We start from the raw sequence: 57,671 nt of genomic DNA, 5'->3' as shown, positions 1-57,671 counted from the left end.
AACTAAGGTTTTCTTAGCTTTAATAGCAGCTAGATACTAAGGAATACTTAGCACCCTGAGTTTCAGGCTGGCGAACATTAAAATGACCGGCACTTACCTCACATACGGTGCGACTTGAAAACACTGCCGGCGATTGCAGCTCGGTAATAACGCCGACCAAAGGCTAATTTATTGATTAAAAATTTGGCATGCCAAATTCCTATAGAAGGTACGTACTATGTTAGGTAAAGTGTTAAAAGTGACAGGCTTTGTAGCTCTTGGAACATTAGATGTTCTTTTATCTGGGTCAGAGGATAGCGATAGTGATCAGTTGGACATGCTGGATGATGGTATGGGTAATATTATTGCCGATGGCGAACATACGAGCCGTTCAGAAGCCGAAGACGCTCAGTCTTTAGGTCAACTATACGATACCTTCTACTGAATTTCTTGAAAAGGAATTTGGCACGCCACAGCATAAGACGACGGCCTAGTATCCGGCGTTTTTCAAGCTAGTTGTCACCATTGACCGTTTTAAGCGGCTTGTTTTTCTATCTGTTTAGTCTGCTGTTTTTCAGGATTCAGCGTTGTCGGTCCCACCGGTGTGCAGTTCCTAACCTCGCGGTTTCCCCAACGACTTGGGTTAGCTGCTTTTGCGGCTTCAATTCGTTCTTTGCGTTGGGCCAGTATCGCAACATCCTGCCCTGTATGGCGCTGATGTGGTGTCACGAACCGTAACTTACTGTGCTTATGCTCGTAGTTGTACCACCGCGTAAACTTCAGCACCCATCCCCTTGCTTCATCAAGGCTTTTAAAGCCTGCTGATGGCCAGTCCGGCCGATATTTGCAGGTTCGGAACAGTGACTCTGCAAACGGATTATCGTTGCTCACCCGTGGCCTGCTGTACGATGTCGTCACACCAAGCTCATACGCTTTCATCCGCATGGTTTGCGATTTCATCGGCGCACCGTTGTCCGAATGCAGCACCACACCACTGTGCAGACACTTTTCCCGGATCAGCGTTTGCTCCAGCAGCTTTGCTGCATGCTCACCTGATTCCTGTTCATGCACTTCAGAACCAACAATTTTCCGGCTGAACACATCTTCAAGCATATAAAGGTAGTAAAACTGCCCACGCACCGTGCTCGGCAAGTAGGTGATATCCCAGCAAAACACCTGGCAAGGCCCGGTTGCGGTATAAGTCGTTGGCAGCGTTGACCCCTTCGGCGTTATACTCCGGCCACGATGATGCAACTGACCAAAGGCTTTGAGCACCCGATAAACCGTTGATTCAGAACCATAATATTCATCATTGTCCAACAGTGTTGGTACGATCTGCGATGGCGGCAAACTGGCAAACTTTGGTCTATTACACACCTCGATGATCTTCGCTTGTTCAGTTTCCGTCAGCTTATTCGAGGGCGGTGGACGAACCGCATCCGGCCTTTGATCAGCTGTGATCTTGCCATCCCGATACCAGCGCCGATAGGTGCGCAACGTAATGCTAGCTTCTTCACAGGCCAGAGGAAGTCTCGCTCCAGCCTGGTTCGCTTCCTGTATCAAGTTTACACATTCAGTGCGCTCTGAGACCAAGGTTAATCGTCCTCGTTGTCGTTCTCCCAGAGCGCATTTAACTTTTTTCTGAGCACCAACAATGCTGCGGTTTCAGCCAACGCTTTTTCTTTGCGCCTCAACTCGCTTTTTAACTGTTTGATTTCCTTATGGTCGGCCTGACGCTGTCGCTTAGCCTCCAATTCCTGTTCGCGGGAGCTCATAAACCCTCGGAGTGCATCGGCTTTCCAGGCTTTTACCTGCTCAACAAACAGGCCTTTTGCGCGGCAATACTCGCTCAATTCAGCTTCATTTAAACTGGCAGTTTCAAGCACAGTGGCAAACTTAGTGGCTTGGGGTCAAGTCTTGCTATTTGCCTCATAACTTTCTGCTTTATATATCAACCCCAACACAGCTTCGACCTTTGTCTAATGTGCTTTTATAGACGATCGGTCTATTATTATTGCCATGACGACATTAAATACCACACCTCGCAGAGGCAGGCCGCCAAAATTAGCGGCACAACAGCGGGATATCCGCGCCGAGCTAATTAGAAGCGGCCTTGAGCATTTAACCGAAATCGGTTTTACCGCCTCGGGCTTGGACAAAATTCTGAAAAATGTCGGAGTTCCTAAAGGCTCGTTTTATTTTTACTTTAACAGTAAAGAAGCCTTTGGCCATGCCGTGCTTGAAAGCTACGCCAACTACTTTGCCAACAAGCTGGATATCTGCTTGCTGGATAACCGCTTTTCGCCGCTTACGCGGATACGTAATTTTGTCGATGATGCCAAACAGGGCATCGCCCGGCATCAGTTTAAGCGCGGCTGTCTGGTGGGCAATTTAGGCCAGGAAGTTGATGTATTACCCGAAAGCTTTCGCCCGGTGCTGATAGCCATCTTTCAAAGCTGGCAGCAGCGTATTGCCGCTTGCCTGCGCGAAGCACAACTGGCAGGTGAGTTAGCGCCAGCAGCTGATTGCGACGCATTAGCGGAGTATTTCTGGATTGGCTGGGAGGGCGCGGTAAGCCGCTCGCGGCTGGAGCAAAGTACAAAACCGTTAGAGCACTATCTGGCGCTGTTTATTCAGGGTTTTGGCAAGTAAATTTTTCTTAATAAATAGGCGTTAGGTCTATTGGGGAGACACTATGTTTAAAGGCGTATTAATTGAAAAAGACGACAGCGGTTATCGTGCCGCGCTTAAAGAGTTAGACGATGCCGTGCTGATGGACGGCGACACGCTGGTTAACGTGGCTTACAGCACGCTTAATTATAAAGATGCGCTGGCTATTAGTGGTAAAGCCCCGGTGGTGCGTAAATTCCCTATGATCCCGGGTATTGATTTAGCCGGCACGGTAATAAGCTGCAGCTCGGGTAAGTTTAAAGCCGGTGACGAAGTACTGCTAAACGGTTTTGGCGTTGGCGAAGCGCATTGCGGCGGCCTGGCGCAAAAGGCACAGCTAAAAAGTGACTGGTTAATTGCACTGCCCAAGGGGTTGTCGGCCAAACAGGCAATGGCAATTGGTACGGCCGGCTACACCGCTATGCTGTGTGTGATGGCGCTGCAAAAGCATGGTGTAGTGCCGGACTCAGGCGAAATACTGGTTACCGGCGCCAATGGCGGTGTGGGCAGCTACGCTATCGCGATATTGGCAAAGCTTGGCTACACCGTTATCGCCGCCACCGGCCGGGTTGAAGAAGCTGAGTATCTAAAAGCGCTTGGCGCCAGCAAAATTATCGACCGGCATAGCCTTTCTGAGCCCGGTAAACCGCTGGCCAAAGAGCGTTGGGCCGGTGTGGTCGATTCTGTCGGCAGCCATACACTGGTTAATGCCTGTGCCAGTACCAAGTACGGCGGCGTTGTTGCTGCCTGTGGCCTGGCTCAGAGTATGGATTTACCGGGCACGGTAGCGCCGTTTATCTTGCGCGGTGTTACCTTAGCCGGCATAGACAGCGTAATGCGCCCGCTTAAAGACCGCATCGAGGCCTGGGATAGATTGGCCAAAGTGCTGGACGCCAACACGCTGGACAACGTGGCCACCGAAATAGGCTTAGCGCAGGTGTGTGATACGGCACAGCGTTTACTCGACGGCCAGGTGCGCGGGCGTATAGTGGTGAATGTTAATCAGCTTTGAGATGAGTATTTAAATTAAGCGGGCGCAGGCTTAACTTTGATTCAGCATTGCACTCTTATTCGTTAGCGGCCGTATAAGGTTTAAAGCTGCTAACGATTAAAGGATCTGCCGTGAAAGTATTATTACCCCGTGTTTGGTTACCCCTGTTTGCCGCGCTGTTCGCTACCGGTTGCTCAGTGTTTGGTAAGAACAACGTTGAAACCGCGCCTTATACCCTGCTTAAAGCCGATAGCAGCCAAAATATTGAAGTGCGTAACTATGACGCTATGGTGCTGGTGTCAGCCGATATGTCTGGCGATGGACGCAATAGCGCTTTTAGAAAATTATTTAAGTATATCGGTGGCGAAAATGAAGCGGCCGTTAGCATATCCATGACAGCGCCGGTAATAATGGACAATGCCAATAAGGGCAAAGAGATAGCGATGACAGCCCCGGTGTTAATGAGCAACCGCCCGGGGGATTCGATGATGTATTTTGTGATGCCAAAAGAATTTACCCTGCAAACCACCCCCAAACCAACAAACCCGGATTTGCTAGTTACAGAGCTTAGCGATTACAAAGTGGCGGCCATTCAGTTTAGCGGCACTTTAAGCCGGTCAAACGTGGCAAAACATACCGCCTTATTGCAAGATTGGCTTAGCGCTAATGGCTATACCGCGAAAAGCGCGCCGATAGAAGCCGGCTACAACGGCCCGCTTACCCTGCCGATGCTGCGACGCAATGAAGTGTTAATTGAAATAAACTGACAGCTCTTTTGCCACACAGAGAGAATTATTGCCCTTTCATCACTGGAAAACAGGCTGTCAACTATGCTAAAAACAGGTTAGATACCAATCCTGTCTGACCTGCAGTGACATAACCCCGTGGTGTTATTATGTTGGCGGTGCTATGCGTAACGCGTTGATATTAATTGTTTGTATACTCTGGCCTGGTGCCGCTATCAGCCAAACCGGGCCAAGCGTTGCTCTGCGCATCTACACAGAAGAATATGCTCCGTGGAACTTCACTGATGATGATGGTGCAGTGACAGGACTTAACACTGAACTCATTCAGCTGCTATTGAATAAACGTGGCTTTAAAGGCCGGTTTGAAGTTGTACCCTGGGGCAGAGCTCAGCTTTTTACGCAAACCCAAGCCGACAGCTGCTTCTTTTCTGCCGTCAGAACGCCTGAGCGCGAAGCTCTGTATCAGTGGGTTGGCCCGTTAAGCCAGGAATATGTCCAGCTATTCTCAACCAATCCGGCCCAGCCTGAATTTAAACACTTTTCAGACGCTGTAAAACTACGGATCGGCGGGCAAACTGCCGACGCCTTCACCGACTATGGCATCAGCCAGGGCCTGAAGATCCAGCGTATCGCCGAAATCCCGGTTAATCTGTCGATGTTGCAGTTAGGCCGCATTGATCTGTGGCTTGCCGGCTCGGTTGGCGGCCCCTACATTGCTGCACAAAAAGGTATGCGCGTTTATCCTGTCGCAACCAGTGCAGAAGTGTTTGAATTATGGCTGGCTTGCAGCCTGGACTTGTCAGATAAGGTAGTGGCTCAACTTAACAGCGCATTACAACTAAGCAAACAGGATGGCACCTTAGACGCCATATTGCAGCGCTATCGTTAAGCCCGGCGGTATTTTTTAGTTTTTCCACTTTATCTGGAATTCAATTTCTTCACTGTCGTCTTCACGCTCGTGCTCAATACTGAACACTGCGCGCACCGGCACATAGATACGCTCACCGGCTATTTGGATTTCAAACTTTTCGCCGTTTTCAATGGCATCTGCCAAACGCCGTAGTTTTTCGACAAACTCGTGGTTTGGGTAGGTTTTTTCGACATCTCTTTGCGATTTCATTGTTGCTCCTTATGTTGTGTTAGCCAGCAACACTGCCTGCTTTCTGTCATTTTTACAACTGCAGCCAAAAACTCAGCTGTGCGGCTAACCCGCACGACAGCGTAAGCACCGCCGCCTAAAACTTGTTATTGCACATTATGCCAGGCTGTAAATACAGCTTGATTGCCAAAAATAACCTGTAGCAACACAGAATTAAGCCAACCACAGCCTGACAACGCCAAAGCAATGTCAGGATTAAAAACAACCGTATTTAGTGCGCCGCAGCGACGCCGTCTCGTCTGGAATCGGAGCCGGCAACATAGCCTTTGTCTAATTTCATTACGGCCTGACCACCACCGAATACCAGGCCGGTGTTATTACCATGAAAAAAGCCTTGCGCGGTGGCCATAATCGGATTTTGTGCGGCATGCCCCATTTCATACAACTTATCCATCGTGCTTTGCGGGATGGCTTGCTCAAAACTGACGTTGTTGTGCTCCCAGTGCCGGAACCTTGGCGCATCAATGGCTTGCTGCACATCCATATCAAACAGCATCATATTAAGCAGCATCTGCACATGCGCTTGCGGCTGTTGCGCGCCGCCGACAATACCAAAACTTAACCAAGGTTGTTGTTTGCCCTGTGCGTCGGCTTTGGTGACAAAACCCGGAATGATGGTATGAAACGGCCGTCGGCCCGGAGCCACGGTATTAGCCCGGTTTGGCTGCACCGACAGCCCTACACCGCGGTTTTGCAGCGCAAAACCCGTACCCGGCACCACAATGCCCGAGCCAAAGGGCCCGGCTAAGCTGTTAATAAAAGACACCATATTACCGTCTTTGTCCGCCACGCTTAAATAGGTAGTATCACTGGTTGTGAGCGAAGGTTCAGGATCGGCCTGTGCCATTGCTTTACCCCCATGGATAAGGGCGCGCCGCTTGGCAATAACCTGATCTGACAATAATTGCTCTGGTTTTATCTGCATAAATTCCGGATCACCAACAAAGTGTTCCAGGTCTGCATAAGCCAGCTTTTTCGCTTCAATCAGGTGATGCAGATAATCAGCCGAATTGTGCTGCATGGCAGCTAAATCATACGGCTCTAATATCTTAAGCATCTCAAGCGCCGCAATACCCTGGCCATTGGGTGGCAGCTCCCATAAACGATACTCTTTAAAGGCTACCGACATCGGCTCTACCCACTGCGCGCTGTAGTTGGCAAAATCGCTTTGCGTTAAAAACCCACCTAACTCTTGTACTCTGGCCGCAATTGTCTGCCCCAGTTCGCCGCCGTACAACAGCTGTGGACCATGCTGTGCAATAAGCTTTAGCGTGTTGGCATAATCCGGGTTGTAAAACCATTCTCCGGCTTGGGGTGTGCGGGTTTGGTCAATTAAAAAAGTAGCGCGTGCACCTGAGTCCCAATTGATTTTGCTTTCAAATAGCCCCCATTCCGTCGCGGTGGCTTTGGATACCGGAAACCCGTGCTCTGCCAGCGCAATAGCAGGTGCCAATGCTTGGGCTAAAGTCAGGGTCCCATGCGCATCTAACAGCCTGGCCCAACCCGATAGTGCGCCCGGCAGGGTAATAGATTGCGGGCCGTCATCCGGCACCCGCCTGCGGTCTTTCATTTTATCGAACGTCATCAAAGCACCCGCATGCCCGCTGCCATTAATACCAACCAGCCGCTGCTCTTGCTCTAACCACAGCATGGCAAACATATCACCACCAATACCCGTCATATAGGGCTCAACCACACTCAGCACCGCTGCCGCTGTAACCGCGGCATCAACCGCATTGCCGCCATTTTTAAGTACGGTTAACCCTGCCTGACTGGCTAATGGCTGACTGCTCGCCACCACACCATTAGGCGCATACACCGCATTTTCCCGGAACTGTTCGACGGGTGAGCCAAGCCCGGCCCGAAATGAAAAACCCGCCACCACAGCTGATATCGCCACAAACAGCATGATCGCCAGCGTCCACAGCAAAAACTTCTTTATCCCGTGCATATTATTTTGTTTTCCTTTACGTTAAACCGCAGCAAATTTTTTGTCAGCAGATATAAGTACATGCGTATTGCGCGCTATAGTAGCGCGACCAACCGGTACATTCTTGAACGATATTGCGATTGGATGCACAAAGTAAAATAACGTGGTTAAAAAACCCCGACATAGCTTGAAGCAGTTTAATACAGGAGTAGCGCAAGGATGGGCAACAAGCAGAGTTTGGTAAAGGGCCAGCTAAAAAGTTGGGTTAAGCGCGCCGCTGGTGAGACCGAACGCATTGAAGCTTGCTTTAGTGGCTTGGCTTATGCGCCACATAGCCATGACACTTACACCTTAGCGTTAACTACCCTTGGCGTACAAAGCTTTAATTATCGCGGCGAGCTGCGCCACTCACTGCCGGGCGAGGTGGTGATATTACACCCCGACGAAACCCACGACGGCCAGGCCGGCACCGACAGCCCCTTTGCTTACCGGGCGATCAGTATCAACCCTGTCGAGGTGCAAAATATTCTGCAAGGCGCCTGCCTGCCGTTTTTGCACGGCGGCGTAAGCCGCGATCCGCGCTTTGTGCACATTGCCAGCCGGCTACTATCGGAATTCAATCGCCCGCTGCAGACTCTGGAGCAGCAGGAGCTTATTTATGCTTTTGCCAGCAGTTTGCAGCAGGTTAGCGGCAACAGTGTTAAACACACTAAGGCCAACTACACGGCGATAAAACGCGTACTCGAATATATTGACGACATCATCACTACCGATTGCGCCATGTCACACGACATTACCCTGGATGAGCTGGCCGTTATTGCACAATACAGTAAGTGGCAAGTCGCCCGTGATTTCAGATCTCTTTATGGAACGACACCTTACCGCTATGTAACACTAAAGCGATTACAAAAAGCCAAAGCCTTAATCGAGCGCGGCCAACCATTGGCGCAAGTCGCTTTTAGCAGTGGCTTTGCTGATCAAAGCCATCTGACCCGGCATTTTAAACAGTGTTTTGGCACCACACCCAAAGTATGGGCGAAACTACATCTGGCTAGCACAACCTAATTCTGCTTAACCAAAACAAGCCGGCTCTGTTGCTGCAGCGCCCAATCATTCAGGTATGCGGCTAACTCGCGTGGCAGCTCAAGCAGCGGCGCCCATAACTTTTTGTTGCACATTGTGCCCGGCAGTAAATACAGCTTCATAGCCAAAAGCCCTGCGGAAGTTTAAACCAAACACTTTAGCAATTTACTTAGCTGCTGCTGATAACCGGCCTCGTCAAAAGCTTGTGATGCCGGGTTCATAAAGCCGTGTGCGTAGTCTGTACTTACAGCCGTTACGCCCGGCTTTTGTTGTAACTGACTACAGATATCAGTTACAGCAAAATGTGGCTCGCTGTGGCCAAAGATAACCTGCGTCGGCACAGCTGGTGTTAGCGCCAGATGCTGATAAATTTGGCCCGGGTAGAACAGTATCGCCTGCTTAAGCAGACGGGTATCAGTGTTAGCCAACGCGCGCCATAACGCAGTGGCACCGGCGCTAAAACCAATAGCCAGGTCAAACGGTTGCTTGCTGTTGGCAAAGACCTGCGCGGCGATAGCAGCATAAGCATCATGGCCGCACTGCGCAATATACTCAGCATAAGCGCTGGCTTCATCGGCAAACTGCTGGCGTTTGCCCTGATAAGGGTCGACAAGCTGAACAGCGGCACCAGCCTGGTTTAAATCGGCCTGCAGACGTTCAAGGCCGGCACATAAACCAAAAATATCGCTTAGCACTACTACCCGCGTTGTCACTTTTACTCCTTAAATTAATCCAGCCAGGCTATCAGATCTCGCCCGGATAGAACCAACAAACGACTTATTTAACACTTTTTTGCTGTTTTTGCTCTAACACAGGGTATTTAGCGGTTGCTGTAGGTTTTATTTGCCTCAAAGGCTTCCAGCTCTAGCGGCGAGTTGTCATAGCCGTATTTGAGTAAATCGCTAAAGTGCTGGCTGATTACCTGTTTCAGGCTTGCGCGCTCGATTTGCAGCACATGCACCAGCTCGTGCGCCAGCTTGGGCGTATTGAGCGGATAGTCTTTTCTGACATAAATAGAGTAACCAAATACCTGAGCGTTGTTAATAATGCCATCGCCAATAAAACCTGTGGCCTCACCGACCAACTTCAACATAGGATTGTGGTACGGAAATGGCACCTCATCGACATACACCAGCCTGACCTTTTCCGGGCTTTTAATGCCGATATCTCTGGCAAGAGCTAACTGCGCTTCGTTAAGCGGCTCACCCACTTTTACTCCAGCCGCTTCAGTTTCGCTGGCCCAGTCGATATATTGCGGCAGAATAACTGACGAAATAATGTTTTGATGAAATACAATTACTGCACCGACAAGCGCCAGCAAAAACGCCAGTGCTATGGTTATTTTTTTCATACAACTTACCGTCCGATCTTTAAATAGTGCTTATTATGCTTACCAAACTACTCACTGTCGAAAAAATCTAATACCACAGCATATTTAGCCGTTGTACTGGTAAGCCGCAAAGCGCACGACAGGCCCTGGCTTTAGCCTCACTACTTTTCATTACCGCTGCGATGCTAGCAAAAACGCTACAATCTCGCTTTGATATTGCCTGGCGAGCCCGCCGTGGCCGCCACCAGCTATTTTTAAATGCTGATATCGATACGGATATTGATGTTGCTGCAGCCGCTGCATAATCCGGTCGGACATCTCGCTGGATGGCCACAGCTCATCCGCTGTGCCCGAGATAAGTAACACGTCGGCCTGCATTTGCTGCACCGGGATCAGCGCTTGCTGGTAAGCCTGTTGATTTTGCATAGCAACTTCATAGCCCCGACGAATATTGCTTTGCAGCAACGGCAGTGCTGATCGCAGGCTAAAAGGCACAAAAGCAATGGGTTGGCCCTGCCAGCTCCAGGACGAACTGGTGCTATACCACTCTGGGCTACCAAACACCACGTCACTGCCAACCACCGACACCACAGTGCTGATTTGCGCCGAACGACTGGCCAGTAATAAGGCTAACTCCGCCCCCTTTGACACGCCCAGCACGGACAGTTTCTCAGCGTCGATGGCAGGATTGCTGCGGGTATGTTCAATAGCGTCAAGCACCCCGCCAAGCTCTATCCGATCCAAACCAGATGGAATACCCGGCAAGCCAAAATAACCGACGACCAATAGTGCAAAACCGGCATCCAGATAGGCTTGCCGCTCTGGCGCACTGCGCGTATTGGTCATGCTCATACCACCTTCTGAGCCTCCGAAAAACACCAACAGCGGCGCCGGATTGTCTGCACTTGCCGTTGCGGGTAAATACAATTGGCTTTGCACCTTGCCCTGGTTAGACATGGGCACAAACAGGGTAATTAACTGCGGCAGCTGGCTGCATAGCAACAACAGTGCGGCCAGCAACAGCGCGATTGTTTTGAGTTTACTTAATTTTAATGCATTGGGTGTAGCGGATAATGTCGAAAACATAAACCTTTGCCTGAGTAATTAAACCTGACGCCTATTGTTTATTAACGGCAACAACAAAGGCAGCGCTTGTTGTCATCGAAGTTAGCTGACAAATGTCAGATGCTCAATACCGCTATAAGCCCGAACCACACAATAAGATAAACTTTTAACCGGAGAACGTGATCAGCGCCGGCCAGTTTTCTGCCCAGGTGTGGTTGCTACTTTCTCCGGCGGCCTCTAATGCGCTGCTGATAAACTCGATAAACACCCTGACTCTGGCCGGTAAATAATCGCGTTTGGCATAAATAGCAAACACACCATTGTCCGGCTGCGGCGGCCGGTAATAAGGGTACAACGACACTAAGGCACCGCTTTGTAAGCCCTGTTTGGCCAGAAAATGCGGCAGCTGCGCAACGCCCAAACCATTGGCACACATTGCCGCCATGGCTTCGCCATCATCGGTAATATGCCGGCGCGTTAGCTCAAAGGGCTGATAGCTGCCGTGTTGATCCGGCAAAAACACCGGCTGCAATTGTTGGGTTTGTTTAATGCGAAAGCCAATCCAGCTGTGCGGGGGCTTAAGCCTGGGTATCGCCTTTGCAGTACTGGCACGGCTAAACAACCCCGACCGCGCCTTTGGTGCGCTGCTCTTTGTGCAGTTTAGTATTGGCTCACTGGTTATTTACCTGCTACCGGCGCTGGAAAGTTTGCTCGGCACCTATGCTGTGTTTTATCTGATGGCCGCCATTGCCGCGCTGGCATTGCTGTTTTTACTCTGCCTGCCAAGGCTAACGTTAACACCGGCAGCGGTGGGTCAAGCCCAGGCAGTAGCCGGCGCAGCGCGTGCCGGTTTAACGCAACACGCTGTGTTATTGCTGCTCGCCATTATGCTGTATCAAACTGCGGCCAGCGCCATTTGGGCCTATGCCGGGCTGATTGGCCAGGCTGCCGGCATGGCCACTGCCAGTGTTAATAATACTATTGCGCTAACCGGCTTGTTGGGACTGGCCGGTGCCATGCTGCCGGTACTGACCGGCCAACGCTTTGGCCGCTTAAACCTGCTGTTGGCGGCTATAGTTTTGTCGCTAAGCGCGGCGCTACTGCTTAACGTTGCCCAGCACAACCTGCTTTATATCGGCGCCCTGGCGATGCTGTTTTTTGCCTAGCCGGCGGTGCTGGCCTACCTGTTGGCGGTAATTGCCGAAACAGACAGCAGCGGCCGGCTGGCGACGATAGCCGCTGTGGTGTCTTCAATCGGTATGGCAACAGGCCCGTTGCTGGCCTCTGCTTTGCTGGATAACGGTAACGTCTCTGCCCTGCTTTACAGCTGTGCGCTGTTGTTTTTGTGCAGTTATGTACTGCTGTTTAAACCGGTGCTGGCCTTTGAAAAACCGGCGGCGGCTTTAGCGCCCTGCCAATAAAGTGTTTAACGGGCAGGCAATAACCTAAGGTGACTCAGATGCTTCGATATATGTTTAACAAGATGCTGCTGGCGATGCAACAGCGTTACGCTTACGACGTAGGCTATCAACAGGATATTCTGCACAGCGATTTAGCGGCGTTTTTAAAGTTCAGCGGCTTTCAGACTATGGCATCACACCGCGGTGCTCTGCCGGCCGGGCCACTGTATGCCGCCAGAATACGCGCCATAATTTTTGATGATTGCGGCCCCTGCAGTCAGTTAGTAGTGAATATGGCCTTAGAAGCCGGACTGTCGCAGGCGGTGGTGCGCGCCATTATTGAGCAAGACTTAGCCGCGCTGCCGGCAGATATGGCCCTGGTTGTGCAGTTTACCGAACGGGTGTTAGCACACGATCCGCAAGCTGACACGTTACGCGATAACATCCTGGCGCTGTGGGGTAGCAAAGGACTTATCACGCTTAGTTTTGCTATCAGCGCTTACCGGGTTTATCCGGCACTGAAGTACAGTCTGGGCTACGGCAGAGCCTGTAGCCGCATACAGCTGAACGACTTATCCGTTGTGCCTCAGCGCTCAAAAACCCCAGCTAGCGGAGCAAACGATGCGGAGTAGATTAACCACTGGCATAGCCTTATTGCTATGCCCGGTTCAGCTTATTTGCGCCGGCAGATTTTATGCTTAGCGCGGCACAAAATAAACAGCTCTGACCGTTCAGCGACTTTTTAGTCACAATGGCTTTGTTAACCTCACAACGTTGCATCGGATAAATACGGCTGATAGTTGGAGGAATAATAATATGAGCAGGCACTTACGCAAGGTATCGTGGTTTAAACTGTGGTTGAGATTGTGGACGCTGCTGCTTGGCATGCCGATTTTGGGCTTGCCCATTTTTGCCGGCGCCGCTGAGGCCCCGGGGGCGCTGACGGTGATCGTCAAAAATCAGCAGACAGATCGCCCACTTGGCACTGTGCAGATCACGCTGACGGAACGGCAAAGTAATACCACCCAAACGCTAACCACCGATGAGCAAGGTCGTGTCGTCGTGGCACAGCTTAACCCCGGACTCTACGCGGTAAACCTGGCTAAAAGCGGCTTTGCTGCCGTGTATGAGCCAAGCGTACGGGTGATTACGCGCAAAAATATCAAGCTTGAATTCAAACTCAGCGAAGTGGAAATTGAGAAAGTGCTGGTGCGCGGACAGCAAACTGCTGCCTTTGGTTCTGGCTCCGGCACCTATCTCGACCGGGAAACCTTGCGCAGCGCTGTAGGCGGTGGCGCAGATCCACTGCTGTCGCTGGACGGTTTACCCGGTCTGGCATCCGCCAGCGAGTTCGCCAGCTTTAGTGTACGCGGCCGTGGTCCAAGAGATAATTTGTTATTAGTTGATGACTTTCCGTTTGATAAAGCGGTGCATTTTGATGCCACTCTGGGTGAAGAGGAAGATGTTGGTGGTGGTGGCCGTTTCTCGATTTTTGCACCGAATGTTATAGGTGGTGCCGACTTCTCTCCTGGTGGCTGGAGTGCCGCTTATGGTGGCCGTGCGGCATCGCTGCTGAAACTGGATGTCGCCGACGGCAACCCGGGCCCGTCAGCCAGTTTCCGTTACGACCTTGCCGGTTATGAAGTGGGTTACGACGGCCCTGCCGGTATCACACCAGATGCAACGATGCTGATTTCGGCGCGGCGGCTGGATTTCGGCAAATTGTTTGAAACCATTGAAGAGCTGGACATTGGCGAGCCGGTGTTAAGGGACATCATCGTAAAATCGGTGATACCCATCAACCAAAACCACACTTTAGAAGTGCTGCTGATAGATACCCACGAGGACTATAGCCGCGACGTGACACACGTGTTTGAGTCGCCCGATTTCGAGGATGTTGCGCTGCAATATGCTGAACAAGACAGCGACTTATACGGTTTGACATTACGCTCATTAGTGGGTGATAAAGCAGTCTGGACCAACAGAGCTTACTACCGCTCAAGCGACAAGCTGAGTTCAGAAGGGGAAGCCTTTCCTGATCTGGTACCTGAAGGCTCACCGGCGGCTGATTTTCCACTGCGGGAAGACATTATTACCATTGCTGAAGCTGAAACAGAGGTTGGCTGGCGCAGCGATTTTGAGACCGTGAATAAATGGGGTCTGTTCAGTGCCGGTGTGCGGCTAACGCAAATTGAACTGGACTATAGCACGGTGTTAGATGGTGATTGGATCCGCTTTGTTTACGACGACGATGATTTTAGACCAGACCCCGGGCAGCGTTATATTGTGCTTACGCCCGACAGCTTAAACTCGGCAATACGCCAAAAAGAAACCAGCTATGCCGGCTACGCAGAGCAGGTTTTCCAATTCGGCAATTGGGATTTTGGCACCGGCTTACGGCTTGAGCACGACGGTTTTGCCGACGAAAGCTTCGCCTCGCCCAGGTTCAGCGTAAACTGGCAGCCCGGTAAAAAAGTACGCTATTTTGCCAGCGCCGGGCTGTTTCGTCAGTCACCACGGTATTTAGAGCTTACTGCTAACGAGTCTAATAAGCTGAAGACTGAAAAAATTACTCATACCAGCGTCGGTGTAAAATATTTCCCCACCAGCAATTGGTCGGTGTTAACCGAGGCTTATTATCAACGCCTCGACGATTTGGTGACAGATCTGGACCGCGCCAACGGCACCTATGCCAATATCGCTGACGGCAGCTCTTATGGTGTTGATATAGTAGTAAACGGTACTATTTTTGAAGGCCTGTACGCCAGCGCAACCTATTCTTACAACGATGCCGTGGTTGATCGCAAAGACGGCCGCGGTGACGTAGCCGCTGAATTTAACCGCAAGCATGTGGCAACGCTGGGCCTGACGTGGGAAATAAGCAACCGCTGGAAGGTAGCCGGGCGCTATAAATACCTTTCCGGCCGGCCGGACGACAACTTTATTATTTACGCAGACGTATTGGGGCCCGGGCAACCGCTACGCTACGCAAAAGAGATCACAGAGCGCAATGTCGGTCGCAAAGACAGTTCAGGCTTGTTGAACGTTCGCGTTGACTACCGGCGTGCATTCGGCCCGATAGATGTAACCGCCTTTTTGGATGTGATCAACGTAACGGCCGCATCGTCGGGCGACGACAGCGAATTTGACTATCGCCGCGGCGTGCTGGTAAAAGACAGTAGCGAAGCCGAGCCGCTGATTGGTTTGCGGCTGGACTATGCCTGGTAAACCTGGTGTGGTAGACCTGGCATGGTAGACCCGGTATGGTAAATCGGGCCAGATAAAAACGGGTAGGAAGGAGTCGCAGATGTTACGCAAACTTGGTGAGGTGCCGGTTAGAGTGCTGATTGTTGAAGACAACCGCGACATCTGCGACAACATTGCGGCCTATCTTGCAAAGCATAGCTATGTGATGGATTTTGCCTATGACGGCATCAGCGCGATGCAGCTGGCGTTGACCAACCCGTTCGACGTTATTGTGCTGGATCTGATGCTGCCGGGCATGGATGGCCTGAGTTTCTGCCAAAAACTGCGCACTGATGCCGAAATATCAACCCCGGTGCTGATGCTAACGGCAAGGGACACACTTGACGATAAACTAAAAGGCTTTGCCGCAGGCGCCGATGACTACCTGGTCAAGCCATTCGCCTTACAAGAGCTGCATGCGAGGTTGCAGGCGCTGTACAAACGTAGCCACGGCAGAACCGACAACCTGTTAGCTGTGGCTGATTTGACGCTGAACCGGGCCACGCAGCAGGTGCATCGCGCAGGGCAACGCATCGATCTCAGCCCTGCCGGCATGAGACTGCTGCAACGCCTGATGGAACAAGCGCCTTCTGTTGTCGCCCGCGATGAGCTTGAAACGTTGTTGTGGGCTGACGAGCCCCCCGATGGTGATGCCCTGCGCTCGCACCTTTACAAACTGCGCCAGGTCATAGACAAGCCGTTTAACAACCCGCTGATCCATACCGTGCATCGCATCGGCTACCGCCTTGCAGAGGATGCTGAAGATGTGGAGGATGCCAGGTAATGTACCGGCACAGTTTACGTCAGCGTGTCGCTATTGCCTTTGCACTCTGTGTTGCGGTACTCAGCGTAGTCTGGGGATTCGCTTTCCTCGCTGCGATAAGACTCAGCGAAGACCGGGTGCTGACGCAGCAGCTGCAGGTTGCCGCCCAAAGCTACCCTGTGATGCCGGCGAACCTGCGCGGCTACGATACGGTTGCCGGCTTACCGGAATCACTGCGGGCCTGGGCACAGACCAACCCCGCTGAGGGAATATATGAGTTCGAAGCCGAAGAGTTGCATGTCGCGGTAATCAAAACCGCTAATGAACCGCAACAAGCCTTTGTGGTGTTCGACGTTGCCGGCATTGAAGCGGCGTCATCAGAGGACTGGTGGTTGCTGTTGGTTATCAGCGGTGTTGTCGGTACGCTTGGTGTGCTGGGTTTCGGCCTGGGCGTGCTGGTGATGCGCAGAGCTGTTTCTCCTGTGACGCAACTGGCCAAAGCGGTCGCAGACATCGACACTGAGCAGCTGTCGATGGATGATTATAAACGCATAGAGTCTGGCCGGTTCGGTGATGATGAGGTTGGTGTACTTGCTGCGACCATTGAAAAGACGCTTGAGCGGATCAGCGCCTTTGTCGCCAGGGAGCGCTACTTTACCAGTTCAGCCAGCCATGAGCTGCGCACCCCCATCACGGTAATTACAGGAGCACTTGAGCTGCTGGAACAAAGCGAGTTGTCAGCAGCCGATATCAAGACGCTGGATCGGGTGCGCCGGGCCACCCTTGATATGCAAACCACCATTGAAATGTTCCTCTGTCTCGCCCGCGAAACCGACGACGGCTTGTATGATGAGCAGTTTTTCGTGCTGCCGCTGGTAAGCAAAGCCATAGAACAGCAACGCTACCTGCTAAGCCGCAAGATGGTCGATGTTGAAATAGACCATCTTGCCAATCCCCGTGTCTGCGGCCATCCACAGGCTTTTGCTACCGCGGTGAATAATCTGGTGCGAAATGCCTTCGAACATACGCTCACCGGGCAGGGACCGGTAACCATTCGTATCGCAGAGCGCGAGCTGTTAGTCACCAATCAGCTGAGCAGTGCTGCGGATGAGCAGCACTCACCAACCGGGGCATCGTCGCATGGCTATGGCCTGGGCCTGGGGATAGTGCAACGGCTGTGTGAGCGCAATGGCTGGTCGTTTTCGCTGCTGGCGGATGAAACGCGGGTCGTCGCCCGTCTCTCATGGTAACAACTACAGCAGGCAGAGCAGCTGTTGTTGTGACAGTGCTGCACGGCCTTCAATTTTACTTATCATCACCTCTGGGTATTCATCGTAATACAACTGTCGGAACTGTCCTTGCAGTACCAGTTTATTGAATGCGCACTGCCATTGCCGTATTACGCCATCATCCACCTGCCTGGAAAAAGCCAGATACATTTCAATATTTTGTAAGGGGTATACCGCTTGTAAATCCAACCCGGCGTCTTGCAGCTGCGCCATACGCTTGGGCGTAACATCACCGTGCATGGCAATTAACTCGGCACGACCGATTTTAAGCATATTATAACAATCGCCGGATTTAAGACTTAAGATCAGGTTTTTATCTATTTCAAAGCCCAGGGTCAGCAGCTCGTTAACAATGCTGGTGTTACGTGTTTCACAGGCGACATGGTTTTGTAGTAAATCTGCCAGGCTGGCATTTGGGGCTACAACACCACGTTTGGCGTAAAGGTTTACCGAATAAAGTTTAATAGGCCCTACCCATTTGAATTTATGTTCTCTGTCGGGGGTTCTTATGGTGTCATACACCGCCACATTGTCACTGCTTACAGCAATAGCGTAAGCCCGCGCCCAGGGTAAAATCTCAATAGTGGTGCTATCGCCGACTTGCTTCTGTATCGCCTTTACAATTTGCGTAGACATACCATAAACACTGCCGTGCTTGTCTTTTAGCCGCCCTCGGCTGGCAGGTTCAGTAATAATGCGCAGCGGTTTTTTTGCTGTTGTTCCGGCTGTTACAGTTGGCTCAGCAGCTAACGGTAACAGCGTTAATATGAACAACCACAATAAAAAGGTTAGTGTTGTTTTCAATGAATGCTCCAGACGCAAAAAAGCAATAAGGGCCAGGTAGAACGATCAGTGTAGAAGAAAGGCACTACACTAGCCTAATTTCGTTATATTTTTGTTGCAAACTATTCCAATACTGACAAGCAACACTCTAACTATTTTATGATTGACACTTATTTGGCAGGCGTGATGTGGATCAAGCCATAAGATTCGGCCGTATAGTTACAAGTAAACCCTGCAATTTTTACAATCTTTACGCATTTGTGTGAATACATTACCGGCACAGACTAAGGTTAATGTGTTTAGGCGCCCTGTCGGCGTGGCCTTGCCAGTGTGGAACAGCTTTTGCTGTAACCAGGTTGTCATAAGTTATTTTTAGCGCTTACAAAATCCTCAATATCAACAACCGTTATCAATTAAGGAGAACCACATGGCAATTATTAATTGGGCTACTGCAAAATATGAAGGCCTGGGCAAAGACGGCGAAGGCCATGTTTCAACGCAGTCGGGTGCATTAAAAGACCAACCTTACGGTTTTAATACCCGGTTTGAAGACCAGGCAGGTACTAACCCGGAGGAGCAAATTGCAGCTGCACACGCGTCATGTTTTACTATGGCGTTGTCTTTTGGTCTGGCTAAGCTGGGTTTTAGCAAAGGTAGCTTAGCCTCTAAGGTCGAAATAACCCTGATAAAAGAGGGCGATGGTTTTAGCATTACCAAATCCGAAATTAAATTAGACGCCAAGGTGCCGGGCATGAATGGAGCGGATTTTGAAAAAGCCGCGGTAGAAGCGAAGTTAAACTGCCCAATATCCAAGCTGCTAAATTGCGATACAACCTTAGACATTACCTCGTTTGAAGGTAATTAACTAAAGCATAGGCTTTAACCAACTGCGCCCGTTTTTACTGGCATTGAAACGGGCCGCATTAAGCAAAATTAGAGGCGCCCAATGACATCTGAGCAAACGGAAGAATCACACAGTTTTATGCACTATGCGGCGTTAAAAACCGCCATCGTTAATGGTGAAGAACAGTTGCTAAAAGAGTTACTGGCCAACCAAAGCATGCAACCACTGGAGAAAGACTACCTGCTTGATCTAGCCAGGCTAGACAATAACCCCGCTATTTTAGCGTTACTGGAAGCAGTTCCTGTAACGGCATAACGTCGTAAAGCACTTCTTATAGCCTGCTTGGTTAACCGCTTTATATTTCAGGTTCATAAAGCCATATAGCGATAAATAAAAACCCAACAGCAAATTGATACAAAGCCGCTAAAGCGGCGTAGTATTTGTGTTTTAAAGCGTAAATTAAAGGTTGTTATGAAATTTCTGCTTAAGATTGCCGTACTCGTTGCCAGCGGCTTTGCTTTGCAAAGTTGTACTGGCGTGCCAGAGGGTGTTACACCGAAAACACCATTTGAGCTAAATCGTTATCTGGGTGAATGGCATGAAATTGCCCGGTTGGATCACCGCTTTGAAAGAGGTTTAACAGAAGTAACCGCTAACTACACTCTACGCGATGATGGTGGAGTGAAAGTAGTAAACCGTGGCTTTAGTACCGAAGAAAACAGCTGGCAGCAGGCTGAAGGCAAGGCTTACTTTGTCGGTGATAGCAATACCGGCGCACTAAAGGTGTCGTTTTTTGGCCCATTTTACGGAGGTTACAATATTGCCAAATTAACCGATGATTACAGTGTGGCGCTGGTGGTTGGCCCATCGCTGGATTACGCTTGGTTACTGGCGCGCAGTAAAACCCCGGAAAAAGCCGTCTGTGATGACTACATGGCATTTGCATTAAGTTTGGGCATTGCCAAACAACAATGGATATGGCTGCAGCAATGTAGCTAATACCCTAAGCTGATATTTGCGCTTTATTGATCAGGGCGTTAGAGTATTGGCAAACAGCACACGGACTTGCACTATGAGTGACGGTATAACCACGCCAATTAAGCACAGCACGCATTTAACTGAAATAGCCCCCGATACCTTTGTCGATGCTACGGGCCATCAGTTAACCCCTAAAGAAGTGCGAAACATTGTTACCCCGCATGACTTTGCCGTAAATACCTCCCTGTTCGGTTTAACACTGGCACGCCCTTGGCGTAGGGCCTTAGCCATAAGTATAGACGGGGTATTTATCGCTTTGCTGGCTGGCGGCGGCGTCACTTTTTTTACACCACTATATCTTTATCTGGTTTGGCGCTGCCATGCGCTGCAAAATATAAAAAGGCGCAACATTTTACTGCTGTTAATGCCGCTAATGCTGGTGTTTGCCTACACAGAAAATAACAACGTAGATGAAGACACTGTTATGGACATAGCATCCGCAATTGAACTGAGCACGGCGGCTATTGCAATTGGTAATAATTGCGATGAAAAATGCGCTGACACCAAAGCCAATGAGCTGATTTCGGCACTGCAAAATGAACAACTAAGCAATAGCCAAGCCGAGGAAACCCTAACAGACTTGCTTGCAAACTCAGTACTTAGCGCAGAGCAGCAACAACAAAAACTCACGCTATTGCAGCAACTTCGGGCTACACTTTCAGACGCACGCCAACTGTTGGTGCAACAGGCACCGTCAGAAACTTCAGCCGCACCTGCAAAGCTAAACTGGTGGCAAAAACTGCAACAGTCTGATCATAGCGTGATGAAATGGGCTCAGGGTATATTGGCAGATTTAGGCATCAGCTTTGGTTGGGCTGTGGCGTACTTAACGGTGTTTACCAGCTGGAATAACGGCCAAACTCCGGGTAAAAAGCTACTGGGTATCAAGGTAGTGCAACTGGACAATAAGCCGTTGTCATTGTGGGGCGCTTTTGGTCGTCAAGGTGGCTATAGTGCCGGTTTGGCTACCGGGCTTTTGGGGTTTTTCCAAATTTACTGGGACCCAAACCGTCAAGCCATTCAGGATAAACTGGCTGACACCCTGGTATTACGCATAAAAAACTAATCACGCCAGGCAAACCCGTTAGCGGGTTATTGTTAATCAGAAAGGTGGTTTTGTTATTGCAGTGTACCAAGCCACTTATGTCAAACCGGCGCTTTTGCTTTTTTGATGTCGCGTTATTATACCGCTATAGTCAAGGTTTAAACCAACCGCTACGAGCGTCATTTTGTTAAAGTGTTACGTGCTAATTTGCACATTAATGACAGTACCCTGTTCGCTTGCATTTGCAACAGATGCGTCAGCAATTTTAGACGAAGCTGAAGATTACCTCACCGTTAATCCTGCACAAACACTTAGCTTGCTGGAAAGCTTTAACACCGCAGATAAATTGCCTTTAGAGCAAGTACTTCGCCGACACGTATTGGTACTAAGAGCAGCAGTACCAACAAGCAAAATGGATTTATTACTACAAACTCTGGAACTGGTTTTCCAACATGAACAGCAGCCGTATTTTCAACAGCAGCTTACCTCCATTAACAGCGCATTAGGTATTTGGTTGCGTCGCAATCAATATCTGCATGATGCCCAGCTTAGTTTTGAATGTTCGTATAAATATGCCACTACAGATAAACAACGGCTAACGTTAACAAACAGCATGGCGTTAGTGGCACGACAGCTTAACGATACAGAAAAAGCCCGCGAGCTATTTAGCCACGCGCTTATGCTGGCTAAACAGTCTGAACAGACAAATGTTGTGGCGATGGTAGAAAATAATCTGGGACTACTGGCGCTGGACGCTGGAAAGTTTGCTCTGGCAGAGGCGCACTTGCGTGAAGCGCTCAAGCATTATCAATCGATTAGTCAACGTGCCGGGCAAATATCGGCAGGAACAAATCTCTTAGCGTCCTTTTTACTACAGCAACAGTTTGATAATTTTCAAGGACTTTACGGCCCAACTGCCACGCTTGCTGCAAGCTTTCCAAATGAAAGTAAGCAGGCGCTGTTGTTCTGGTTGGACACCCGTTTTCAACAACAACATGGTACGGTTGTCACTACTGAGCAGCGCTTAGCGCTGCTGGAAGCTTATGACAAACTGGAAGATGATAAAGTTAGAACGTTGATCTATCACCACGTTGCATCCTATCTCGGTGTTAATGTTGCTCTACCTCAACCACCAATAAATAAGGTATTCGAACGTCCATGGTTCCAGCTCGTCAAACAGTGTGAATGGCCACACGCTTCATAATACGCTCAATTTCTAGTGGGCTTAGCACTTAGCAAAAAAACTGACACAATTGTCAGATAAATTTACACAACACCTAGCAATGCGACAACCAAACAAAAAATATCATTATAAAACAAATAGATAAACTAGTGGCGCGAAATTTGCAGCTTACTAAACTTTTGTCGATATAGGGATATTTACATGTATAAGTTGTTGTTAGGCGCTGCACTGGCCTCTGCTTTATTCGTATCAAATGCTCATGCAGGTCTAATTTATGAGCAAGGCCTGGAAAGTGTTGCTACAGGTAACAACCCGTTTAAATACAATTTTAGTTATGATGATTTTACCTTAGACAGTAGCTATGACATTAGCCGTATTACGGTTAATGCTTTTGCGAATTTTGGTAACTTAGACAATATCGGCAATATGGATTGGGAAATTCGCTCCGTCTTAAACGGCCTTCCTGGCGGTATATTGTTTAGCGGCAATGTGGGTTCTGTTGCTAAAAATGATACTGGCTTAAATTTCAGCGGTTGGGATTTAGTTGACTACAGTATCGATGTAACAAGCTTTAATTTAATGGCTGGAAGCTACTTTATTGGTCTTAGAGCCAATAACGCACAAAATGTACACCTAACCTTAATTAATAATCGGGTAAATATTACCGAAGCCCTTGTTGCTAATGGCTCTGGCTATACTGGTTATTGGGGCGGCAGAGACTTCGCTTACCGGCTTGAAGGTGAGCCAGGTGTAGCGTCAGTACCGGAACCCCTTAGCATTGCATTGCTTGGTCTGGGTTTAGCGGGTATTGGTTTTTCACGTAAGAAGAAAAAAGTCTAAGCTTTAGTAGCATACTTAAATATTTTTATAGAACCTCAGCAAGTCTGAGGTTTTTTTATGCATACGATGCGCATTCAAGCGGATAAATTTATTCTCCAACAAACAGATGATTAAGTTTTTACATTAATCTGATATTCACTTTTCTTGCTTTTTATTTGCTATTCCCCTGCCAAGCTAAATATTCTTTGAATGCAAGGTGTGATAAAAAAATGCTAAAGCTGAATGGATTTATAGCGGCAATTCAACAAGCCATAGAAACAGCTTCTGATGCTGTAGCAAAGGAAAACGTCAAAATTCTCACCAGCTATTTTGATGAAGTGCCGATGCGTCAATCGCCTGAGGAAAACCCAAACAATAATGTCAAAATTGAGCCATTTTTAAATTTTGATCCCAAATCAAATAAAACACAGCTCATTCCTAAAATGGTGGCCATGACGTACCCGCGTGAAACGGCTAAAGGCATCGTTGAACACCAAGTGATGGTACCGCTTATCTCCCTCGCTCCGATTACCACACTACAACCTACCGAAATGACAGTAGAAATTGATTTAGAGTTTTTAGAAAGAGATGACGACATTATTGTTGGCTTTCCTCAACTGAAAAAATCCATGTTTGGCGGTGAAAAAACTCAAGACAACAAACCTAACGCCAAACTCACGATGAAAATAACAACAACAAACCGCCCCGCGGGAATAAGTGCTGTGATTGAAGGGTATGACAAAGTTGTGCGCGCGCAAATACCAAGTTAGAGCGTTCCCGATCACATTGTGTTGATCAACATTAACCAGCAGAAGGAAAGACAATATGGCAGATACATCAAATGGTCCAGCCCTGGTCTCCATGGCGCAGCAGTTTACCGGTTTACCTATGGGCTCATTAATTGGTGGCCCGTTGATGGCCGCAGCAAAAGCAAATCAACAAATGGCGCTAACCCAAGTTGATTTTCTAATGAAGACCTGTTTTACCCAAGCATCAAACACAAGCGGGGGTAAAACGGATGCTAAAGTTTACCAACCAACAATGATTGAAATGCAGTTAACCCGAGGGGTGATTACACCAGGAGCAAAAGCAGGTGATCCTGCTGTAATTCAAAATATAAACTCAACAATTAAATTACCACTATTAACTATCTTACCGCTGAATTCCCTAGCGGTTGACAACGTCAACGTCAACTTTGTAATGCAGGTAAACAGCAGTTACAGCGAAGACCACAGTGATACCAGCTCAGAGTCTACTCATGCAGAAGGCAGTTTTGACGCCAAAATTGGCGGATTTTTATGGAGCGTAGAAGTGAAAGGCAGCGTATCGCATGATAGCTCAAGCAGCACCACCAACAGTACGCACTATCAAAAAAGTAACTCAGCGACATACACAGTAGATGTGCATGCCGGGCAACTCCCTTTACCACCTGGTGTCGGTGTCATTATACAAGCCTATACCAACAACATTACACCGATAGAAATGCCTGCTCAAGAAAAAGCAGCCTAGACACGGAGGGCATCAGCAAGCTGATGCCCGCATTATATGAGGTAATTATAATGAATACGGTAACAATACAATGCCCACATTGCCACCAGGGTTCCATTGCACTTGAACCCAGATTATTGCTTCAAGGCGCAATTTTTACTTGTTCACTCTGTGGTTCAGGCTTGTCTGTGGCAAATGAAACAAGCACACAGTTACTTGAACAAAGTCTTGATAAGCTGGAACAAATAAAACAGCATGCCCATGCTAAACCTTTGATGTAATGCCATGATCATTGCAAGCTGGAATTTAGAAAAAAATGGCCAATCTTCGTCTTTGGAGAAACAAAGTAAAGTCTCTGACTTTATTCACCAACTTTGTGCTTCAGATGGCCTTGGCGCAGACGTGCTGTTTTTGTGTGAAGTACATAGCGCACGCTCACTGGACTACATTAGTTTTCTGCAACAGGTGTATCCTGATTACACTATTCATACTGTTCATGGCGGCTACAGTAACGACTACGTTATTATGTTTCGTACAAATCAAACGATTCAGTGGATCCAGGATATTCCGCTGCGTTATTTGAATCGCAGCCTAAGCATTTTTTCCTTACAAGGAACCTATGTTGGTTTTGCACACTTTAAATCCGGGCAGACCAATTTAACGAAAAGCCAAATTGAATGGGCAGCCTTAATACTAGAGCACAATAGCACCTCTAATTGGCTCATCACCGGCGATATGAATTGGGATTACAGTAAGTACAACCAACTCGCTATGCCTGCAGGAGCACATGCTTATAGTTATTGGCAAGATTGTACACAGCGTAAAGGTGGTATTTTAGATTGGTGTATTGCGGGGAAAAATACCCAGGTTAGCGGCTTTGATTTGGCTAACCCTATGAAATGGAACCCGGCTTATTCAGATATGTCGGGGCCGGATCATAAACCAGTCGTTTATCAGGCAGACTAAGGCCTTATCGAAATGGCAACTTTAACTGATAATATTTTAACGTTTTCGAATGGACCTGTTCAACTAAACAATTATTGAGCAAAACGATTCAGCTCAACGAATCAGTAAAACATTTTACAGGCCATAGCCGCCGATATTACATAGCAACAACTACAACAAAGCCAAAATAGCAGCATTTTATGCTGCAAAACCAAATTATAGCCATGTTAATTATGGTTTTTACCGCAAAATAAACCAGCCAATTTTGCCGCATTTTCATTAGTATAGCCTCAAGGTTTTATGACCCTGATAGATAATTGCTCACTCGGCTTTGCACCTACTGTTGTGCTATGCCCCTGTTACAGGCTGACTTATGTTATTTAATGCTGATTTAACCACCCAATGCGCACTACGACAAAAAATTCGTGATTTTTACCGTATCGACGAGAATACCGTTCTTGATCACCTGTTACCTTTAGCGGAAGTCGGTGTAAAAGCCCGAAGCCGCGCCTGGGAGCGGGCACGGCAGATTGTCCATACTATTCGAAAAGATCAGGACGGCCAGGGTGGTATTGATGCACTGTTAAATGAATTTTCGTTATCTAGCGAAGAAGGCGTGGTTCTGATGTGTCTGGCCGAAGCCTTACTACGTGTGCCCGATAAAAGCACTCAGGAAGCCCTGATCCGCGATAAGTTAGCCAAAGGCGATTGGAGCTCACATTTAGGTAGCAGCGACTCCTTGTTTGTTAATGCTTCTTCCTGGGGGTTGTTAGTTACCGGTAAAATGGTGAATTACAACGATAAAACCAAGGCTAAGCAATTTGGCATACTGAAAAAAACCCTGGGCCGCTTAGGTGAACCCGTGATCAGAAAGTCAGTTAACTATGCCATGAAAATTATGGGCAAACAGTTTGTCATGGGCACAACCATTGATGATGCGATTAGCCGGGCCGCCGATACAGAGCAAAAAGGCTATGTGTACTCCTATGACATGCTGGGTGAAGGTGCCCGCACTATGCAGGACGCTGATCGCTACTACCAAAGTTACTTAACTGCTATTCATGCAATTGGCAAAGCAGCCAACGGCAAAGGACCGATAAAAAGCCCTGGCATTTCAGTAAAGCTGTCTGCTATTCATCCACGTTATGAGTTCAGCCATCGCGAGCGGGTAATGGCTGAGCTACTACCTAAGCTTAAAGCCTTGGTGTTAGTTGCTAAAAGCTACGATATTGGTTTTACCGTCGATGCAGAAGAAGCCGACCGCTTAGATATTTCGCTGGATATCATTGAAGCCATATTAAGCGACGACGAGTTGGGTGACTGGAGCGGCTTTGGCCTGGCCGTTCAAGCCTATCAAAAGCGCGCAATTTTTGTCATTGAATGGCTAACCGATTTAGCCCGCAAAGTTAACCGTAAATTGATGGTACGACTGGTAAAAGGCGCTTACTGGGACACTGAAATTAAAACCACTCAGCAAAAAGGCCTTGATCACTATCCGGTATTTACCCGCAAAGCGTCTACAGACGTGTCTTACAAAGCCTGCGCCATTAAGCTGCTGGAAGCGCGAGATGTGTTGTACCCACAATTTGCCACGCACAACGCCTACACAGCGGCCACCATTTTAGAAGTAGCTAAAGGCAACAACAGCGGTTTTGAATTTCAACGTTTACACGGTATGGGCGAATCTCTGTTTGATCAAATTGTCAGTGCTGAGAAAATTCAGTGTCGGGTTTATGCCCCGGTAGGCGAACACGAAAACTTGCTGGCCTATCTGGTACGCCGTTTACTGGAAAATGGCGCTAACTCGTCTTTCGTTAATGCCATAGTGGATACAAGCCAACCCGTTGAAGCGTTATTGCCCGACCCCGTAGAAACCCTGCAAGGCCTACGCAATAAGTACAACACGCAAATTAAAATGCCCGTTGATTTATACGGCGCTGAACGGGCTAACTCAAAAGGCTTAGATTTAACGGATATAGACACCTTATTGCCGTTTAAAGCGAACCTGGACAACTGGTTAGCTGAACATCGGTTTGCGCAAAGCGATATTCCTGCTGGTGCATCAGCTGTGAGAAACCCAGCCAATCGGCAGGAGATTATCGGCCATTTTACCTTGCATAATGCCGATGATATGCAAAAGATGCTGAGCAATGCTGATGCCGCATTTAGCAGTTGGTCACAAACACCCATTACCCAACGTGCAAACTTGCTGCGCCGCATCGCGGATATTTTAGAGCGTCATCATGACGAACTGGTGGCTATTTGTATAAAAGAAGCCGGAAAAGTGGCACAAGATGGCATTGACGAAGTACGTGAAGCAGTAGATTTTTGTCGCTATTACGCCGCCCGGGCAGAAGAGCTGGCCAAAGACGAACGTTTTGAACCGCGGGGGGTCGTGCTGTGTATCAGCCCGTGGAATTTCCCGCTGGCAATATTTTTAGGTCAGGTCGCTGCCGCTATCGTTACCGGTAATACCGTCATTGCCAAGCCAGCAGAGCAAACTTGTCTTATTGCTTTGCGGGCCATTGAGTTAATGCATGCCGTTGGCTTACCAGAATACGTAGTACAAGCTGTCATTGCCCGAGGCAGTGACGTAGGCAATACCTTGCTGCCCGATGCCCGTATTCAGGCAGTGATGTTTACCGGCTCAACCGAAACGGGTAGCCTAATCTCCCGTACGCTGGCCGCCCGTAATGATATTCAGGTACCGCTTATCGCCGAAACTGGCGGCCAAAACTGCATGATAGTGGACTCCACTGCCCTGCCAGAGCAAGTGGTAGACGATGTTATAAGCTCAGGCTTTCAAAGCGCTGGTCAGCGCTGCTCGGCATTGCGAGTGCTGTTTATTCAGCAAGATGTCGCAGATGGCATTATCGAGATGATTAAAGGCGCATTAAAAGAATTACATGTGGGCGATCCGGCGCTATTAAGCACCGATATTGGCCCGGTAATCGATGAAAGGGCGTTAAAAACCCTACAACAACATGTAGATTATTTAGCCGACAAAGCCACGTTGCATTATCAATGCAATATTCCGGATAACGCGACACAAGGCGCGTTCTTTTTTGCGCCGCGCTTGTATGAAATCAGCGATTTGTCATTACTCAAACGTGAAGTCTTTGGCCCTTGTGTGCATGTTATCCGCTATAAAGCCAGTGAACTGGATAATGTTATCGACCAGATTAACGCTACCGGTTACGGTTTAACAATGGGCATTCACTCGCGTATTGAAGACCGCTGCAACTATCTGGCGAAAATGTCACGTGCCGGTAATGTGTACATTAACCGTAATATGATAGGTGCCATAGTAGGTGCGCAGCCATTTGGGGGGAGAGGTTTGTCTGGCACGGGCCCCAAAGCCGGTGGCCCCAACTATTTACTCCGTTTGGTTAAAGAGAAAGCCTCGCCAGAAAATGTGCAGATGACGAACTTAACCCCAGACCAGTTAAACTTGCACCACAACCCGGATGCTGATGCCCAGGTGCAGTTGCTGATGGCAAACTCAATGCGGGATGAAAAAACCTGGCGTGCCACCCCGTTGAACGATCGCGTGTCGGTATTGCGGCAATTACTGGCCAAAATAGCCACTGTCGACATTATTGACGAGTTAGCCGACGACTTAGCGCTAACCTTAGCCGATGCCCGTGCACAGCTAAACCGGCTGGAAAAACATATGCGCAAGTGCACCACATTGCCCGGCCCTACCGGTGAGTCTAATACGTTGCACATAGAGCCTCGTGGCTGCGTCGTATGTTATGCCGATAAGAGTACGTCATTTAATTTCTGGGCTATCTCCATTATTACTGCACTTGGGGCCGGTAATACGGTTATCACGGTAGCGTCTGAGTTGTTTTTTGAAGAGGCCATGGCCTTTAGAGACAAATTCATTGCCACGGGTGTCGCACCCGGTGTGTTTCAGGTTGCTAAGCCGGACCAATTGCAGGCGATTTTAGCCCATGCGCATTTGGCTGGCGCCGTGGTTGCAGCACGCTCATCGCGCTTAGGCTACTTTAGCGAGCAGTTAGCGCAGCGAGAGGGGGCCATTTTGCCGGTGATCAGTGCCGAGTACTATGACACGCTAATTAAACGGCTGGTTACCGAGAAAACCATCAGTATTGATACCACCGCATCTGGCGGAAATACGTCGTTAATGACGATGGTTGAGGATGATGAGTAACCGGTTAATTTAACCCTATTCATCTGCTGTTCGTCATCCTGCGGGCCATTATTTCGGCTGGCCCGCAGGCATTTAACTGCATTAAAGCACTGTTTGTGATGCTGATCATTTTTCTGTAGACTCCGTTTTTTTAATTTGTGTCGCACTCAAAACGTGTAATTAACAACGCTCGAAAGGGACCTTAAGCCATGGCAAAATTTAAAGTACCTCATACGCTTACATTGCTGTTTAGCATGATGGTGCTAGCAATGATCGCTACATGGTTAGTACCACAAGGCTTTTTTGCTACAGAAACCTTAGCCAATGGCCGCACTGCCGTTATTCCCGGTACGTTTACCTTGGTAGAAGAACGTCAGTATTTGACACCTTGGCAACTACTAACGGCCATACCCCGTGCTTTTGCCAGCGCGCAGGATGTGATTTTCTTTGTGATGATTTTGGGTGGTGTACTGTCTATTGCCCGTGCAACCGGTACCGTAGATGCCCTAATTGGCCGCTTACTTGAGCGCCATGGCAAAAAACCACACATGTTAATCTTTATGGTGGTGTTTTGTTTCGCTATGGCCTCTAGTTTTATCGGCACTGCAGGCGAATACATTCCCTTTGTACTGATCCTGGTAGCATTGTGCAGGGCTATGCGGTTGGATGCCATGACTGCTGTCGGCATGACAGTAGCAGGCTACGGCATAGGTTATGGTGTGTCTGCTTTTAACCCCTTTACAGTACTGATTGCCCAACAAATTGCCGACCTGCCCCCCATGTCAGGCAACTGGCTGCGATTTGCTATTTTTGTACCCTTTGTATTAATTGGTTTTCATCATGTCTGGAGCTATGCCAAAACCGTATTGGCTGATCCGGCCAACTCTATGGTTGCCGACCTGCCCTGCCCGCTGGGTGATAAAACAGAAGTGCACTACCCAACACTGGCATTAAACCATAAACTAATTTTGGCCAGTTTTGTTGGCACCATTGCTTTAGTCGCTTACGGTATTAAAGTGCATGGCTGGTACCTGTATGAATTAAGCGCCTGCTTTATTGCCTGGGGCATATTCGCCGCGATTATTGGCCGCATTTCAGCTGATACCGCTGCGCAAAAGTTTATTGATGGCGCAATGGAGCTAACCACCACGGCGATGCTCATTGGTGTTGCCCGCGGTATTTCTCTGGTAATGGAAGATGGCCAGATTTTACATAGCCTGGTTCACGGTATGTCACTGCCGCTATCCTATGTTGGTGCAGAAGCCGCAGCGGTGGGCATGCTAATTATTCAGACGTTGCTTAACTTCTTTGTACCCTCAGGTAGTGGCCAGGCTTACGTTACCATGCCACTTATGGTGCCATTAGCAGACTTACTGCACATTCCACGACAAGTGGCGGTATTGGCATATCAGTTTGGCGATGGTTTCTCTAATATGATCATCCCCACCAATGCTGTACTAATGGGTATTATCGGTATTGCCGGTATTCCGTATGGTCACTGGTTTCGTTTTTGCCTGCCTTTAATACTGAAATTAATGCTGGCATCATCCGTAGTACTGGTGCTGTCAGTCATGTTTGGTTATGGCGCAGGGCTACAACCCGCAATGTAATGTAATCAGGCCGGTTTTACCGGCCTGATTTTGACTAGTCGATAGTAAGTAAAACCTTAACGTTATCGGATACCGCGTCGGAACTAACATAGCCAATAAGGTTTGGGTTATTTGCTACCAGGCTCAACACTTCGCTATCAGACGCCACTTCTTTGGGCGGTGTACCTTTGCCGGTAAACACCAACTTCGACCAATACGCTTTCACCTGGCTCGACGAGCGTCCCAGTGCCTTTTGATCGAAGTCAGCCCTAAGCGGTGATGAATCATTTAAGTTTACCGGTATAGCCGATGAGCCGTCTGGAAATGAGCTCATTTTACCGGTATACAACCGCACCAAATCATCCTGGGTTAAGCTGGTTTGGTTGGAAGGATGCGCTACCACAGCGATGGCGGCGTGAACTGCACCTGGCAGTAATAAACTGCTAATAAGTAACATTGTTTTCATGCTGCCTCCTTAAAAAACCAGATCTACACCAAAGGTAATAGATTTGCTGTCTCCCGCCACCATAAGACCATCGTAGCCGTTGTCTTTCACATCATCATACTGCAGTTTAAAAGCGGCAGAGCTGTGAAAGTCGTATCTAAATCCCAGGCTGGTGGTATTGTGAACCTCTCCGTCGCTGTCAAAGTCAGCATACGAAATGTAAGGCGTTATACTGTTAAAGCGATAGCCTAATGACACCATGTAGGTATCAAATTTACTGCCATCCAAATCCAGCTGGTTAAGCTCACTTAAAAACACAATATTGTTGTAATCGATATTAAAAGATACACCAGCAAATTTACCTCTACGCTCTGTACTGCCGTTCCATGTTTGCTGCACATCAACGCCGTCTTCATTGATAAACCGCTCATTAACATAGGTCATATAGGTTAGACGAACATCCAACCAATCGCGGTTAAAACTTACAACACCGCCGATAATGTCCTTCCATATTTCCCGTGTTGCTGCGCCAAAAAAGAAATCAGACAGGAGTTTGTTGTCACGGTCATCCTCTCGTCCGGTATAAATGTTACCGCTCACATCCCAACTGCCCAGTTGAGTATTAAACAGGGCATTAATACCGGTGTAGTTAAAGATTTGCCAGGTATAATTATCCGCTGGCGGGCGCAGCCAAAGATAAGCAAAACCTACGTCAAAAAAGTCTGAATAGTAGTACAACGGCAAACGTTTCTTACCTGCCTGAATAGTCCAGGTATCGTTTACCTGGTAAGAGATATAAGCCCATTCAAAACTAGCATCAAAGTCATCTGCGCCGCGGGCTACAATTTGCCCGGTAACCTTCAAACCGTCCATTAAATCTGCCGAAACTTGCAACCCCATACGACTATCTGGTTTAAACGACCACTCTTCTTCGTATACTCCTACCTGAGGATAATTTGCCAAAAAAGTGGGTGGCAAACCAAACTCCTCCACTCCACTCCCGCTTAATACCCGACCTCCAGCTATAGTGGCGAAACCTGATATATTGATTTCAGCCATAGCAGTGTAAGGCAGTAACAATACAATGCTGCTAATACCGCTTAACAGTGACTTTTTCATAAGCACTCCTAGTATTCCTGGGCTATGTTCCCAGCCAAAGGTTTTTTAACCTTTGGCTAAACATAGTTCAGCAAAGATTACATTGCTGGAAAAAGCATGAAAAATTAAGTGTTTGTTCTTATTTTGGTTACACCTAAAGCCTGTAAACAGGCCACTTAATGTGATCACACAGCAACATATCTAGCGATTAGTAGATTGTGCAGGCTACTACTGGCAATTTGCTAGCATCCTGATTAGAGTGTCTGCACTACAATGAATATTGGGATGGCGTTATGAGCCAGGCAAAACAAATTGCCGAAATTATTTTAAAGGGCTTCCGCCGCCATTTCGGATTATTTCAGGCGATTACCGCCAACGCCAAACAACGTTTTGAACTGGCAGACTGGTGCGCATTTCAACAAGATAGCTCCGAGCGTATTTCATTTTATGACCAACGTGTTACTGAGGCTATTGCCCATCTTGCTTCTGAGCTGCCCTCACAATGTTTAAATGAAGCGCTATGGCAACAAGTGAAGCAACACTACATGGCATTTCTGGCATTTCATCCCCAGGCTGAACTGGCTGAAACATTTTATAACTCAGTATTTTGTCAGCTGTTTGACCGCAAGTACTTTCATAACCAAAATATTTTTGTTGAATCAACCTTAAGTAAACAGCACTTACCCGCCCCCATTGCTTCAGTGTATGACAGCTACTTTCCGGCACAAGATGGCTTAAAAAACACCATTCGCCAAATTGTGTCCGGTTTTGGTTTCAATACTCCCTTTATCAATCTGGACCGAGATATTCGGCTTATTGTGAAGAGTTTTATGGCGCAGTCCAGCCATGGTCGTCACCCCATTTATCAAATTCGTTTTGATATTTTAAAGTCAGTTTTCTACCGCAATAAAGCAGCGTATATTGTCGGTCGTGCGGTTACACCTGATGGTCAACAGCCATTTATTATTCCTGTTCTACACCGCGAAGGTGCAGGTTTGTTCATCGATACACTCGTAACCGACGCCCAACAAATGACCATTATTTTTGGTTTTTCCCGGGCCTATTTTATGGTAGCCACTCAGGTTCCCTCCGCACTGGTACATTTTTTACGCGAGCTATTGCCACACAAAACCCTGGCAGAACTGTACGCCTCTGTCGGACTACATAAGCAGGGCAAAACAGAGTTTTATCGCGAACTACTTCAGCATTTACACAAAAGCACAGATCAATTTGTTGCAGCACCGGGCATTCGGGGCATGGTAATGATGGTGTTTACCCTACCGTCATTTCCCTATGTGTTTAAAGTGATTAGAGACAAATTTGCACCAAGCAAAGAGTTTGGCCGCGATACCGTTAAAGCCCGCTATTTTCTGGTTAAGAAGCACGACCGCGTGGGCAGAATGGCCGATACGCTGGAATATTCTTATGTGGCGTTGCCCAAAAGTCGTTTCTCTGCCGAATTACTGCTTGAGTTACAAGACGCGATCGGGGAATCATTAAGCCTTGAAGACGATTTAATTATTATTAAACACTTATACATTGAGCGTCGTATGATTCCGCTTAATTTATATCTTGAACAGGCCAGCACCGACGAAAAAGCGCATATCATGGATGATTATGGCAAAGCGATAAAAGAAATGATCGCCGCCAATATTTTTCCGGGCGACATGCTATTAAAAAACTTTGGTGTAACGCGGCATAAGCGCGTTGTGTTTTACGACTACGACGAAGTGCAGTATATGCTGGATGTTAATTTTAGAAGCTTCCCTAAAACAGATAACTATGAAGACGCCTTGTTTATGGAAGGTACAGTATGTGCAGCACCCGGGGATGTTTTTCCGGAACAAATGGCAACCTTTGTAACACCACAAGTACAAATACGTGATTTGCTGTTCAGTAAACACTCAGAACTATTAGATGCAGCTTACTGGCGCCAAAAACAACAAAACATCCGTGACGGCGTGGTGGAAGACATTTTTCCCTACCCTGATGGCATGCGTTTTTATCATCAATATTTGGCAAAACAAGATGAGCTAATCGAGTAGCACTGAGCATTGCTTTAATGCTAATACTTGCTACATTAGAAACTGACATTACTAAAGCCATCAAGAGCTAAGCCGTTGATAAAAATCAAAATAGGAACAGCATTATGGTGTAACGCCTTCAAACAACACCTGATGGTGAGCATAGTATTGTTATTAGCATTGAGCCCGGACCAAGCTGACTCTTCATCGCTACCAGAAACCGGCTTATTTCATCAGGTTGGCCACGCATCCAGTATACCGGACAATGTTGTGACCAGCATAGCGCAGGACCAGCAGGGTTTTGTTTGGATCGGCACGCCATCGGGTTTGTTACGTTACGATGGATACCAGTTTCTGTTGTATACCCACAATAGTAATATTCCTGACGGCCTGCCTGGCATGTTTGTCACCGATATTATGCAGCAGTATAACGGCAATCTATGGATCGCAACTGACCCCGGCGGACTGGCAGTATATGATCCTGACAGTAGCAGCTTTTCGCCGATAAAACTGTCAAAGATCGAGAACCAAAAATATCTGCTGGAAAACGCCAGGGTGATGACAACGGATAGTCATCAGGATATCTGGTTTGGTGGTAAAGACGGTCTGTTTCGATTAGATAAAAACCGCCAAAAACTTACATATATATCAGACAAAAGCACGCACGGCATACTTTCTCAGGTACGTGCCTTAATGTCAGTAAAGCATATGGTTTTTGCCGGAGCTAAAGAGGGGGTGTTCGTTTTTAATACCCACACGGATACACTAACAAAACTCACACTAAAATTTGACAATCCGGAGTTACTGACACAGATATTAAGCTTGGCTTACACCGACGACGATAGCGTCTGGATTGGCACTGCCAATCAAGGGCTGTATCGGCTTGATCTGTCAACGATGCAATCAGAACGCATCGTATCATCAGATGAGATACTATCAACCCAGCTGGTTAACGAAAGTTCAATTAACGATATTCTGCAAGTTAATGACAACGAGCTGTGGCTTGCCAGATTCGACGGCATTGATGCGATAAATATTAAGAGCCGCTCATGGCAGCGAAAAATAACCTCAGACAAGTCATCCAGCTACAGTCTTACACACACTGATATTCGAGCCTTAATGAAAGATAATGCCGGACAGGTCTGGACTGGCGGATACGGCAGTGGTGTACGTCTTTATCAAGGGCAACCAGCAGTCAGCCTGTTAAGTAGTATGTTATCTGGTCCTTTTAAATTACCCACAGACAACGTAAGTAGCATTATTGAACTGAGTAACGGTGAAATTTGGCTCGGCAGCAGAGGGGAAGGTATTCAGGTACTGCACCCGGACAAAGGTATGTTGCGCCGTATCAATGCAGAGCCTGGTGAGCCAGGACGACTGCAAAATGGCTGGATAACCACCATGGCTGAGCTAACCCCTGGTGATATCTGGCTGGGCGTTAACCCAGGGCAACTTTATCGGTATTCTGCAACAGATGACGCCTTTAACCTTATTGACGAATCCAACCAGTTTTGGAGCGCCAATGTCAGACGCTTATTTGTAGACAGCAAACAACGCTTATGGATTGGTACCAACGAAGGCATTGGTCTTTGGGATGACAAAACCCAGTCTATTCAACGCATTCGAACCAAAGAAAACGGTGTACTTACTGATTACATTAATGGCTTTGTAGAAGATAGCAAAAACACTATTTGGGTCGCCAGCGGTGCCAATGGCCTACTCAGGATTGAACCCGATACCCTTGTTGCTAATGTCGTACGCTATTCCGACCTATCCCCACCTGCGCATAGCTCGGTGTTGGGTCTTCTTATTGATCAGCAACAACGGCTCTGGTTTGACACTCCTTCGGGGTTATACCGCATTAATGACACTACAAAGCCTGTGGTTGAGCTGCTAAAAATAATCGCCGATGAAGGCCAGCTAAACTCTGACTTTGGTGCCAACTTGCTGGAAGATAACCAAGGTAGAATTTGGTCACAGCGAAATATATACAATCCTGACACCAACACAATCTATGCATTGTCACCTGCTGACGGCGTGTACCATGGTACTAACTGGTACCGCTCTTATACCAAAACCAAAGCAGGTTTAATGTGGTTTGGAGGTAGTGAAGGGGTATTAGTTGTTCAGCCCAATAAATTTGAAAAATGGCGTTACGAGCCCAAAGTGCAGCTTACTCAAGCTACCATTGATGATAAACCCGTATTACTATCAACTAAGAATATGATTATTCCGTCGAAAGCAAAGGGCTTTAGTGTGGAGTTTTCTGGCTTAGATTTATCATCGCCTCTTAGCGTGAAATACCGCCATAAACTTAACGGCTTTGATACCGAATGGCGTTACTCCGACGCGTCACATCGAAAAGTGAACTACACCAACCTTTGGCCAGGTAACTATCGGTTGTTAGTGCAATCCACCAACCGGGCTGGTCAGTGGAGTCCCAATACACTTGAGTTAACCATAACGGTATTGCCGGCATTTTGGCAAACCCATTGGTTTATATTGCTAGCATTAATCGCAGTTGTCTTAGCTATTTTCAGTATAGTGAAGCTGCGCACCCATCGATTGAAACGACAAGCAAAGCAATTGGAACAAGAGGTGGCAAGCCGGACGCAAGAGCTTAAAGCTGTACAAAAATCGTTGTCAGAAAAAGAAAAAATGGCGGCATTGGGCCATATGGTTGCCGGCATAGCACACGAAATTAATACGCCTTTAGGTATTAGTGTAACAGCCAGTAGCCTGCTGCAAGAAACCACTAACCAACTTCAGCTACAATTTGAACATAAAAGCTTAACCAGTGCTCAGTTACAGCAATTTTTGCAGCAAAGTCAGGAAAACCTGGCGTTGTTAATGTCAAATTTGTACCGGTCAGCCGATTTAGTGCAATCTTTTAAAGAAGTCGCGATTGATGCGACAATGGAAGTGGTCGAAAGTGTCAATGTATACCAATGGTTGCAGCAACGCATTCAGTTGCTTGGTCCGCGTATCCAGCCTCATCAAGTTGAAATAATATGTCCGTCTAACCTGAATTTGCAGCTCCCCGCTAAAGCCTTAGAAGTGGTCCTAATGCATTTACTCAACAACTCGTTGATACACGGTTTTTCAAAGAACACCCCAGGTAAAATTGGCATTAGCTTCGAGTATGAAGCGCAGCAATGTACCCTCTTGTATCAGGATAATGGATCAGGCGTGGCGGTTGACGTAACAGAAACCTTGTTTGACCCCTTTGTTACCACCAAAAGAGGCGCTCAGTGTAAAGGTCTTGGATTGCATCTTTGTTATAATCTGGTCACACAAGTGATGGCAGGCCAGATTTCATTACTGCAAAGCAATGGTAATGGCGCACAATTCCATGTTACGTTTCCGGCGCAGTCAGGTAATAAATCATAAAGGATAAAATGAAGATTTGGGTAGATGCGGATGCATGTCCAACCGTGATCAAAGACATACTATTTCGCGCAGCAGAACGTAAACAGATCCCGTTAGTGTTGGTCGCTAATCAGTCGTTGCGGATACCGCCTTCGCGGTTTATCTCGGCCATTACGGTAAGTAGTGGCTTTGACGAAGCCGACAACGAAATAGTAAGGCGTTGCGAAGCGGGCGATTTAGTAATTACGGCAGATATACCGCTGGCAGCGGATGTGCTGGCAAAAGGCGGTGATGCATTAAACCCAAGAGGCGAATTGTATAGTAATGATACGATTAAACAAAAACTAACGATGCGCGATTTTATGGATACACTGCGTGGTAGTGGCGTGCATACTGGCGGCCCACCGCCGCTTAATCAAAGTGACAGACAGGCATTTGCAAATCAATTAGATACGTTGCTACAACGTCATCGCTAAACCAAGCTGCAGCCTTACATCAACAATAGATTAATAAAAGGGCACTGCAATAATCTCAATTAATGCAGTACCCCAAAATGATAAATACGGTTTAGCATATTGGTTTATCTACTACGGTCAGACTTTAAAACGACCAACCTGACTACTTACCACTTGTACCAGTTTTCGTACTTTATTGCCGTCATCCCCGGTATCCCTGGCCAAGATTGATAAATCAATTGCATTTTGGCTAATGCCATTTACGGTTTGATTAACATGTTCCGCAACCGTTGACTGCTGTTCGGTAGCAGCGGCTATCTGTATTGCCATATCATTAATGTTGGCTATCCCGGTAACAATGCGCTCAAGATATTGACTTGCAGAATCTGCATGTTGTTCAGTTTCTGACACTTGGGTTTTAGCATTACTCATGGCCTGCACAGCGCTATTTACGCCGTTTTGCAGGCGCGTAATCATGTCATGGATATCTTTGGTTGATTGTTGCGTACGCGATGCCAACGTTCTTACTTCGTCTGCAACCACAGCAAAACCACGCCCGGCATCGCCGGCTCTGGCAGCTTCTATTGCCGCGTTCAACGCTAGCAAATTGGTTTGATCTGCAATGCTGCCAATCACCTCTAGTACAGAGACAATATTACGGCTCTCAGTTTCAAGCTCTGAAATGGCCTGAACCACTTTGTCGATGTCACGCGCCAGCACACTAATTTCATTCATCGACTGACGAATAACTTTACTCGAATTGTCCGCATCAATATTTGCCTGCTCGGTAGCCGTGCTGGTCAGTGAGGAATTACCGGCAATTTCCTGAACTGCATGTTGCATCTGATGGATAGCAGTTAACACCTGTTCAATATGCTCGGTCTGTTGCTGAGCTTTATGACTGGTGCTATCTGTTTTTTCTGCGATATTGCCTGAAGCAGCCTCCAATTCGACCAGATTGCGCTGAACATCTTGCATCATCAATTGTAATGTTGAAATAAATGCATTGGTTTTCTTTGCAACATCGCCAATTTCATTTTCACTATCCAGTGGGATCCGTTGTGTTAGGTCACCACCAACACTGGCTAATTCACTCACCATATTTTTTAGTTGTGAAAGTGGCTTAACAATAAGATTAGGGCTAAACAGTACGGTTAATACTGCAATGGCGATGGCTATAATTAACAAGGTTATAGTAAGCGATTTTTGTGCAACAACATAATCTGACAAATCTTTCTCTAGCGCAACTAAGCGGTTTTCAATGCGTTCTCCTAACCCATTATACTCTTCACGTAATTGAGAAAATGCATTCCCCTCAGCGCCGGTAATTAGTGTTCGTGCCTGCGTAATGTCATTTTGCTGTGCCAGGCTGATAACTTGCTCAGCCAGACTACGCCATTTAGTAAAAACCGCTGCGAAGTCTGATGACGTCATCACACGAACATCATGTTCTTTAACCAAGTTGACTGCATTTTCCATACGATCAAATGCTTGCTTAACATTGTCCTCAAAATCTTTTTTAGTTGCCGTGGTTGAAATCCCACTGGCACTTAACACTACAAACTCTCTCAACGCCAATTCAGCCTGATATAAATCACGGTCAGCGTTTAAAATAGCGGTTGTGGCAGGACTTAATTTATCAATGGCAATATCTGTTCGCTCTATAACACTATTTATCGTGAACATACTTTTCAAGCCAATCACTACGATCAAAAGTGCAAGACACAAAATAGGTAACGAAATTTGCATTTTAACTGACAGGTTTTTTAATGTATTGGTCATGAGGTCGATATCCTAACGCTAAGACAAGCACACCGTTTAAATGTGCAAGATGTATGGCAATGGCCTATATCGTTGAAAGTATAGTTAAGTTTTATCAGTAACCTAGCGAAATTATAGAATTTATTTTCTAAAGTAATTTTTTGTTCATCGGACGCAACGCATTCAAGCTGAATGTGGAGTAAAACTGTTGTTCGACCTGGGTCAGAGGATGAATAAATCGAAGTTCAGCCGCCAATAGCTGCAGCGGGTTGTCAAACTGCAATGCCGTTTTAGCAAGTAACCGCGGATAATATTTATCATGGAGTATTGGCATGCCCAAACTTTGCATATGAAGGCGCAATTGGTGCGTTTTTCCGCTATGAGGCCTCAAGGTAAACTCGCCAATACCGTTATATTGGGCGCTGAGGGTAATATCAGATACCGCGTTTACTGCACCAGGCACTATAGCGTTAATAAAGCGGGGTTGAGCTTTTTCAATTCGATTTTCGATATGCCAATGCTGTGGGAAGGGACTATTTTGTATGTCTTGCGTTAATCGCGCTGCTGCTTTGTAGGTTTTTAACACCGTTCCGGCACTGAAAAGCTGGTAAAGTTGAGCACGACTTTCAGGGGTAACCGAAAACAGCACCAAACCCGCAGTTTCTCTATCTAAACGGTGTACGGGCACCAAATCATCTATACCTGTTTGGCGTTTTAATCTGGCTAACAAGCATTCATTGACATATTCACCGCCTGGCGTCACCGGCAAAAAATGCGGTTTGTCTGCCACTAAAATATGCTCATCCTGATACAAAATATGATGCTCAAATGGAATAACCGGCTCGGAAACCACTTCACGGTAATAACATAAGCGCCTGCTTGGCATAAACGGTGTTTGCTCTGTTATTGCCTCGCCCTCAAACCAATGCACCTTGTGTTGGACGATACGTTCGCGCCAGGTCTGCTCGGCAATAAACGGAAACTGACTGCAGAGAAACTGCAGCACGGTTTGCCAACCGTCATTGACAGCTGGCAGGGTTATTTCTGAAGCTTGGCGGGCTATCGACACGATATTTTCCGGCATAAAAATCAGCGCGCAGTGTAGCATAAAAGCCGTTACAATAGCCGCCGCTTGTCGTTAAGCCACTATTGGAACCCAGATGTCACATAAAAATTCTGTTTTGCTGCTGCGCACGCAGGAACTAGCAAAAGCAACCAGGGTGTTTAATGCCAGAGGCAGTAAAGTTAAACGCTGTGAAATGTGTCTGTTGCCTCAAGCTGAATGTATTTGTGCAGCCAAACCCAATGTAGCAAGCAGCAGCGCTTTTTGTTTTATTATGTACACTGGCGAGTGCTATAAACCCAGTAATACCGGCCGGATTATTGCTGATGTTATCACTGACAACCACGCCTATGTTTGGGATAGAACTTGCCCTGATACTGCCATGCTAGCCTTACTGGCAAATGCGGATTACGCGCCAATAGTGGTATTTCCACAACAATACGCCACGCCAGAGCGTTGTATTGACTCGCCGCTTTCGTTAGCTACGGTGCAATCTGGTAAAACGCCGTTATTTATTATGCTGGACGGCACCTGGCGCGAAGCTAAAAAAATGTTTAAAAGCCCCTATCTGGCAAACTTACCTGTGCTGGGTATTCAACCTTCGCAGGCCTCGGCTTATCAATTGCGTGAGGCGGCACATTTACACCAGCTATGTACGGCAGAAGTTGCCATTGAGGTGCTAAAACTGGCAAACGATATGGCGGCTGCCGACGCGTTGTCCAAGTACTTTGATGTATTTCGTCGCGCCTATATTGTCGGAAAACCCCATTTAAACTCAAGTACATTAAACGACTAACCCCGGAGACCAAACAATGCGTGACGTAATGTTAAGTAAACCTGCAGTTGAACTGTATAAAATTTTGAAATTTGAAGGCTTAATTAGCAGCGGTGGCGAAGCAAAGGCAGCGATAGATGCCGGTTTAGTTAAAGTGAACGGCGAAATAGAAACCCGTAAACGGCGGCAAATAAATGCGGGTGACATAATTGAATTTGGCAACGAACAGTTGCAAATGCGCTTGCTGTAACGTTGTGGCTATTGCTTGCTAATAATTGGTTGCTAATTATTATTTGCCAATTATTGTTTGCCTAGTTCTGTTGACTTATAAACGCAGCTAGCTGAGCACAAAGCCAGCTGGCATCATCCAGAGGTAAATCGTGACCAGCCCAGGGATGCTGAATATGCGGCGCTTGCCAATAGCGTGCTAAATCGCTGGAGCACTGTGGGCTAACCAGCTTATCGCCACGGCTGCTAAGTAATAAAATGTCGCGTTGCGGTAGAGGCTTAACCATAAATCTGCTCGCCGCCCATAACTGACGCAGCGCATTTAACTTACTCACTGGCCTTTGTTGCTGCCACTGCTGCCAGCTAGTGACAACACTGGCGTGCTCTGCTGGCTTGGCGCTGGTTAACTGCAAAATCATCTGTTCCCGCTTCGCTGCGCCCATAAACGCGCCGCGTAATATCGATACGTAATTCTGCCAACGTAAGCGCTGATAAAATGGCGATAAAGATCTGGCACTGCTGTTAATCAGGGTTAAGGAGGCAATTTGATGCGGATATTGCAGAGCCCAATCAGCAGCTAACATCCCCCCTAGTGATATCGCAACCAAATGCACCTTGCCGTTAAATTCTGGTGCTTTTAGCAACTGCTCCTGAACTGATTGGCGCAAGCCGGCGATATTACCCGGTGAGCGCAGCTGATATAAATCGCCGGTACCCGCGTAATCAAAACTTAGCACCGGATTAGGTAGCGTAGCCGCTAATTCAGTTTTAAATGTGCCCCAATGCCGCTGTTCACGTGTAAGCCCACGGATCAGGAGTATTGGCGTAGAGTCTTTTAATACCATAACTGCCTGGCCGCTGCGTTTAGTTGCTCACGATTAGCCTTGGGTAGCCAATTGTGATAAGACATCGTACTGTTAATTAGGAAATTAATTAAAATAAGATGGCTGCGCAGCACCCTTTTAACGCGATGCGGTTTCACGGGGTGAAACATGCCTAAACTGGACAACAGTTGAAACGGGTTTTTACGTACCCAATTCCACGATCCCATCTCTAATGTCAGCGGCAGCATAGTGGTATTGTGCGCCAAGGCTAAATCATACAAATAGTCCCACAAGTCACCATGACATAAATAATGTTGGGCCTGAGGTTCAAAAATATAATTTTGATGCGGATAGGTTTGCGCCAGTAATTGCCGCAACCGGTACATTTCTGCCAAATGAGCTATTGGCTCGCGTCGGCTTTTAGCGTAAGGAAACCAAAGCCTGTCAGTAGTACCGAAACCGGAATGACAATCCAGTACCAGCGAAAATGGCCGCTTAAACAGCTCACGCTGAATAAAGTCTGTCACAGCACTACTTTCAGTTTCCATTTTGTCGCTGCGGCCACGGTGCCAGGGAATAGCGCGGCTAATGCGCTGACCACCCACCAGCCATGCAGCGCCCTCAGTGCACTCAACAGGGGCATTACGCATTAAATCTACGCTATTGCCATTAGCACGCCACCCATTTGCCATACCCGCCGGATTAACCAAAGGAATAAAATGAATTCGGCACTGTTGAAGAGTATGTTGCAGACACAGATCCCAGGAAAGACGGCTTAATAATGTTTGCAGATAGGCTAACACCACCTGAGTGCCAATGCGTTCAAGACCATGCACTCCCCCCACCAGTACAATTGCAGGTAAGGTCGGTTCGGGGTTACCCAAAGACAACAAATATAGTGGTAATTGCTGTGCCATATGCGGCACCTGCGCCAACACTTCAACATGCAATTGATCAGGAGCTTGAGCGATTAACTGCTCAAGCTGTTGTAGTTCAGGTAAGACTGTATCAGTGGAAGACAACAACAGAATATTCCGTCAATAACGCTTAAGCGATAGCTTACCTGAGCATCACAACAGAAAAATGGCAGTTTTATGAAGGTTTACCAAACGCTGCCCCTAGAGCAACATTTGGCATAAGATTATTAATTGGCAGCCGTATCCAAAGGCGCAAAGCTTTTAACCAAATCGTCCACAGCTTTCATCTGCAACAAATAATCTTCCAGCTTAGCTAATGGTAGCGCGCAAGGGCCATCACACTTTGCCAGATTTGGCTCTGGGTGAGCTTCGATAAACAAACCGGCCAGCCCCAATGCCATGCCAGAACGCGCCAGTTGTGCAGCCTGAGCGCGGCGTCCATCTGCCGAGCTTTCACGCCCACCTGGTTTTTGCAACGCGTGGGTCGCGTCGAAAATAACCGGACCGTACTGCTTCATTTCGTCCATCCCCAGCATATCAACCACAAGATTGTTATAGCCAAAGCAGCTACCACGTTCGCACAATATAACCTGCTCGTTACCGGCTTCTTTAAACTTGGTGATGATATGACGCATTTCGTGCGGTGCCAAAAACTGCGGTTTTTTCACATTAATAACCGCACCGGTTTTAGCCATAGCAACCACTAAATCGGTTTGCCGGGCTAAAAATGCGGGTAATTGAATAACATCCACGACTTCGGCAACCGGTGCCGCCTGATGTGTTTCGTGCACATCAGTAATTAACGGCACCTTGAAGGTATGTTTTATTTCTTCAAAAATTCTTAAACCTTCTTCCATGCCAGGGCCACGATAAGAGTGCACCGACGAGCGGTTAGCCTTGTCAAATGACGCTTTAAACACATAAGGTATGCCAAGCTTAGTGGTTACCTCAACATAGTGCTCCGCAATACGCATGGCTAAATCACGCGATTCCAATACGTTCATGCCACCAAACAACACGAACGGTAAATGGTTGGCTACTTTGGTAGCTCCTACTTGAATAATTTGCCCTGTCATAATTAATCTCAATTGAGTTGCCCGTTTTCAAAGGCAAAATTTACACTGCCGAAATTTACACTGCCAAAACTTACACTGAGAAACGTCAGCTTAAAAAGCAGTTAAAAATACGGGTTGCTTTGTCATGGCCACGCGTAGTACCAATCCTAACCAACCCAACGCACCGAGAAAACACAGCCAGCGTATATAGGCGGTACGGCCTTTAAACGCCATGACACCCAATACAATATAAGCAATAACCGCAATAAGTTTTTCTGTTAGCCAAGGCTGCACAAACGGGTATTGTTGTAATGTCAGCATCAACATAACAGCGCTCAGAAGTAAAAAGGTGTCGATAACATGTGGGGCAATTTTAAAAAATTTACTTTGTAATATTGCAGCAGGTTTTAAACTCATGGCAAAACGAACCAGTAAAAAACTCACACTCAGCACAACCATTAACAGGTGAATATGTTTAAACGCCATATACATCAAGCTCATCCTCTTTTAGTAAAAAAACAGCCAGCGGATGCTGGCTGTTAGGCTATTCGTCGCTATCGGGGTATTTTTGCAGTATTGCCTCTAGTTTGTCGACCCGGTTATTAAAGATTTCTACCAATTTAGGGTCAAACTGCTTTCCTGATTCTGACTCAATCCACATTTTTACCTGCTCTAGTTCCCACGCAGATTTATAACAACGTCGATGTCTTAGGGCATCATACACATCAGCCAAGGCCGCAATACGGCCATAGATATGAATATCCTCGCCTTTCTTGCCACTGGGATAACCTGAACCATCCCATTTTTCATGATGGTCTAACGCAATAATAGCGCCAGCTTGAATAATGCTGCGTTTAGAGTCTTTTAAAATGTTGTAGCCAATGCTGGAGTGGGTTTTCATTACTTCCCATTCGTGATCCTGCAATTTAGACGGCTTGTTTAAGATGCCATCAGGAATACCGACTTTGCCTACATCGTGCAATGGCGCGGCAAACATTAACCGCTCGGCTTCCTCTTCAGTTAATCCATAGGCTTTAGCCAGGTCATAACAAATAAAGGCAACCCGTTTTACATGGTTACCGGTTTCAATAGAACGATGTTCAACGGCTTCACTTAAGCGGTAAACAATTTCGCGTTGGGTATCTTCTACCTCATGCTGCAGTTGCACATTTTCGTATGCAATTTGCACATTTTGCGAAAACAACTCGATTAACTTTTTCTGATTTTCTGTCATAACGCCGGGCAGGCCGGATATATACAATAAAGAACCGTGAGTAAATTTGCTGGTGCAATATGCCACCAAATAATTGTCCCGATAAACAATGCCACGAGAATTTAACGCTACTTCAAAGGCGTCCATTAGCTCTGGTGCCAATACGTCTTGCACCGGTTTCCCTTCTTTACGCTCAAACTCGCCCTGACCGGCAAACACCACCAGTCGATGCGGATCTGATACATCTCCGCTAATATTTCCGGCAACTAAAGAGGAACTGACTAACAATGCATCTTCGTTACAACCCAGTATTGACGTGAGCTGTTGCAGCACACCATCAATAAATTGCTCCATCGAGTGCGAGGTGAATAAATCAGCCGACGCATTAATGATTTTTTCCAGCCCTTGCCGGCTTTGCTCTAAAGACAAAATATCGCGGTATGAGCGCAAACTGGACATAATCACGGTAAACAGTTTTTGTGCTGTCAATTCTGTCTTCGATTTGTAGTCATTAATATCATAATTGATAATGACTTGCCGCTCTGGCGCCTGGCCCGGCTGACCGGTACGTAGGATAATTCTGACATGCTCGTTATGCAGCTCCTCCCGTACATAACTGGCTACCAGCAAACCCGCGTAGTCCGTTTCCATCACCACGTCCAGCAAAATAATTGCCGCGTCGGGGTGCTCAGCAATCAGTTTCTTAGCTTCTGCGCCCGAATAAGCACTAAGAAAAGTCAGATTTTTACCTTGAAACGTAAAGTCGCTTAATGCGAGCTTGGTAACGGCGTGTACTTCAGGCTCATCATCAACAATTAATATTTTCCAGCTGCCATTGATTATTGGCTCGAGTTGATCAGTTTCTTCAGCAAATAAAAAGTCATCACTCATCCGCGGTTCCTTAGCACTCATTCGGCATAAAGATAGTGATTAAGTTATATGACGGAATGCTACAGCGGTCAAAGAAAATTCGTTAAAAACAGCGATTAACCGCGCTTTTGACCACCACTAATACGCCAGTTGTTGCCGTAATCACGTTTCGACTCAACCGAGGTAAAACCGGCCTGCTGCAGCAAGTGTTGAACTGCTTCGGCTTGGTTATAGCCATGCTCCAGCCATAACCAACCGCCAGCATTAAGATGTGATTGCGCCTGGGTGACAATCTGGACAATATCGGCCATGCCGTTGTTAGCCGCTGTTAGTGCAGTGAGGGGTTCATGTTTCAGGGCAATTAAATGAGGGTCTTGCGGATCGATATAAGGCGGATTACTAACAATCAGATCAAACTGCTCGCCCTGCAGTGCGTCAAACCAGTTACTTTGTAACATGCGACAGTTTGTAATGGCTAACGCCACTCGATTAGTCTCAGCCAGCGCCACCGCGTCACTAATATAGTCTACAGCCGTTACTTGCCACTGCTGACGCTGCTGCGCCAGAGCCAATGCAATTGCACCAGTCCCCGTGCCCAGATCTAGCACCTTAGCTTTATTGGGCAGCGCCAACCCCAGCACGTACTCAACCAAAATTTCCGTATCTGGCCGCGGAATGAGAGTTGATGGCGACACTTTTAGGGTTAAACCGAAAAAGTGCCAGTAGCCAAATAGATAAGCCAGTGGATGCCCTTGCAGCCGTTTAGTCAGTAAATCGTTAAGTTGTGTTAGCTCTGCAAGGGTTAATATACGTTCGGGGTAGCTGTACAGGTAGCTATTGCTAACCTGTAACACATGGCTCAGACATAGCCGAGCGTCAATACCGGGCGTCGAACAAACAGCAGCAAGCTCTTGCTGGCTTTGCTTTAACCACTCACCGAGTGTTTGCACCAGCGCCATCACTTAACGATTCTCGTCCGCCAGTGCCGCTAACAAGTCAGCCTGATGTTCATGCTTCAGCGGCTCTAGTACTTGATCCAAATCGCCTTCGATAACTTCATTTAACCGGTAAATGGTAAGGTTGATACGATGATCCGTTAAACGCCCTTGCGGGAAATTGTAAGTGCGAATGCGCTCTGAGCGGTCACCACTGCCCACTAACGAGCGTCGGGTTGATTCTTCCACTAAGCGGCGCTTTTCGTCTTCTGCGGCCTGAATGCGTGATTGCAACACGCTCATGGCACGGGCACGGTTTTTATGTTGTGAACGCTCATCCTGACATTCCACCACAATGCCGGTAGGTAAGTGGGTAATACGAATGGCAGAGTCAGTCCGGTTTACGTGCTGACCACCGGCGCCAGATGCGCGAAACGTATCCACTTTTAAATCGGCCGGGTTAATTTCGATGGCTTCACTTTCCGGAATTTCCGGCATTATGGCTACAGTACAAGCTGACGTATGCACCCGGCCCTGTGATTCTGTTGCTGGTACGCGTTGCACACGATGGCCACCAGATTCAAATTTCAGCGTGCCATAAGCGCCCTCACCTTGCACACTGGCGATAATTTCTTTAAAACCACCATGCTCGCCATCACTAGCGCTGATAACTTCCAGTTTCCAGCGCCGCTTTTCAGCAAAACGGCTGTACATCCGAAATACATCGCCAGCAAAAATAGCCGCTTCGTCACCGCCTGCACCCGCTCGTATTTCAATAAAACAGCTGTTGTTGTCGTTGGGATCTTTTGGCAACAGCAAAATTTGCAGATCTTGATCTAACTGCTCAATGCGCTCTTTGGCCGTTTTATATTCTTCCTGCGCCATTTCTCGCATGTCCGGGTCGCTGTCTTTTTGCATCTCTTCAGCCGAGCTTAAATCTTGCTGCGCTTGTTGATAGTCAGCAAAGGCTTTACTGATATCTTCCAGTTGGCTGTACTCTTTTGACAGTTCACGAAACCGGCTTTGATCACTAATTACACCTGCGTCACTTAATAATGCCTGCACCTCTTCATAGCGCTCAGACAAACCTTCCAGCTTTCGATATACCGATTCTTTCATGGTGTTTTATATGCTCAATTACAGATCTAACAAGGTGTTGATCATGGTTTGTTTATTCAATTCATCATCCTGCCCTAACTGGCGGATGGCTTTGGTTGGACTGTGCATCAGTCGATTACTTAGTTTAGTCGACATTTCAGCCAGGACTTTTTCTGCGTCCTGACCTGCAGATAATTGGTTAACCGCCTTCGCTAATAACTCTGCCCGGATGTCTTCACAGCGCTGGCGATAATCCCTCACCCAGTCCACACTACCTTGCAATGTCAACCACTGTGCAAACTCTGCAACACCTGCACGGATCATTAACCTGGCCTGATCAGCCGCTTGCTGACGGTTACTTAAATTTTGCTCCACGATGGTTTGCAAATCATCTACGGTATAAAGATAGGCATCTTCCAGTTCTGCCACCTGCTGTTCAATATCACGCGGCACGGCTAAATCGACTAAAAACATCGGTTTATGTTTACGCCGTTTTAATGCTTGCTCAACCATACCTTTACCAACAATAGGTAACGTACTCGCTGTCGAGCTGATAACAATATCGGCTTCAGCCAGTTTGGCGGGCACCTGCGCCAACGTAATGGCTGCCGCATCAAATTGCTCCGCCAGCAATACAGCGCGCTCATAGGTGCGATTTGCCACAACCAAAGCGCCAGCGCCTTGCTCTTGTAAATGCTTAGCAACCAGTTCAATGGTTTCGCCTGCACCAATCAATAACACCCGTACCTTGCTTAAATTACCAAAAATTTGCTTGGCTAAGCTTACCGCAGCAAAAGCAACAGACACCGCATTGGCACCAATTTCGGTATCCGTGCGTACCTGCTTCGCCACGGCAAAAGTCTTTTGAAACAAACGCTCAAACTGCGGATTCACCGTACCGGCATTGCGCGCCTGATTATACGCTTGTTTTACCTGACCAAGAATTTGCGGCTCACCCAGCACGAGTGAATCTAAACCAGAAGCGACTTGCATAAGGTGTTCGGCAGCCGCATTATCCTGATGCAAGTATAAATGTTGTTGCAACTCACTGCCGTCAACGGCATGAAATTGTGCCAACCAGACAATTACCTGTTCCGCTTGGCTCGCACTGCCGTTAAAATACAATTCAGTTCGGTTACAGGTAGATAAAATCACTGCATCTGAAATACTGGTGGCAGTGGTCAATTCGCGCAAGGCTTGCGACACTTGCTCAGGCGCAAACGCAACTTGTTCGCGCAGGGCAACGGGTGCCGTTTTATGGTTAATGCCGAGAGCGAAAATGGCTATCACCTGTATCATTAGAATCGTCAGGGGCGGATTGTACGAAAAAGCCCTAACTAAGAAAAGCACAGCGAAGGACTTTAGTGTGGGCTATTCGATAAAGCAGCTATTTATTATCTGCATTTCACTGTATTTGTTAACCGGTTGTAGTTTATTTCAACGACCTACGGTAATAGAACCGCCCTTGGCAGGTTCTGTGCGTGAGCAACAACTTATCGCGATGCAAAACTATACGCTGCAAGCCACCATAGGTATTAAAACTCAACAAGACAATGTAACTGGCAATTTAACCTGGCAACAGCAAGATACGAAGCAGTATCAGGCGCGGCTGAGTAATTTTTTGGGTATCAGTTTATTTGCGTTACAGCAGAAACCCTATAGCAGCGAGTTGACGATAAAAGGTGAAACCTACCAAGCCGCTGACGCCGATACATTGCTATTGCAACTAACAGGCTGGTCTATGCCGCTAGCCGATATGCCTTTGTGGTTAAGGGGCTTACCCGGTAACAATAGCACCGACGTTGTTTACGATAACTTTGGCCGTGTTACCCGGTTTAACCTCATCGACAGCAGTGGTGTTCTGTGGCAACTGGAATATCAGAGCTTTTTTGCTGATGCATTGGCGCTACCTAAACGCCTGCGGCTGACCAGTAGCGATACCCAAATTAAAGTTGTGATCCGGAGCTGGCAATGACCACACTAACACTGCCCGCCGTGGCAAAACTCAATTTATTTTTACATATTACAGGTCGTCGGCCAGACGGTTACCATAATTTGCAAACGTTGTTTCAATTGCTTGATGTTGGCGATGAATTACATTTTACCCTGCGCAACGACAGCAATATTAACTTGCAATGCAATAATAACGACTTAGTTAATGAAGATAATTTAGTCTTACGCGCTGCCCGCTTATTACAGCGCCATAGCAGCTGCCATAGTGGCTGCGATATTTATCTTGATAAACGTCTGCCTATGGGCGGCGGTCTTGGCGGTGGCTCATCAGATGCAGCCACTACACTGCTGGGCTTAAATGCCCTGTGGCAATTAGGGCTTTCCATTGACACGCTGGCAGAATTAGGTCTTACCCTTGGTGCCGATGTGCCCCTGTTTGTACGAGGTTACAGCGCCTTTGCAGAAGGCGTTGGTGAAAAATTACTACCGGTTAATTTACCCGAGAAAATTTACCTGATTGTGACACCAGATTGCCATATCAGCACAGCTGAAATATTCCAACATAATGATTTGATTAGAAATACACCTTTAATTAGCGTTGAGCAAGTATTAACCACGCCATGGCGTAATGACTGTCAGCCGCTGGTCGAACAGCACTACCCTATTGTTGCAATAACCTTACAGTGGTTGGTAGAATACGCGCCGTGTCAAATGACGGGTACTGGCGCCAGTGTGTTCGCGGCTTTCCCGGACCAGACCAGTGCTCAGCATGCCCTTGCGAATTTACCCGCCACCTGGCGCGGTTTTATCGCCAGAGGGGTCAACCAGTCGCCTGTATGGGCTGCGTTGGCAGATACCGAATAAGTAACTGCAGCGGTGCTTTTACCGCTGTTTATTGATAAACCGGACTCACCACTGCCCTGAGGATCCTACCGTGCCTGACATGAAGGTTTTCGCTGGTAACGCCATACCAGAACTCGCAAGTAAAATCGCCAGCCGCCTGTACATTCAACTTGGAGATGCCGAAGTCGGCCGTTTCAGTGATGGGGAAGTTAGTGTCCAAATCAATGAAAATGTGCGTGGTTCAGATGTTTTCATTATTCAATCCACTTGTGCCCCCACTAACGACAACCTGATGGAACTGATCGTTATGGTTGACGCTCTGCGTCGTGCGTCTGCCGGTCGTATTACTGCGGTAATGCCGTACTTTGGTTACGCACGTCAAGACCGCCGTGTCCGTTCAGCCCGGGTACCTATTACCGCTAAAGTTGTTGCCGACTTTTTATCCAGCGTTGGCGTTGACCGCGTACTCACGGTAGATTTACACGCTGAACAAATTCAAGGCTTCTTTGATGTGCCGGTAGACAACGTATTCGCCAGCCCAGTGCTGCTGGACGATATGCGTAAAAAAGGCTTTACTTCACCGGTTGTCGTATCACCAGATATTGGCGGTGTTGTGCGCGCCCGCGCTATTGCTAAGCTGTTAAACGATGCCGACTTAGCCATTATTGATAAACGCCGGCCTAAAGCCAACGTAGCCCAGGTAATGCATATCATCGGTGATGTACGCGACCGTGACTGTATCATCGTCGACGACATGATCGACACCGGCGGTACCTTATGTAAAGCCGCTGAAGCATTAAAAGAGCAAGGTGCTAAACGGGTATTTGCGTATGCCACACATCCGGTGTTCTCTGGCAACGCAGCGCAAAACATTGAAAACTCTGTTATCGACGAGTTGATTGTTACAGATACCATTCCATTGTCAGCCGAAATGAAGGCCGTCGCGAAAGTTCGTCAGCTCACATTAAGTGAAATGTTGGCCGAGTGTATTCGCCGCATCAGTAACGAAGAGTCTATCTCGTCAATGTTTGACTAAGCCAACCCCATTTTGATTAAGGCGCCCAATTGGCGCCTTTTTATTTGCCGCAAAACCTAAAAGCAATTGCAGCGGTGCTCGCAAACATATATTTATCATCAAATATCTTATTTTTATATCTTTTTAGTCACCCAACAGAAATATTTTACACGTTATGTTAACCCAAGCTGTAACCCCTTACCGGTGCAGTCTAAAAGCAATATTCAGGTTAATAGTTTTATTAACTCACTGCATCAGGCGCAGGCTGAATAACGTTAACTAAAACGCTGTATTACTTTCAGTATGGAGAAGTACATGATGAAACAAAATAAGATTTTACTGATGCTGGGCTGTATCGGATTGCCGTTATCAACCTACGCAGACAGTAGTGTTCCTGTTGATTCAACCTCACCCTTTTACGAAGATAGCGCACAATTTAATGACGTGGCATCAACGAGTGAAGCCGGATGGGGTTGGAGCTCGGCCGCATTTTGCGATCCCTACGATACCGGTTGTGATACAACGATAGCGCCACCGGCAGATACGCCTCCGGCAACACCCAAACGCATTACCGTTTCCAGAGTAGCAGGTTCGCCCACAATAAAGCTGAATTGGGCTGCCGCATCACCGGGTATTGGCAGTAATTTTCGCTATGAAGTTTACCAACAGCTGAAAAACGGCGGCAACAGCAGAATATATTACGGTACCAGCCGCACCATAAATTATAATGCGGGGAGTAATACCACCGCAAAATACCAGGTAAAAGCGTGTAACAGTGCTGGCTGCAGCGCGCTAAGCGAGAGTAGCTATTTTGCTATAAACACCAGTTATAACAACGGTGGTGCAAACACAATGCCACTGGAATCTTTTGGCCTTAACGCCGCTATCAGTTTAAGCAAATCATCAACCGCTGCAAACGTGCATACCTTAACAGAAACTGACACCGCGTTGTCGGTGCTGGGTAACGGCTTTGACGCCATAAAAGGTGAAGTATTTGGCAACACTTGCTGGAGTGCTTCAGGTGCAGACAAGTTAAGCTCAGTTCAAAATGTTAACGAACAAAAGTACAGTTTTCGTCAGGTCGACAGCTATGAATCGTTAGCAACCAGTTTAGATTTAAAACGCTCAGGCGGCGGCTCACTGTCATTCGGTGGTTTCTCTATTGGAGGGTCGGGTAGCTCGTCACTGTATAGCGAAACCTCAAAAGTAACAGAAAGCTCTGTCATCGTGGCTTCCTTTGTTGATCAGCGCAAAAAGTTTCAGGCAAAACAAGCTTATGAACTAGGTATGGCATCTAACTACACTAACTTACTTACTGCAGGGCAAAAGCTTGAGTTTCGTAAAGCCTGTGGCGATAAGTTTATAGATACCGTCACTACCGGCAGAAAAATGTTGTTTACCATTCGCGTAGAAAGTGTTTCAAGCAGTTATAGCGAAATTAAAAACAAAACCCTGGAACTTAAAGCCTCACTGGATCAATACAGTGCTGACGGTAATTTTTCATCAAGTGAAAAATCTACGCTTGAGCAAGAATTCCGGGGCTACACCTTCGAAATTATTGGTACACAGACAGGAGGGTCGGCGCCGTCAAACTTATTGCGTTTAAACAGTATTACTGAGCTGATGACCGTATTAAATAACTTTGCCGACAGCGCCAATGATGATTTAGTGGCTATTGCCTCAACCGAGCGTGACTACCCTATTCCCTCTTCAATGAGCGGTAGCCATTTTAGTGTGTTTACCAACTATCCAGTTTATCGGGACATTTTAACAGCCTGGGGCCGGCTAGACAGTCAGGTTGAGCAACGCTGCTGGATGTTAAACAGCGACAAAGTCGGTTTTGACGTTGTAGGAAGAATAGCCGAAGCAATGGGAATGACCTTTTTCCAAGGCAACGTAAGCCAAGAAAACCTGTGCAGCGCCACTAAAGATATGATTGATCGTGGTATCAACTACTGTGCTAACCAGGGTGAATGGAGCAACTGTAAGCTGCCCACTGCGTCCGCCTGTATTGATAGCATTAACCAAGGGCAATGTATGGAGCGCCCGGAGCTACTTTCATTTAAACAATTTGCTCTAGCGGAAGCTCGGCTAGATTTAGCTCGCGGCGGCTGCGCTATTGGCCCTTGTAAAAAGAGTGCTTCAATTCAACAGTGTTTTGCCACTAGCAACACGGTACCGGATTATTCGCGTAATAAAGTGATTAGCAGCAGCTATGTGCCGACATCAATTCCTGGACTAGTCGTTACGGTTGACCGTGCCTGGCAGGTTAATTATGTACGTAACAGCATAAGCAATGCCTCTGGTAAATATTGCTTAGGTTCATCAGCTGAAGTTTACGGCAAAGGTGGCTGGGGCTCTGGTGGTCGATACGAAGCGAACAACCAAATGTTCGGCTTTAAGTTAATTGAAAATATCGGTTACTCGTTGTAGTTGGATCAATATTAAATAAGGGGCAGTTTAGCTGCCCCCTTTTGAAAAGGATGATTATGTTCCTTGAACGCATATGGCCAACAAATAAAGCCAAATACAAATGCATACTGCCTGAGCAGATGCACACTATCGACATCAATAATTTTGCCTCACTGCCCACACTTAACACCTGTGCACTGGATCAGCACATTAATATACAACGTTTCAGCGCACGCTATTTAGCTGGCGGTATCTGCTTAAAAGAAGGCCGCACTGTATCCCGGCGCAGACTCGCACTGTGTGCACTAAACCTCGCACCGGAAGATTACCTGGCAAACTTAGTGCACAAGCAAATACAACGCTATGTAAACGCTATTAACCAGTTTAGTAACAACAAGGCAAGCCTCGCACTGCTGTGTCAGCTGCAAGCACAACTCACCAACAGCGACAAGCAAAATGGTCATATTAGAACAGTACAAAATTGGTTAGGCGGTACGTCACCAGATAAAGCCCATTTTGTGCCACCACCTGCAGAATATTTACCGCCACTGGTAGATGACTTGCTACAGTTCATCAACACACAAAAGCCGCTTGAGCGTGCGCATATTATTGCGGCAAGCAACCAGCTAATAGTGTTACACCCTTTTGTCGATGGCAATGGCCGCTTGCAGCGTGCCTTTACCGACAGCTTATTAGCCATGCAGTCAGGGCACCCGGCAAGTTACATTAGCCCTTTTTTGTATCGGCTTGGCCATAATCATATCGGCTATCACAGCACCCCAACAGCAATGCTGCAAGGCGACTGGTCACAGGTAACCTCATTTTGGCATGACGCCATCAATTGGAGTAATGAAGCCAGCATATGGCTTCTAAACACGGTACAGCATTTACAAAGAACGCTTAGAGTATCATTAGCACTGCGACCAGTGACGCCCGCTATGACATCTATTTTATCATTACTTATTAACCACCCCCTTCTTACCGTTCAATATACCCTAGCGCAAACCCAACATGCCGTTGCTGATATCCAACTCGCCCTCGATACGTTGGTCGAATTTGGTCTATTGCAACGCTACCAGCTGCGCCAGCCGATGCATACGGTAATTTATGAGTGCAAATTAGTATTCGACGCCTACCTGGCCACGGACGAGCATTTATTTAGCAACGATATGTAATAAGATGAGTTATTTTTTATTATGATTAACAAGGTTGATAATAAAAAGCGCCTTTGGACGTAATGTTGATCAGTTAAACAGAATCGGTTTGCCCTAAACTAACCGTTGAAGCCCCGGACGGGCTGAAACGAGACCCCAGGGAAGGGTTTACGGCGTGTTAGTGTGGGCAAAACGATGACAATGTAAACCTTAACTGACTAGCATTATGCCTAGAGGCGTATTTGTTTTTTCCAATGACTAGGGCTGAATACGATTAAACTCCTTTTCCGCGAGTATGTAAAATTTTCTGTGTAAGTGGCTGTTTCTCATAGCGATACACGGTCACCATACATGATAATGAACTGATTCATCGCCGGTTTCCAGTCCCTAAGTGGCATTGTCCACTTCTTCGCAATTTGATGTAAAGCCAGATATAGCAGTTTTAACACGGCTTCGTCGTTCGGGAATGAACGTCTGGTTTTAGTCACTTTCCGCAAGCTGGCATTCAGAGATTCAATCGCGTTGGTCGTGTAAATAACCTTCCGGATTTCAGGTGGATAGTCGAAGAATACACTCAGCCGGCTCCAGTTGTTTCGCCAAGACTGGCTGATCCCAGGGTGTTT

General features: G+C 47.3%; 53 protein-coding genes and 1 pseudogene. 33 read left to right on the top strand and 21 right to left on the bottom strand.

Annotation, left to right across the window (positions count from 1 at the left end):
- Positions 1–217: 217 nt before the first annotated feature.
- Positions 218–424: a hypothetical protein gene (locus H595_RS0107910; RefSeq protein ID WP_027670729.1), complete on the top strand. Its 207-nt coding sequence runs from the start codon at positions 218–220 to the stop codon at positions 422–424.
- An 89-nt stretch (positions 425–513) separates the two neighbouring features.
- Here H595_RS0107910 and H595_RS0107905 read toward each other — a convergent pair.
- Positions 514–1,877 (bottom strand): annotated as a pseudogene (locus H595_RS0107905) (IS3 family transposase); the annotation flags it as partial.
- A gap of 121 nt (positions 1,878–1,998) precedes the next feature.
- Here H595_RS0107905 and acuR point away from each other — a divergent pair.
- From acuR to H595_RS0107880, 4 genes are all read left to right on the top strand, one after another.
- Complete coding sequence (gene acuR, locus H595_RS0107895; RefSeq protein WP_027670727.1) at positions 1,999–2,631, top strand: acrylate utilization transcriptional regulator AcuR; 633 nt, start codon at positions 1,999–2,001, stop codon at positions 2,629–2,631.
- Between the two features lie 43 nt (positions 2,632–2,674).
- Positions 2,675–3,661 (top strand): acrylyl-CoA reductase (NADPH), encoded by a 987-nt coding sequence (acuI, locus tag H595_RS0107890; RefSeq protein ID WP_027670726.1) that lies wholly within the window; start codon positions 2,675–2,677, stop codon positions 3,659–3,661.
- Between the two features lie 110 nt (positions 3,662–3,771).
- A complete protein-coding gene (locus H595_RS0107885; protein ID WP_084153522.1) occupies positions 3,772–4,407 on the top strand; it encodes an SOUL family heme-binding protein in 636 nt (211 codons plus the stop codon).
- Positions 4,408–4,549: 142 nt separating this feature from the next.
- The gene (locus H595_RS0107880; RefSeq protein WP_027670724.1) at positions 4,550–5,275 is read left to right on the top strand and encodes a substrate-binding periplasmic protein; all 726 of its coding nucleotides are present in this window, start codon (positions 4,550–4,552) and stop codon (positions 5,273–5,275) included.
- Positions 5,276–5,290: 15 nt separating this feature from the next.
- Here H595_RS0107880 and H595_RS0107875 read toward each other — a convergent pair whose 3' ends face one another.
- Both H595_RS0107875 and ggt read right to left on the bottom strand, forming a co-directional pair.
- Positions 5,291–5,506, bottom strand: a complete 216-nt coding sequence (locus H595_RS0107875; protein WP_027670723.1) for an amphi-Trp domain-containing protein — start codon at positions 5,504–5,506, stop codon at positions 5,291–5,293.
- A gap of 250 nt (positions 5,507–5,756) precedes the next feature.
- On the bottom strand, positions 5,757–7,496 hold the full coding sequence (ggt, locus tag H595_RS0107870) for a gamma-glutamyltransferase (protein WP_051219786.1): 1,740 nt from the start codon (positions 7,494–7,496) through the stop codon (positions 5,757–5,759).
- A gap of 198 nt (positions 7,497–7,694) precedes the next feature.
- Here ggt and H595_RS0107865 point away from each other — a divergent pair, with 198 nt between their 5' ends.
- Positions 7,695–8,540, top strand: a complete 846-nt coding sequence (locus H595_RS0107865; RefSeq protein WP_037054076.1) for a helix-turn-helix domain-containing protein — start codon at positions 7,695–7,697, stop codon at positions 8,538–8,540.
- 161 nt (positions 8,541–8,701) lie between these two features.
- Here H595_RS0107865 and H595_RS0107855 read toward each other — a convergent pair whose 3' ends face one another.
- From H595_RS0107855 to H595_RS21855, 4 genes are all read right to left on the bottom strand, one after another.
- Complete coding sequence (locus tag H595_RS0107855; RefSeq protein ID WP_027670720.1) at positions 8,702–9,271, bottom strand: dienelactone hydrolase family protein; 570 nt, start codon at positions 9,269–9,271, stop codon at positions 8,702–8,704.
- A 107-nt stretch (positions 9,272–9,378) separates the two neighbouring features.
- The gene (locus H595_RS0107850; protein WP_027670719.1) at positions 9,379–9,909 is read right to left on the bottom strand and encodes a hypothetical protein; all 531 of its coding nucleotides are present in this window, start codon (positions 9,907–9,909) and stop codon (positions 9,379–9,381) included.
- 150 nt (positions 9,910–10,059) lie between these two features.
- Entirely contained in the window at positions 10,060–10,974 is a 915-nt protein-coding gene (locus tag H595_RS21860) for an acyl-CoA thioester hydrolase/BAAT C-terminal domain-containing protein (protein ID WP_051219785.1), read from the bottom strand.
- Positions 10,975–11,119: 145 nt separating this feature from the next.
- Positions 11,120–11,470: a LysR substrate-binding domain-containing protein gene (locus H595_RS21855; protein WP_240474852.1), complete on the bottom strand. Its 351-nt coding sequence runs from the start codon at positions 11,468–11,470 to the stop codon at positions 11,120–11,122.
- A 31-nt stretch (positions 11,471–11,501) separates the two neighbouring features.
- On the opposite strand from H595_RS21855, the gene H595_RS24560 reads away from it, so the two are divergent.
- The 6 genes from H595_RS24560 (at position 11,502) to H595_RS0107805 (ending at position 17,612) form a co-directional block, all read left to right on the top strand.
- On the top strand, positions 11,502–12,119 hold the full coding sequence (locus H595_RS24560) for a hypothetical protein (protein ID WP_240474851.1): 618 nt from the start codon (positions 11,502–11,504) through the stop codon (positions 12,117–12,119).
- Between the two features lie 21 nt (positions 12,120–12,140).
- Positions 12,141–12,374, top strand: a complete 234-nt coding sequence (locus H595_RS0107830; RefSeq protein WP_156885941.1) for a hypothetical protein — start codon at positions 12,141–12,143, stop codon at positions 12,372–12,374.
- A 38-nt stretch (positions 12,375–12,412) separates the two neighbouring features.
- On the top strand, positions 12,413–12,985 hold the full coding sequence (locus H595_RS0107825; RefSeq protein WP_027670716.1) for a hypothetical protein: 573 nt from the start codon (positions 12,413–12,415) through the stop codon (positions 12,983–12,985).
- A gap of 184 nt (positions 12,986–13,169) precedes the next feature.
- The gene (locus H595_RS0107815; protein ID WP_027670715.1) at positions 13,170–15,581 is read left to right on the top strand and encodes a TonB-dependent receptor; all 2,412 of its coding nucleotides are present in this window, start codon (positions 13,170–13,172) and stop codon (positions 15,579–15,581) included.
- Between the two features lie 79 nt (positions 15,582–15,660).
- The gene (locus tag H595_RS0107810) at positions 15,661–16,383 is read left to right on the top strand and encodes a response regulator transcription factor (RefSeq protein ID WP_027670714.1); all 723 of its coding nucleotides are present in this window, start codon (positions 15,661–15,663) and stop codon (positions 16,381–16,383) included.
- A complete protein-coding gene (locus tag H595_RS0107805) occupies positions 16,383–17,612 on the top strand; it encodes a sensor histidine kinase (protein WP_027670713.1) in 1,230 nt (409 codons plus the stop codon). The genes H595_RS0107810 and H595_RS0107805 overlap by 1 nt, the downstream gene beginning before the upstream one ends.
- Before the next feature lie 3 nt (positions 17,613–17,615).
- On the opposite strand, the gene H595_RS0107800 is transcribed toward H595_RS0107805, so the two are convergent.
- A complete protein-coding gene (locus H595_RS0107800; protein WP_027670712.1) occupies positions 17,616–18,455 on the bottom strand; it encodes a substrate-binding periplasmic protein in 840 nt (279 codons plus the stop codon).
- A gap of 406 nt (positions 18,456–18,861) precedes the next feature.
- Here H595_RS0107800 and H595_RS0107795 point away from each other — a divergent pair, with 406 nt between their 5' ends.
- The 11 genes from H595_RS0107795 (at position 18,862) to H595_RS0107735 (ending at position 31,562) form a co-directional block, all read left to right on the top strand.
- Positions 18,862–19,299: an OsmC family protein gene (locus H595_RS0107795; protein ID WP_027670711.1), complete on the top strand. Its 438-nt coding sequence runs from the start codon at positions 18,862–18,864 to the stop codon at positions 19,297–19,299.
- 81 nt (positions 19,300–19,380) lie between these two features.
- The gene (locus H595_RS0107790; protein ID WP_027670710.1) at positions 19,381–19,593 is read left to right on the top strand and encodes a hypothetical protein; all 213 of its coding nucleotides are present in this window, start codon (positions 19,381–19,383) and stop codon (positions 19,591–19,593) included.
- Between the two features lie 156 nt (positions 19,594–19,749).
- A complete protein-coding gene (locus H595_RS0107785; RefSeq protein WP_027670709.1) occupies positions 19,750–20,277 on the top strand; it encodes a lipocalin family protein in 528 nt (175 codons plus the stop codon).
- Positions 20,278–20,350: 73 nt separating this feature from the next.
- Positions 20,351–21,382, top strand: a complete 1,032-nt coding sequence (locus H595_RS0107780; protein ID WP_027670708.1) for an RDD family protein — start codon at positions 20,351–20,353, stop codon at positions 21,380–21,382.
- Between the two features lie 196 nt (positions 21,383–21,578).
- The gene (locus H595_RS0107775) at positions 21,579–22,565 is read left to right on the top strand and encodes a tetratricopeptide repeat protein (protein ID WP_051219784.1); all 987 of its coding nucleotides are present in this window, start codon (positions 21,579–21,581) and stop codon (positions 22,563–22,565) included.
- A 180-nt stretch (positions 22,566–22,745) separates the two neighbouring features.
- Complete coding sequence (locus H595_RS0107770) at positions 22,746–23,384, top strand: PEP-CTERM sorting domain-containing protein (RefSeq protein WP_027670706.1); 639 nt, start codon at positions 22,746–22,748, stop codon at positions 23,382–23,384.
- Positions 23,385–23,593: 209 nt separating this feature from the next.
- Complete coding sequence (locus tag H595_RS0107765; protein ID WP_027670705.1) at positions 23,594–24,133, top strand: DUF2589 domain-containing protein; 540 nt, start codon at positions 23,594–23,596, stop codon at positions 24,131–24,133.
- Between the two features lie 55 nt (positions 24,134–24,188).
- Complete coding sequence (locus H595_RS0107760; protein WP_037054073.1) at positions 24,189–24,872, top strand: DUF2589 domain-containing protein; 684 nt, start codon at positions 24,189–24,191, stop codon at positions 24,870–24,872.
- A 264-nt stretch (positions 24,873–25,136) separates the two neighbouring features.
- Complete coding sequence (locus tag H595_RS0107750) at positions 25,137–25,817, top strand: endonuclease/exonuclease/phosphatase family protein (RefSeq protein WP_027670702.1); 681 nt, start codon at positions 25,137–25,139, stop codon at positions 25,815–25,817.
- 352 nt (positions 25,818–26,169) lie between these two features.
- Positions 26,170–29,973, top strand: coding sequence for a bifunctional proline dehydrogenase/L-glutamate gamma-semialdehyde dehydrogenase PutA (gene putA, locus H595_RS0107740; RefSeq protein ID WP_027670701.1), 3,804 nt, complete (start codon positions 26,170–26,172; stop codon positions 29,971–29,973).
- Positions 29,974–30,161: 188 nt separating this feature from the next.
- Positions 30,162–31,562 (top strand): YfcC family protein, encoded by a 1,401-nt coding sequence (locus H595_RS0107735; RefSeq protein ID WP_027670700.1) that lies wholly within the window; start codon positions 30,162–30,164, stop codon positions 31,560–31,562.
- A gap of 34 nt (positions 31,563–31,596) precedes the next feature.
- On the opposite strand, the gene H595_RS0107730 is transcribed toward H595_RS0107735, so the two are convergent.
- Positions 31,597–32,007: a type 2 periplasmic-binding domain-containing protein gene (locus H595_RS0107730; RefSeq protein ID WP_027670699.1), complete on the bottom strand. Its 411-nt coding sequence runs from the start codon at positions 32,005–32,007 to the stop codon at positions 31,597–31,599.
- A 9-nt stretch (positions 32,008–32,016) separates the two neighbouring features.
- Complete coding sequence (locus H595_RS0107725; RefSeq protein WP_027670698.1) at positions 32,017–33,105, bottom strand: porin family protein; 1,089 nt, start codon at positions 33,103–33,105, stop codon at positions 32,017–32,019.
- Between the two features lie 272 nt (positions 33,106–33,377).
- Between H595_RS0107725 and aceK the strand changes: the two genes are divergently transcribed.
- The 3 genes from aceK to H595_RS0107710 all read left to right on the top strand — a co-directional run bounded on the left by aceK (position 33,378) and on the right by H595_RS0107710 (position 38,953).
- A complete protein-coding gene (aceK, locus tag H595_RS0107720) occupies positions 33,378–35,129 on the top strand; it encodes a bifunctional isocitrate dehydrogenase kinase/phosphatase (protein ID WP_027670697.1) in 1,752 nt (583 codons plus the stop codon).
- Positions 35,130–35,204: 75 nt separating this feature from the next.
- On the top strand, positions 35,205–38,498 hold the full coding sequence (locus H595_RS0107715; RefSeq protein WP_156885940.1) for a two-component regulator propeller domain-containing protein: 3,294 nt from the start codon (positions 35,205–35,207) through the stop codon (positions 38,496–38,498).
- An 8-nt stretch (positions 38,499–38,506) separates the two neighbouring features.
- On the top strand, positions 38,507–38,953 hold the full coding sequence (locus tag H595_RS0107710) for a YaiI/YqxD family protein (protein ID WP_027670695.1): 447 nt from the start codon (positions 38,507–38,509) through the stop codon (positions 38,951–38,953).
- 117 nt (positions 38,954–39,070) lie between these two features.
- Here the strand turns inward: H595_RS0107710 and H595_RS0107705 are convergent, their stop codons facing one another.
- Positions 39,071–40,714, bottom strand: a complete 1,644-nt coding sequence (locus tag H595_RS0107705) for a methyl-accepting chemotaxis protein (protein WP_027670694.1) — start codon at positions 40,712–40,714, stop codon at positions 39,071–39,073.
- A gap of 127 nt (positions 40,715–40,841) precedes the next feature.
- A complete protein-coding gene (locus H595_RS21850; RefSeq protein WP_037054090.1) occupies positions 40,842–41,762 on the bottom strand; it encodes a pseudouridine synthase in 921 nt (306 codons plus the stop codon).
- Between the two features lie 91 nt (positions 41,763–41,853).
- Here H595_RS21850 and H595_RS0107695 point away from each other — a divergent pair, with 91 nt between their 5' ends.
- Both H595_RS0107695 and H595_RS0107690 read left to right on the top strand, forming a co-directional pair.
- Positions 41,854–42,552, top strand: a complete 699-nt coding sequence (locus H595_RS0107695) for a tRNA-uridine aminocarboxypropyltransferase (RefSeq protein WP_027670693.1) — start codon at positions 41,854–41,856, stop codon at positions 42,550–42,552.
- A gap of 16 nt (positions 42,553–42,568) precedes the next feature.
- Positions 42,569–42,781 carry an RNA-binding S4 domain-containing protein gene (locus H595_RS0107690; protein ID WP_027670692.1) on the top strand — a complete coding sequence of 71 codons (213 nt, stop codon included), beginning with the start codon at positions 42,569–42,571 and terminating at the stop codon, positions 42,779–42,781.
- A gap of 61 nt (positions 42,782–42,842) precedes the next feature.
- Here H595_RS0107690 and H595_RS0107685 read toward each other — a convergent pair whose 3' ends face one another.
- The 8 genes from H595_RS0107685 to hemA all read right to left on the bottom strand — a co-directional run bounded on the left by H595_RS0107685 (position 42,843) and on the right by hemA (position 50,970).
- Positions 42,843–43,604 carry an alpha/beta fold hydrolase gene (locus H595_RS0107685; protein WP_027670691.1) on the bottom strand — a complete coding sequence of 254 codons (762 nt, stop codon included), beginning with the start codon at positions 43,602–43,604 and terminating at the stop codon, positions 42,843–42,845.
- A complete protein-coding gene (locus H595_RS0107680) occupies positions 43,595–44,608 on the bottom strand; it encodes a M14 family zinc carboxypeptidase (protein ID WP_240474850.1) in 1,014 nt (337 codons plus the stop codon). The genes H595_RS0107685 and H595_RS0107680 overlap by 10 nt, the downstream gene beginning before the upstream one ends.
- A gap of 119 nt (positions 44,609–44,727) precedes the next feature.
- Positions 44,728–45,576 carry a 3-deoxy-8-phosphooctulonate synthase gene (kdsA, locus tag H595_RS0107675; RefSeq protein WP_027670689.1) on the bottom strand — a complete coding sequence of 283 codons (849 nt, stop codon included), beginning with the start codon at positions 45,574–45,576 and terminating at the stop codon, positions 44,728–44,730.
- Between the two features lie 90 nt (positions 45,577–45,666).
- Positions 45,667–46,047 (bottom strand): SirB2 family protein, encoded by a 381-nt coding sequence (locus H595_RS0107670; protein WP_027670688.1) that lies wholly within the window; start codon positions 46,045–46,047, stop codon positions 45,667–45,669.
- Positions 46,048–46,099: 52 nt separating this feature from the next.
- Entirely contained in the window at positions 46,100–47,659 is a 1,560-nt protein-coding gene (locus H595_RS0107665) for a response regulator (protein WP_027670687.1), read from the bottom strand.
- A gap of 95 nt (positions 47,660–47,754) precedes the next feature.
- Complete coding sequence (gene prmC, locus H595_RS0107660) at positions 47,755–48,597, bottom strand: peptide chain release factor N(5)-glutamine methyltransferase (protein ID WP_027670686.1); 843 nt, start codon at positions 48,595–48,597, stop codon at positions 47,755–47,757.
- Positions 48,598–48,600: 3 nt separating this feature from the next.
- Positions 48,601–49,692, bottom strand: coding sequence for a peptide chain release factor 1 (gene prfA / locus H595_RS0107655; protein ID WP_027670685.1), 1,092 nt, complete (start codon positions 49,690–49,692; stop codon positions 48,601–48,603).
- An 18-nt stretch (positions 49,693–49,710) separates the two neighbouring features.
- Positions 49,711–50,970, bottom strand: coding sequence for a glutamyl-tRNA reductase (gene hemA / locus H595_RS0107650; protein WP_037054069.1), 1,260 nt, complete (start codon positions 50,968–50,970; stop codon positions 49,711–49,713).
- Between the two features lie 19 nt (positions 50,971–50,989).
- On the opposite strand from hemA, the gene lolB reads away from it, so the two are divergent.
- From lolB to H595_RS0107620, 5 genes are all read left to right on the top strand, one after another.
- Positions 50,990–51,646: a lipoprotein insertase outer membrane protein LolB gene (gene lolB / locus H595_RS0107645; RefSeq protein ID WP_027670683.1), complete on the top strand. Its 657-nt coding sequence runs from the start codon at positions 50,990–50,992 to the stop codon at positions 51,644–51,646.
- On the top strand, positions 51,643–52,488 hold the full coding sequence (gene ispE / locus H595_RS0107640; RefSeq protein WP_027670682.1) for a 4-(cytidine 5'-diphospho)-2-C-methyl-D-erythritol kinase: 846 nt from the start codon (positions 51,643–51,645) through the stop codon (positions 52,486–52,488). The genes lolB and ispE overlap by 4 nt, the downstream gene beginning before the upstream one ends.
- A gap of 79 nt (positions 52,489–52,567) precedes the next feature.
- Positions 52,568–53,503, top strand: coding sequence for a ribose-phosphate pyrophosphokinase (locus H595_RS0107635; RefSeq protein ID WP_240474855.1), 936 nt, complete (start codon positions 52,568–52,570; stop codon positions 53,501–53,503).
- Positions 53,504–53,797: 294 nt separating this feature from the next.
- Complete coding sequence (locus tag H595_RS0107625) at positions 53,798–55,915, top strand: hypothetical protein (RefSeq protein ID WP_027670679.1); 2,118 nt, start codon at positions 53,798–53,800, stop codon at positions 55,913–55,915.
- Positions 55,916–55,971: 56 nt separating this feature from the next.
- Positions 55,972–57,069 carry a Fic family protein gene (locus tag H595_RS0107620; protein ID WP_169338546.1) on the top strand — a complete coding sequence of 366 codons (1,098 nt, stop codon included), beginning with the start codon at positions 55,972–55,974 and terminating at the stop codon, positions 57,067–57,069.
- Between the two features lie 305 nt (positions 57,070–57,374).
- Here the strand turns inward: H595_RS0107620 and H595_RS21845 are convergent.
- The coding region (locus H595_RS21845) for a transposase (protein WP_037054066.1) at positions 57,375–57,671 on the bottom strand (297 nt) is incomplete at its 5' end.

Source organism: Rheinheimera baltica DSM 14885 (assembly GCF_000425345.1).
Taxonomy (GTDB): Bacteria; Pseudomonadota; Gammaproteobacteria; order Enterobacterales; family Alteromonadaceae; genus Alishewanella; species Alishewanella baltica.
The sequence above is the reverse complement of the archived record's forward strand: the minus strand, read 5'-3'. Positions and strand labels throughout refer to the sequence as shown.

Bases quoted from the DNA above. Each gene is read 5' to 3' on its own strand.
- H595_RS0107910 (WP_027670729.1), top strand. From the start codon at position 218: ATGTTAGGTAAAGTGTTAAAAGTGACAGGCTTTGTAGCTCTTGGAACA.
- acuR (WP_027670727.1), top strand. From the start codon at position 1,999: ATGACGACATTAAATACCACACCTCGCAGAGGCAGGCCGCCAAAATTA.
- acuI (WP_027670726.1), top strand. From the start codon at position 2,675: ATGTTTAAAGGCGTATTAATTGAAAAAGACGACAGCGGTTATCGTGCC.
- H595_RS0107880 (WP_027670724.1), top strand. From the start codon at position 4,550: ATGCGTAACGCGTTGATATTAATTGTTTGTATACTCTGGCCTGGTGCC.
- H595_RS0107875 (WP_027670723.1), bottom strand. From the start codon at position 5,506: ATGAAATCGCAAAGAGATGTCGAAAAAACCTACCCAAACCACGAGTTT.
- ggt (WP_051219786.1), bottom strand. From the start codon at position 7,496: ATGCACGGGATAAAGAAGTTTTTGCTGTGGACGCTGGCGATCATGCTG.
- H595_RS0107865 (WP_037054076.1), top strand. From the start codon at position 7,695: ATGGGCAACAAGCAGAGTTTGGTAAAGGGCCAGCTAAAAAGTTGGGTT.
- H595_RS0107850 (WP_027670719.1), bottom strand. From the start codon at position 9,909: ATGAAAAAAATAACCATAGCACTGGCGTTTTTGCTGGCGCTTGTCGGT.
- H595_RS21860 (WP_051219785.1), bottom strand. From the start codon at position 10,974: ATGTTTTCGACATTATCCGCTACACCCAATGCATTAAAATTAAGTAAA.
- H595_RS24560 (WP_240474851.1), top strand. From the start codon at position 11,502: ATGCGAAAGCCAATCCAGCTGTGCGGGGGCTTAAGCCTGGGTATCGCC.
- H595_RS0107825 (WP_027670716.1), top strand. From the start codon at position 12,413: ATGCTTCGATATATGTTTAACAAGATGCTGCTGGCGATGCAACAGCGT.
- H595_RS0107815 (WP_027670715.1), top strand. From the start codon at position 13,170: ATGAGCAGGCACTTACGCAAGGTATCGTGGTTTAAACTGTGGTTGAGA.
- H595_RS0107810 (WP_027670714.1), top strand. From the start codon at position 15,661: ATGTTACGCAAACTTGGTGAGGTGCCGGTTAGAGTGCTGATTGTTGAA.
- H595_RS0107805 (WP_027670713.1), top strand. From the start codon at position 16,383: ATGTACCGGCACAGTTTACGTCAGCGTGTCGCTATTGCCTTTGCACTC.
- H595_RS0107795 (WP_027670711.1), top strand. From the start codon at position 18,862: ATGGCAATTATTAATTGGGCTACTGCAAAATATGAAGGCCTGGGCAAA.
- H595_RS0107790 (WP_027670710.1), top strand. From the start codon at position 19,381: ATGACATCTGAGCAAACGGAAGAATCACACAGTTTTATGCACTATGCG.
- H595_RS0107785 (WP_027670709.1), top strand. From the start codon at position 19,750: ATGAAATTTCTGCTTAAGATTGCCGTACTCGTTGCCAGCGGCTTTGCT.
- H595_RS0107780 (WP_027670708.1), top strand. From the start codon at position 20,351: ATGAGTGACGGTATAACCACGCCAATTAAGCACAGCACGCATTTAACT.
- H595_RS0107775 (WP_051219784.1), top strand. From the start codon at position 21,579: ATGACAGTACCCTGTTCGCTTGCATTTGCAACAGATGCGTCAGCAATT.
- H595_RS0107770 (WP_027670706.1), top strand. From the start codon at position 22,746: ATGTATAAGTTGTTGTTAGGCGCTGCACTGGCCTCTGCTTTATTCGTA.
- H595_RS0107765 (WP_027670705.1), top strand. From the start codon at position 23,594: ATGCTAAAGCTGAATGGATTTATAGCGGCAATTCAACAAGCCATAGAA.
- H595_RS0107760 (WP_037054073.1), top strand. From the start codon at position 24,189: ATGGCAGATACATCAAATGGTCCAGCCCTGGTCTCCATGGCGCAGCAG.
- H595_RS0107750 (WP_027670702.1), top strand. From the start codon at position 25,137: ATGATCATTGCAAGCTGGAATTTAGAAAAAAATGGCCAATCTTCGTCT.
- putA (WP_027670701.1), top strand. From the start codon at position 26,170: ATGTTATTTAATGCTGATTTAACCACCCAATGCGCACTACGACAAAAA.
- H595_RS0107735 (WP_027670700.1), top strand. From the start codon at position 30,162: ATGGCAAAATTTAAAGTACCTCATACGCTTACATTGCTGTTTAGCATG.
- H595_RS0107730 (WP_027670699.1), bottom strand. From the start codon at position 32,007: ATGAAAACAATGTTACTTATTAGCAGTTTATTACTGCCAGGTGCAGTT.
- H595_RS0107725 (WP_027670698.1), bottom strand. From the start codon at position 33,105: ATGAAAAAGTCACTGTTAAGCGGTATTAGCAGCATTGTATTGTTACTG.
- aceK (WP_027670697.1), top strand. From the start codon at position 33,378: ATGAGCCAGGCAAAACAAATTGCCGAAATTATTTTAAAGGGCTTCCGC.
- H595_RS0107710 (WP_027670695.1), top strand. From the start codon at position 38,507: ATGAAGATTTGGGTAGATGCGGATGCATGTCCAACCGTGATCAAAGAC.
- H595_RS0107705 (WP_027670694.1), bottom strand. From the start codon at position 40,714: ATGACCAATACATTAAAAAACCTGTCAGTTAAAATGCAAATTTCGTTA.
- H595_RS0107695 (WP_027670693.1), top strand. From the start codon at position 41,854: ATGTCACATAAAAATTCTGTTTTGCTGCTGCGCACGCAGGAACTAGCA.
- H595_RS0107690 (WP_027670692.1), top strand. From the start codon at position 42,569: ATGCGTGACGTAATGTTAAGTAAACCTGCAGTTGAACTGTATAAAATT.
- H595_RS0107685 (WP_027670691.1), bottom strand. From the start codon at position 43,604: ATGGTATTAAAAGACTCTACGCCAATACTCCTGATCCGTGGGCTTACA.
- kdsA (WP_027670689.1), bottom strand. From the start codon at position 45,576: ATGACAGGGCAAATTATTCAAGTAGGAGCTACCAAAGTAGCCAACCAT.
- H595_RS0107670 (WP_027670688.1), bottom strand. From the start codon at position 46,047: ATGTATATGGCGTTTAAACATATTCACCTGTTAATGGTTGTGCTGAGT.
- H595_RS0107665 (WP_027670687.1), bottom strand. From the start codon at position 47,659: ATGAGTGATGACTTTTTATTTGCTGAAGAAACTGATCAACTCGAGCCA.
- prmC (WP_027670686.1), bottom strand. From the start codon at position 48,597: ATGGCGCTGGTGCAAACACTCGGTGAGTGGTTAAAGCAAAGCCAGCAA.
- prfA (WP_027670685.1), bottom strand. From the start codon at position 49,692: ATGAAAGAATCGGTATATCGAAAGCTGGAAGGTTTGTCTGAGCGCTAT.
- hemA (WP_037054069.1), bottom strand. From the start codon at position 50,970: ATGATACAGGTGATAGCCATTTTCGCTCTCGGCATTAACCATAAAACG.
- ispE (WP_027670682.1), top strand. From the start codon at position 51,643: ATGACCACACTAACACTGCCCGCCGTGGCAAAACTCAATTTATTTTTA.
- H595_RS0107635 (WP_240474855.1), top strand. From the start codon at position 52,568: ATGAAGGTTTTCGCTGGTAACGCCATACCAGAACTCGCAAGTAAAATC.
- H595_RS0107625 (WP_027670679.1), top strand. From the start codon at position 53,798: ATGATGAAACAAAATAAGATTTTACTGATGCTGGGCTGTATCGGATTG.
- H595_RS0107620 (WP_169338546.1), top strand. From the start codon at position 55,972: ATGTTCCTTGAACGCATATGGCCAACAAATAAAGCCAAATACAAATGC.